Source organism: Nocardioides sp. NPDC006273, from assembly GCF_040613495.1.
Taxonomy (GTDB): Bacteria; Actinomycetota; Actinomycetes; order Propionibacteriales; family Nocardioidaceae; genus Nocardioides.
Genome location: NZ_JBEXSD010000029.1, coordinates 1 through 56,104 on the forward strand (window position 1 = coordinate 1; position 56,104 = coordinate 56,104).

At 68.2% G+C, this 56,104-nt stretch carries 57 protein-coding genes and 1 tRNA gene (1 of these 58 cut by a window edge); 32 read left to right on the plus strand and 26 right to left on the minus strand.

Annotation, left to right across the window (positions count from 1 at the left end; genetic code table 11):
- Positions 1–1,029: 1,029 nt before the first annotated feature.
- Positions 1,030–2,076 carry a DNA cytosine methyltransferase gene (locus ABZZ22_RS14140; RefSeq protein WP_354932313.1) on the minus strand — a complete coding sequence of 349 codons (1,047 nt, stop codon included), beginning with the start codon at positions 2,074–2,076 and terminating at the stop codon, positions 1,030–1,032.
- Positions 2,077–2,181: 105 nt separating this feature from the next.
- Here ABZZ22_RS14140 and ABZZ22_RS14145 point away from each other — a divergent pair, with 105 nt between their 5' ends.
- Complete coding sequence (locus ABZZ22_RS14145) at positions 2,182–4,239, plus strand: ATP-binding protein (RefSeq protein ID WP_354932315.1); 2,058 nt, start codon at positions 2,182–2,184, stop codon at positions 4,237–4,239.
- Between the two features lie 200 nt (positions 4,240–4,439).
- On the opposite strand, the gene ABZZ22_RS14150 is transcribed toward ABZZ22_RS14145, so the two are convergent.
- Positions 4,440–5,267, minus strand: coding sequence for a protein phosphatase 2C domain-containing protein (locus ABZZ22_RS14150; RefSeq protein ID WP_354932317.1), 828 nt, complete (start codon positions 5,265–5,267; stop codon positions 4,440–4,442).
- Positions 5,264–6,031 carry a GntR family transcriptional regulator gene (locus tag ABZZ22_RS14155; protein ID WP_354932319.1) on the minus strand — a complete coding sequence of 256 codons (768 nt, stop codon included), beginning with the start codon at positions 6,029–6,031 and terminating at the stop codon, positions 5,264–5,266. Before ABZZ22_RS14155 ends, ABZZ22_RS14150 begins: the two co-directional genes overlap by 4 nt.
- Before the next feature lie 97 nt (positions 6,032–6,128).
- Between ABZZ22_RS14155 and ABZZ22_RS14160 the strand changes: the two genes are divergently transcribed.
- The 13 genes from ABZZ22_RS14160 to ABZZ22_RS14220 all read left to right on the plus strand — a co-directional run bounded on the left by ABZZ22_RS14160 (position 6,129) and on the right by ABZZ22_RS14220 (position 16,526).
- Positions 6,129–6,425, plus strand: coding sequence for a DUF6284 family protein (locus tag ABZZ22_RS14160; RefSeq protein ID WP_354932321.1), 297 nt, complete (start codon positions 6,129–6,131; stop codon positions 6,423–6,425).
- A gap of 21 nt (positions 6,426–6,446) precedes the next feature.
- Positions 6,447–6,659, plus strand: coding sequence for a hypothetical protein (locus ABZZ22_RS14165; protein ID WP_354932323.1), 213 nt, complete (start codon positions 6,447–6,449; stop codon positions 6,657–6,659).
- 103 nt (positions 6,660–6,762) lie between these two features.
- Positions 6,763–7,008: a hypothetical protein gene (locus ABZZ22_RS14170; RefSeq protein WP_354932325.1), complete on the plus strand. Its 246-nt coding sequence runs from the start codon at positions 6,763–6,765 to the stop codon at positions 7,006–7,008.
- Between the two features lie 27 nt (positions 7,009–7,035).
- On the plus strand, positions 7,036–7,254 hold the full coding sequence (locus ABZZ22_RS14175; RefSeq protein ID WP_354932327.1) for a hypothetical protein: 219 nt from the start codon (positions 7,036–7,038) through the stop codon (positions 7,252–7,254).
- On the plus strand, positions 7,251–9,482 hold the full coding sequence (locus ABZZ22_RS14180; RefSeq protein WP_354932329.1) for an FtsK/SpoIIIE domain-containing protein: 2,232 nt from the start codon (positions 7,251–7,253) through the stop codon (positions 9,480–9,482). Before ABZZ22_RS14175 ends, ABZZ22_RS14180 begins: the two co-directional genes overlap by 4 nt.
- 148 nt (positions 9,483–9,630) lie before the next feature.
- On the plus strand, positions 9,631–9,939 hold the full coding sequence (locus tag ABZZ22_RS14185) for a hypothetical protein (RefSeq protein WP_354932331.1): 309 nt from the start codon (positions 9,631–9,633) through the stop codon (positions 9,937–9,939).
- Between the two features lie 112 nt (positions 9,940–10,051).
- On the plus strand, positions 10,052–11,059 hold the full coding sequence (locus ABZZ22_RS14190; protein ID WP_354932333.1) for a helix-turn-helix domain-containing protein: 1,008 nt from the start codon (positions 10,052–10,054) through the stop codon (positions 11,057–11,059).
- On the plus strand, positions 11,059–11,343 hold the full coding sequence (locus ABZZ22_RS14195; protein WP_354932335.1) for a hypothetical protein: 285 nt from the start codon (positions 11,059–11,061) through the stop codon (positions 11,341–11,343). Before ABZZ22_RS14190 ends, ABZZ22_RS14195 begins: the two co-directional genes overlap by 1 nt.
- Positions 11,330–12,304 (plus strand): bifunctional DNA primase/polymerase, encoded by a 975-nt coding sequence (locus ABZZ22_RS14200; RefSeq protein WP_354932337.1) that lies wholly within the window; start codon positions 11,330–11,332, stop codon positions 12,302–12,304. Before ABZZ22_RS14195 ends, ABZZ22_RS14200 begins: the two co-directional genes overlap by 14 nt.
- Complete coding sequence (locus ABZZ22_RS14205) at positions 12,301–13,545, plus strand: DNA cytosine methyltransferase (RefSeq protein ID WP_354932339.1); 1,245 nt, start codon at positions 12,301–12,303, stop codon at positions 13,543–13,545. The genes ABZZ22_RS14200 and ABZZ22_RS14205 overlap by 4 nt, the downstream gene beginning before the upstream one ends.
- 47 nt (positions 13,546–13,592) lie before the next feature.
- Positions 13,593–14,840 (plus strand): DUF3631 domain-containing protein, encoded by a 1,248-nt coding sequence (locus ABZZ22_RS14210; protein ID WP_354932341.1) that lies wholly within the window; start codon positions 13,593–13,595, stop codon positions 14,838–14,840.
- Between the two features lie 319 nt (positions 14,841–15,159).
- Positions 15,160–15,399: a helix-turn-helix domain-containing protein gene (locus tag ABZZ22_RS14215; protein WP_354932343.1), complete on the plus strand. Its 240-nt coding sequence runs from the start codon at positions 15,160–15,162 to the stop codon at positions 15,397–15,399.
- On the plus strand, positions 15,396–16,526 hold the full coding sequence (locus ABZZ22_RS14220; RefSeq protein ID WP_354932345.1) for a site-specific integrase: 1,131 nt from the start codon (positions 15,396–15,398) through the stop codon (positions 16,524–16,526). Before ABZZ22_RS14215 ends, ABZZ22_RS14220 begins: the two co-directional genes overlap by 4 nt.
- Positions 16,527–16,587: 61 nt before the next feature.
- Here the strand turns inward: ABZZ22_RS14220 and ABZZ22_RS14225 are convergent.
- Positions 16,588–16,660 (minus strand) — tRNA-Thr (locus tag ABZZ22_RS14225).
- A 300-nt stretch (positions 16,661–16,960) separates the two neighbouring features.
- Between ABZZ22_RS14225 and ABZZ22_RS14230 the strand changes: the two genes are divergently transcribed.
- Entirely contained in the window at positions 16,961–17,887 is a 927-nt protein-coding gene (locus tag ABZZ22_RS14230; protein ID WP_354932347.1) for a LysR family transcriptional regulator, read from the plus strand.
- Positions 17,888–18,014: 127 nt separating this feature from the next.
- On the opposite strand, the gene ABZZ22_RS14235 is transcribed toward ABZZ22_RS14230, so the two are convergent.
- The 4 genes from ABZZ22_RS14235 to tmk form a co-directional block, all read right to left on the minus strand.
- Positions 18,015–18,617: an excalibur calcium-binding domain-containing protein gene (locus ABZZ22_RS14235; RefSeq protein WP_354932439.1), complete on the minus strand. Its 603-nt coding sequence runs from the start codon at positions 18,615–18,617 to the stop codon at positions 18,015–18,017.
- A 130-nt stretch (positions 18,618–18,747) separates the two neighbouring features.
- Positions 18,748–20,259: an alpha/beta hydrolase gene (locus tag ABZZ22_RS14240; protein WP_354932349.1), complete on the minus strand. Its 1,512-nt coding sequence runs from the start codon at positions 20,257–20,259 to the stop codon at positions 18,748–18,750.
- Positions 20,256–21,455, minus strand: coding sequence for a DNA polymerase III subunit delta' (locus tag ABZZ22_RS14245; protein ID WP_354932351.1), 1,200 nt, complete (start codon positions 21,453–21,455; stop codon positions 20,256–20,258). The genes ABZZ22_RS14240 and ABZZ22_RS14245 overlap by 4 nt, the downstream gene beginning before the upstream one ends.
- Positions 21,452–22,102 carry a dTMP kinase gene (gene tmk, locus ABZZ22_RS14250; protein WP_354932353.1) on the minus strand — a complete coding sequence of 217 codons (651 nt, stop codon included), beginning with the start codon at positions 22,100–22,102 and terminating at the stop codon, positions 21,452–21,454. Before tmk ends, ABZZ22_RS14245 begins: the two co-directional genes overlap by 4 nt.
- Before the next feature lie 131 nt (positions 22,103–22,233).
- Between tmk and ABZZ22_RS14255 the strand changes: the two genes are divergently transcribed.
- From ABZZ22_RS14255 to ABZZ22_RS14280, 6 genes are read left to right on the plus strand one after another with little or no spacing between them, the layout of a single operon-like run.
- Entirely contained in the window at positions 22,234–22,851 is a 618-nt protein-coding gene (locus tag ABZZ22_RS14255; RefSeq protein ID WP_354932355.1) for a DUF4178 domain-containing protein, read from the plus strand.
- Positions 22,848–23,393: a DUF2617 family protein gene (locus ABZZ22_RS14260; RefSeq protein WP_354932357.1), complete on the plus strand. Its 546-nt coding sequence runs from the start codon at positions 22,848–22,850 to the stop codon at positions 23,391–23,393. Before ABZZ22_RS14255 ends, ABZZ22_RS14260 begins: the two co-directional genes overlap by 4 nt.
- On the plus strand, positions 23,386–23,880 hold the full coding sequence (locus tag ABZZ22_RS14265) for a DUF4247 domain-containing protein (RefSeq protein ID WP_354932359.1): 495 nt from the start codon (positions 23,386–23,388) through the stop codon (positions 23,878–23,880). The genes ABZZ22_RS14260 and ABZZ22_RS14265 overlap by 8 nt, the downstream gene beginning before the upstream one ends.
- 24 nt (positions 23,881–23,904) lie before the next feature.
- A complete protein-coding gene (locus ABZZ22_RS14270) occupies positions 23,905–24,327 on the plus strand; it encodes a DUF350 domain-containing protein (protein ID WP_354932361.1) in 423 nt (140 codons plus the stop codon).
- A 26-nt stretch (positions 24,328–24,353) separates the two neighbouring features.
- A complete protein-coding gene (locus ABZZ22_RS14275; RefSeq protein WP_354932441.1) occupies positions 24,354–25,895 on the plus strand; it encodes a polyamine aminopropyltransferase in 1,542 nt (513 codons plus the stop codon).
- Positions 25,895–26,920, plus strand: a complete 1,026-nt coding sequence (locus tag ABZZ22_RS14280; RefSeq protein ID WP_354932363.1) for an ion channel — start codon at positions 25,895–25,897, stop codon at positions 26,918–26,920. Before ABZZ22_RS14275 ends, ABZZ22_RS14280 begins: the two co-directional genes overlap by 1 nt.
- 80 nt (positions 26,921–27,000) lie before the next feature.
- Here ABZZ22_RS14280 and topA read toward each other — a convergent pair whose 3' ends face one another.
- Positions 27,001–29,718, minus strand: coding sequence for a type I DNA topoisomerase (topA, locus tag ABZZ22_RS14285; protein ID WP_354932365.1), 2,718 nt, complete (start codon positions 29,716–29,718; stop codon positions 27,001–27,003).
- 326 nt (positions 29,719–30,044) lie between these two features.
- On the opposite strand from topA, the gene ABZZ22_RS14290 reads away from it, so the two are divergent.
- Positions 30,045–30,800 (plus strand): hypothetical protein, encoded by a 756-nt coding sequence (locus ABZZ22_RS14290; protein ID WP_354932367.1) that lies wholly within the window; start codon positions 30,045–30,047, stop codon positions 30,798–30,800.
- A 39-nt stretch (positions 30,801–30,839) separates the two neighbouring features.
- Here ABZZ22_RS14290 and ABZZ22_RS14295 read toward each other — a convergent pair whose 3' ends face one another.
- Together ABZZ22_RS14295 and ABZZ22_RS14300 are read right to left on the minus strand one after the other, a co-directional pair.
- On the minus strand, positions 30,840–32,297 hold the full coding sequence (locus tag ABZZ22_RS14295; protein ID WP_354932369.1) for a methyltransferase: 1,458 nt from the start codon (positions 32,295–32,297) through the stop codon (positions 30,840–30,842).
- A 26-nt stretch (positions 32,298–32,323) separates the two neighbouring features.
- Positions 32,324–32,659: an anti-sigma factor antagonist gene (locus ABZZ22_RS14300; protein WP_189117522.1), complete on the minus strand. Its 336-nt coding sequence runs from the start codon at positions 32,657–32,659 to the stop codon at positions 32,324–32,326.
- Positions 32,660–32,842: 183 nt separating this feature from the next.
- Here ABZZ22_RS14300 and ABZZ22_RS14305 point away from each other — a divergent pair, with 183 nt between their 5' ends.
- The 3 genes from ABZZ22_RS14305 (at position 32,843) to ABZZ22_RS14315 (ending at position 37,636) form a co-directional block, all read left to right on the plus strand.
- A complete protein-coding gene (locus ABZZ22_RS14305) occupies positions 32,843–35,167 on the plus strand; it encodes a DEAD/DEAH box helicase (RefSeq protein WP_354932371.1) in 2,325 nt (774 codons plus the stop codon).
- Positions 35,168–35,333: 166 nt separating this feature from the next.
- Complete coding sequence (locus tag ABZZ22_RS14310; protein WP_354932373.1) at positions 35,334–35,630, plus strand: hypothetical protein; 297 nt, start codon at positions 35,334–35,336, stop codon at positions 35,628–35,630.
- A 107-nt stretch (positions 35,631–35,737) separates the two neighbouring features.
- Positions 35,738–37,636 carry a VWA domain-containing protein gene (locus ABZZ22_RS14315; protein WP_354932375.1) on the plus strand — a complete coding sequence of 633 codons (1,899 nt, stop codon included), beginning with the start codon at positions 35,738–35,740 and terminating at the stop codon, positions 37,634–37,636.
- On the opposite strand, the gene ABZZ22_RS14320 is transcribed toward ABZZ22_RS14315, so the two are convergent.
- From ABZZ22_RS14320 to ssd, 9 genes are all read right to left on the minus strand, one after another.
- The gene (locus ABZZ22_RS14320) at positions 37,629–38,591 is read right to left on the minus strand and encodes a serine/threonine-protein kinase (protein ID WP_354932377.1); all 963 of its coding nucleotides are present in this window, start codon (positions 38,589–38,591) and stop codon (positions 37,629–37,631) included. The genes ABZZ22_RS14315 and ABZZ22_RS14320 overlap by 8 nt on opposite strands.
- Positions 38,584–39,048 carry a DNA-binding protein gene (locus ABZZ22_RS14325; protein WP_354932379.1) on the minus strand — a complete coding sequence of 155 codons (465 nt, stop codon included), beginning with the start codon at positions 39,046–39,048 and terminating at the stop codon, positions 38,584–38,586. The genes ABZZ22_RS14320 and ABZZ22_RS14325 overlap by 8 nt, the downstream gene beginning before the upstream one ends.
- 57 nt (positions 39,049–39,105) lie before the next feature.
- Positions 39,106–39,474, minus strand: a complete 369-nt coding sequence (locus tag ABZZ22_RS14330; protein ID WP_354932381.1) for an Rv3654c family TadE-like protein — start codon at positions 39,472–39,474, stop codon at positions 39,106–39,108.
- The gene (locus ABZZ22_RS14335; protein ID WP_354932383.1) at positions 39,471–39,839 is read right to left on the minus strand and encodes a TadE family protein; all 369 of its coding nucleotides are present in this window, start codon (positions 39,837–39,839) and stop codon (positions 39,471–39,473) included. Before ABZZ22_RS14335 ends, ABZZ22_RS14330 begins: the two co-directional genes overlap by 4 nt.
- A 3-nt stretch (positions 39,840–39,842) precedes the next feature.
- The gene (locus ABZZ22_RS14340; RefSeq protein WP_179660259.1) at positions 39,843–40,019 is read right to left on the minus strand and encodes a DUF4244 domain-containing protein; all 177 of its coding nucleotides are present in this window, start codon (positions 40,017–40,019) and stop codon (positions 39,843–39,845) included.
- Between the two features lie 227 nt (positions 40,020–40,246).
- Positions 40,247–40,966, minus strand: coding sequence for a type II secretion system F family protein (locus ABZZ22_RS14345; protein WP_354932385.1), 720 nt, complete (start codon positions 40,964–40,966; stop codon positions 40,247–40,249).
- Positions 40,963–41,736 (minus strand): type II secretion system F family protein, encoded by a 774-nt coding sequence (locus ABZZ22_RS14350; RefSeq protein ID WP_354932387.1) that lies wholly within the window; start codon positions 41,734–41,736, stop codon positions 40,963–40,965. Before ABZZ22_RS14350 ends, ABZZ22_RS14345 begins: the two co-directional genes overlap by 4 nt.
- A complete protein-coding gene (locus ABZZ22_RS14355) occupies positions 41,733–42,908 on the minus strand; it encodes a TadA family conjugal transfer-associated ATPase (protein ID WP_354932389.1) in 1,176 nt (391 codons plus the stop codon). The genes ABZZ22_RS14350 and ABZZ22_RS14355 overlap by 4 nt, the downstream gene beginning before the upstream one ends.
- Complete coding sequence (gene ssd / locus ABZZ22_RS14360; RefSeq protein ID WP_354932391.1) at positions 42,905–43,960, minus strand: septum site-determining protein Ssd; 1,056 nt, start codon at positions 43,958–43,960, stop codon at positions 42,905–42,907. Before ssd ends, ABZZ22_RS14355 begins: the two co-directional genes overlap by 4 nt.
- A 124-nt stretch (positions 43,961–44,084) precedes the next feature.
- Here ssd and ABZZ22_RS14365 point away from each other — a divergent pair, with 124 nt between their 5' ends.
- A complete protein-coding gene (locus ABZZ22_RS14365; protein ID WP_354932393.1) occupies positions 44,085–44,879 on the plus strand; it encodes an HAD family hydrolase in 795 nt (264 codons plus the stop codon).
- 312 nt (positions 44,880–45,191) lie between these two features.
- On the opposite strand, the gene ABZZ22_RS14370 is transcribed toward ABZZ22_RS14365, so the two are convergent.
- A complete protein-coding gene (locus tag ABZZ22_RS14370; protein ID WP_354932395.1) occupies positions 45,192–45,923 on the minus strand; it encodes an oxidoreductase in 732 nt (243 codons plus the stop codon).
- Between the two features lie 34 nt (positions 45,924–45,957).
- Here ABZZ22_RS14370 and ABZZ22_RS14375 point away from each other — a divergent pair, with 34 nt between their 5' ends.
- Complete coding sequence (locus ABZZ22_RS14375; protein ID WP_354932397.1) at positions 45,958–46,878, plus strand: class I SAM-dependent methyltransferase; 921 nt, start codon at positions 45,958–45,960, stop codon at positions 46,876–46,878.
- Between the two features lie 9 nt (positions 46,879–46,887).
- On the opposite strand, the gene ABZZ22_RS14380 is transcribed toward ABZZ22_RS14375, so the two are convergent.
- Complete coding sequence (locus ABZZ22_RS14380; RefSeq protein WP_354932399.1) at positions 46,888–47,718, minus strand: hypothetical protein; 831 nt, start codon at positions 47,716–47,718, stop codon at positions 46,888–46,890.
- A 349-nt stretch (positions 47,719–48,067) separates the two neighbouring features.
- Here ABZZ22_RS14380 and ABZZ22_RS14385 point away from each other — a divergent pair, with 349 nt between their 5' ends.
- Positions 48,068–49,267, plus strand: a complete 1,200-nt coding sequence (locus tag ABZZ22_RS14385) for a glycosyltransferase (RefSeq protein ID WP_354932401.1) — start codon at positions 48,068–48,070, stop codon at positions 49,265–49,267.
- A 4-nt stretch (positions 49,268–49,271) separates the two neighbouring features.
- Here the strand turns inward: ABZZ22_RS14385 and ABZZ22_RS14390 are convergent, their stop codons facing one another.
- Entirely contained in the window at positions 49,272–50,159 is an 888-nt protein-coding gene (locus tag ABZZ22_RS14390) for a S1 family peptidase (protein WP_354932403.1), read from the minus strand.
- A 161-nt stretch (positions 50,160–50,320) separates the two neighbouring features.
- A complete protein-coding gene (locus ABZZ22_RS14395) occupies positions 50,321–51,208 on the minus strand; it encodes a S1 family peptidase (RefSeq protein WP_354932405.1) in 888 nt (295 codons plus the stop codon).
- Between the two features lie 385 nt (positions 51,209–51,593).
- Between ABZZ22_RS14395 and ABZZ22_RS14400 the strand changes: the two genes are divergently transcribed.
- Positions 51,594–52,499 (plus strand): hypothetical protein, encoded by a 906-nt coding sequence (locus ABZZ22_RS14400; RefSeq protein WP_354932407.1) that lies wholly within the window; start codon positions 51,594–51,596, stop codon positions 52,497–52,499.
- 7 nt (positions 52,500–52,506) lie between these two features.
- On the opposite strand, the gene ABZZ22_RS14405 is transcribed toward ABZZ22_RS14400, so the two are convergent.
- Both ABZZ22_RS14405 and ABZZ22_RS14410 read right to left on the minus strand, forming a co-directional pair.
- The gene (locus ABZZ22_RS14405; protein ID WP_354932409.1) at positions 52,507–53,295 is read right to left on the minus strand and encodes a hypothetical protein; all 789 of its coding nucleotides are present in this window, start codon (positions 53,293–53,295) and stop codon (positions 52,507–52,509) included.
- Positions 53,296–53,347: 52 nt separating this feature from the next.
- On the minus strand, positions 53,348–54,121 hold the full coding sequence (locus ABZZ22_RS14410) for an IclR family transcriptional regulator (RefSeq protein ID WP_354932411.1): 774 nt from the start codon (positions 54,119–54,121) through the stop codon (positions 53,348–53,350).
- Positions 54,122–54,247: 126 nt separating this feature from the next.
- Between ABZZ22_RS14410 and ABZZ22_RS14415 the strand changes: the two genes are divergently transcribed.
- The 3 genes from ABZZ22_RS14415 to ABZZ22_RS14425 all read left to right on the plus strand — a co-directional run.
- Positions 54,248–54,907: a maleylpyruvate isomerase family mycothiol-dependent enzyme gene (locus tag ABZZ22_RS14415; protein WP_354932413.1), complete on the plus strand. Its 660-nt coding sequence runs from the start codon at positions 54,248–54,250 to the stop codon at positions 54,905–54,907.
- Positions 54,908–55,032: 125 nt separating this feature from the next.
- The gene (locus ABZZ22_RS14420; protein ID WP_354932415.1) at positions 55,033–55,824 is read left to right on the plus strand and encodes a hypothetical protein; all 792 of its coding nucleotides are present in this window, start codon (positions 55,033–55,035) and stop codon (positions 55,822–55,824) included.
- Positions 55,825–55,905: 81 nt separating this feature from the next.
- Positions 55,906–56,104: the 5' end (the start) of an endonuclease/exonuclease/phosphatase family protein gene (locus ABZZ22_RS14425; RefSeq protein WP_354932417.1), read on the plus strand. 725 nt of this gene lie beyond the right edge of the window; the window shows 199 of its 924 coding nt (coding positions 1–199); its start codon is at positions 55,906–55,908; its stop codon lies beyond the right edge, outside the window.

A 56,104-nucleotide genomic window follows, 5' to 3' on the forward strand; every position in this document is an offset into this window, starting at 1 on the left:
ATCGGCATCGGACGAACCCACACCGGAACCGACATCCTGCTCCTCGTCCAAGACCTCGACGTACGCATCCTCAACGCCGCCACCGGCGAGATCCTCCGCGAACTCACCATCGACCCCGCCCGCGACTACCACGGCACCGGACGACCACCCCGCCCCCAAAAGCAATAAACCCGAACCCACAACAGTGGGTTCGGGTTATGCCGATGTCCTGAGACATCACACTGAGCCGCCTGTCGGAATCGAACCGACGACCTTCTCATTACGAGGGCATGTCCGCCCAGCATCATGCGCTTACGCACGGCATCAGACGTTGCATCTGTTGCACCGCATTACGCCCTCGGGGGGAATCGGGGGGGAACACATCCCCCGCGTGGTCTGGCATCAGGGCAGAACGAAACGGCGGCGTCGACCAGAAGCAAATGCAGCTTCTCGGCCTGGCCAATGGCCTAACCCCGACGACCGGTCGACGCGAAGAGATCACCCGTGACCCGCTGGCTCTACGACGAGGCACGCGATGCCATGTACACGGATCCCCGACGGCTGGCAGCTGCTCGGTCTCAGCACCTGGCGCTGCTAGAGCAGCGACCTTAAGACACTGTGCAGTCGGTTGGCCTACGGATGCAGCTTGAGGGTCGCGTCCCACTTCTCTGGCTGGCCGATCGGATCATCGACATCGGCTCGAGGTCGTGCCCGCGGGTTCCATCTAGCCGTGACAGTCAGCCCGGTTCCCCGTCGGACGATGTCGACCACGGCTACCTGTGCGTGCTCCAGTGATGCGTCGTCGGATAGATCGAGGGTGTCTTCGATGATGGCGTCGTGCTCAGACGTTCCGTCACCCAAGAGCACAGAGAATGTCCATCCGTGCTCACGTCGTAAGACGACCGCGGCGTGCTGGCGAGCACGGAACACGGTCCCAGCTGGCCATTCCGGAGTCGGCATGCCGCCAGTGTGACAAAGGGACTGGCCGTTGGAAGCCCAATCTGCCCAAAGTGCTGCGGATTGGTCGTTCCAAAATCGTGAGGCAGCGCGTCAGGGGCGGTGTTGACCGACAAGGCTCAACACAACGCCCCCCAGAGCCTTGGCCATACGGACCGGAACAGCGTTCCCGATCTGCCGCTCGATTGCGCCATACCCCCCGGCAAACTGGTACGTCGCCGGGAATGTCTGCAACGTGGCGGCTTCGCGCAGCGTGATGCCCCGGTTCTCCGTGGGATGGATGAACGAGCCGCAAGCTGGTGTCGTACAACGAGTCGTCATCGTGGGTGCAGGCTGGTCAAGTCGGAGACGACCGTATGAGCTCGCTGCTGAGCGGCTCCGCGCCCCGAGTCGCACGTGACAGTCGAGTTGCAGCTCCCGCGGCAGGTCGAACCTCGACCCGCCAATCGGCACCGCTTCGACACGACGGGCCACGGTTTCACTAAGCCTGCGAGAGCGGTCGAGCGGGTCGCCCGGAACCAGTTCGTCCGCCAACTGCTGAAAGGCCGTCCGGACAGACAGATCGGGGGCGAGATCCCCGTCGAGGCCGACTGACGAGAGGCTCTCGGGCAAGCGCGATCGAAGACCCCGGGCAGCGAGGATGATGAGTCGCTTCCGTCGTTGTGGAACGCCAAACTCGACTGCGTTCACCTTGTACTGCTTGCTGGCGTACCCCAGATCCGTTAGGGCACCCACCAGGCGCCTCGCGCGTGCGTCGCGGCCAAGGCCTGGCACATTCTCCAGCAGTACGGACTGCGGCCGAAGCGCCCGAACAAAGCGGATGGTGTGCAGAACGAGATCGTTCTGCTCTTCGTTGACGGTTACCCGCCCTTCCGCCATCGAGGAGAACCCTTGACAAGGCGGGCACGCCTTCAGCAGCGTCAGGTCTCCAGGCTTGAGGTCCAGAGCCCGCAGAACATGGCTCGCTGGCACCTTGCGGATGTCCGCGTCCCAGAGCCGAACGTCCGGGTGGTTGAGCCTGTAGGACGCGGCCGCGTCAGGGTCGTTCTCGATGGCCCCGACGACATCAAACCCAGCGGATCGCAATCCCTCGGTGGCGCCCCCGGCCCCTGCATACAAGTCCAAGGCGGTCCGCGTCATGAGGGAATCCTAGCGGTGAACGCTGCCAGCCGCGCGGTAGATCCACCTGGTCGACGAGGGCGATTTGCACTACGGAGCAGCACCAATGCCCCTACCGTGGTCGCTGTGACCGAGGCAACAGAGACAACCGTAGCCAACAACCAGGGGTCCGCGTACAGCATGCGCTTGTCTCGGCTCACGGTGGACAAGTTGGGCGTCAAGCTCTACGACAAGGCGAGCGCCGTGGTGGCCGAGCTGATCGCGAACTCGTATGACGCAGACGCCGAGGAAGTCCACGTGACCCTGCCGCTTGGCACTGCCTTGGCCAAGAAGGAAGAGGACGGCAGCATCACCGACAGCGAGTACAAGGTTGTGGTCGCTGACAACGGCCACGGCATGACGCCGGTGGAGGCGCAGAGGTATTTCCTCGTGGTCGGATCCGATCGGCGTACGCGAGCGGCGGCTGGCGCTAAGTCGCGACAGAAGTTGCGGCCGGTTATGGGCCGCAAAGGCATCGGGAAATTGGCGCCGTTTGGGATCTGCAAGCAGATTGAGGTGAGATCTGCCGGAGGCGATAAGACCGACGAGGGGTACCGCGTCAGTCACTTTACCCTTGACTTCGACTCAATCCTTACAGACGAAGAGGGCGAGGTTGCCATCGACGCCGGCCCCGATGACCGGACTTGGTCGGACACGCATGGGACCACAATCACGCTGTCGGTCTTTCTGCCAAAGCGGGTGCCGGACGTGGCGACCTTTACGCGGCAAGTCGCACGGCGGTTCGCGCTGGCGAAGGAAGATTTCACGATCCACATTCACAATTCCCGCGACAGCATTATTCCCGAGAACAAAGACTTCACCATCCCGAAGTTCCAGGTCGACATCAACGATGCAACAAAGATCGACCTGAGCGCACGGCCGGTCCCTTTCGGCGACCGGCACCTGTCGGTAACTGGATGGCTCGGCTTTGGGAAAAACGCGATCAGGGACGAAGAGGAGGCGGGCGTTCGCATCTACGCCCGCGGGAAGATCGTCGCAACGACACGTGACTTTGAACAGCCAGCCGGATTCACTGGCGAGTTCACTATGCGTTCGTATCTCGTCGGGGAGATCCATGCCGAGTGGCTCGACGATGACGATGAGGAAGACCTCGTACGCACCGACAGGCAGGGAATTCTGTGGGATTCCGACTACGGCGAGGCCCTCCGAGCGTGGGGCGCGACCTTGGTAAAGGAGATCGCTAAGAAGTCAGCAGGCCCTCGTCGCAAGTCGAAGGTTGAGACTTTTCTCAAGAACTCGAACCTCGAACGGCGGGCTCACGAGCGCTATGGCGAAAACAGAGCAGTTGTGGACGCCGTCCTGGATTTTGGTAAGAAAATCGGCGGCATGGCCCAAGAGGATGAATTAGCGGACCAAGATTATGTTGATGAGTTGGTAGACCTTGTCCTTATGGTCGGCCCACACCAGGCGCTCATCCGATCCTTTCAAGCGATTTCAAAGCTGGAAGACAAGACCATCGACGAACTCGTGCCACTCTTCGCCCACACGCGCACAGCCGAGTTGGCAAGCTACGCGCAGATTGCACAGCAGCGAGTAGATGCGATCAACGAACTTCGGAAGGTAATCGACAATCCAGATGTCGTAGAGGAAAACTTGCAGAACCTAATCGCACGTGCGCCATGGCTGATCCGGCCCGATTGGTCAGTCATCAGCGAGAACCAGTCCCTCAAGACGTTCCGGGACAGGTTCACGGTTTTCTTCAAGACTCAGTACGGCCAGGATCTCGATATTGCAATCGCGTACGAGAAGAAGCGGCCCGACTTCACGGCCGTACATCTTGGCCGGCAGCTGCACATCGTGGAGCTGAAGAAGCCGAATCACAAGTTCGCTCACCCGGACTACATTCGACTACAAAATTACATCGACGCATTCGAGGAATTCTTCGAACGCCACAAGGAAATTTCCGGCGCATTTTCAGAAGGCTGGGTAATCGACCTAATTGCCGACGCCGTCGATATCAAAGATCCAACTGCGAAGAGAGCCTACAAATCAGCGGAGAAGGAAGGGCTGGTTATTCGTAAGACTTGGTACGACTTCATCTCGACGGCCAGCGACGCACACGCCCAATTTCTGGACGCCCACGACCTGGCGCAGAAGATGCTCATCGAGGACGACGAAGATTAACCAGCTTCCCCCGTGTCACCTATCCGCTCGTCACTTCATACATTGATGTCACTCTTTGCCGGATCGTATCTCTGGCGCGGCGTAAGTCGCATCAAGCCAGTTGGTTCCGACACGCCAGCAACCCTGCAACTCCAATTTGACCACGAGTCGGCCTAGGTGGCGGATAGTTTCACCGTTGGCGATGCAATCAGCCTTGGCACTCAATCGGCCTTGGCGGCGCGATAAGCATTAGTGGGGAACATGCATAGAACGGCGGTCGCATCATCGTGGCGCTTACCGCGAAACTTCCCAGTGCCGCTTTCATCGACAGTGCGAACGTGTCCGATCAGTTCTCGGGGTCCTATCTCGAGGAGGCGCATCGTGTCGGCCCACTCACCACCGTGGCGCTCCACAAGCGTGGCAGCACCATCGGTGAGAAGTGCCGCCGCCCGGATCTGTTGGACCGGCCCGCCGTCGTTTAGATCTAGCGTGCCGGCGACGGCCATACCCCCCGCTTCCGGGCGCGTACTGGCGACCCAAAATCCGTCAGGGGAGTTCCGAAGCTTGCTGATTCCCGCGACGGAATAGTCCGGGAGGTGATCAATCCTGTCATCGGTGATCGCGGTGACTGTGCCGTCGTTTCGCTGGATCGCGATTGGCGAGTCCGCCAGGACCAGGTAGTCGATCTCCTGGCTACGCCTGCGAAGCATCGCAACGGTGCTCGACGGGCTGTTCGGGTTCGACAGGTCGCATGTGCTCGCGTGCGCGCAGTTCACGCCCTCGATCGCGTCGGTGAGAATGTCGCCGAGGCTGTCGTCCGATGTCGTCAGCCGCACAAGCAGTTGTCCGGCGAGAGTTCGGACCAGCCACGGCACGTCGTGGATGCATCCGGTGTCGAGGCCCGTTACGGGCGACGCACCATCAAGCACCACCGCGAAGTTCTGGCCGACCAGGACAAAGTCCTCGTTAACTGGATGGTCTGGGGAAGCCTCGGAATAGGACCGTGCGTCTAGTCCGAATGCATCTGCGGTTGTGTCGGTGCTGGTCACGCTGGAGCCTCGAATTCGTAAGCGAAGGTATGACGGTCTCCCGCCAGGATGGACCGGAAGACCTCGACGGGGCCGGCCTCAGTGAAGGCAATGCGGTGCAGTTCCACGACTGTGGTGCCCCTCGACAGGTGGAGCGCACTTACCTCCTCCGGTGTCGGCTGCCGTGAGGCGAGTTCCTCCCGAAACTTCGTCAACTTGTGGCCGCACTCCTCTAGGCGCGCGTATCCCCCTCCCGGGCCGGTGTCTTCCTGCATGATTGCGGTGCCCTCGACCACCTCCAGGCGGTAGTAGCTGTCCCCGAGTTGGGTGGGTACCCCTTCCAGCAGCGTCCGACGCCGACGCGCGAAAACCTCGGTGCCAGCAGAAATATCGAACCACTCGGCTACCCAGGCTGGCGCAGGCACGGTTTCGAGCGCGAGGATCTCCTGAGTCCAGGTCAGACCAGCCGTTTCCGCCTCGGCCTGGAACGGAGCCTTGCCCCCGTCGCGGACCGCGCGGGAGTAGCGATCTGACCCGAGACGGATCATCGGCGGAAGCTGCCGCACGAACGCGCCAGCCCCCTTGCGGGTCTCTACGAGGCCCTCTCCCTTGAGCGCGTCGATTGCGTTCCTAGCGGTCTGGTAGGCGACGCCGTACGTCTCCATGAGTTGCGATGTCGACGGCACACGATCGCCCGGGGCGAGATCGCCGGAGCGGATCGCTGCACGCAGATGGTCCGCGATCTGTTGCGCGGGTGACTTCGGGTCTGACTGATCAATGGCCACTCTGAAACTTTCTCACACATATCTAGTCAAGTGAGGAACGGCCGTGCTACGGTCCACCTATCCACCTAACTAGATAGGTGACATTGGAGGAGTTCAGATGAACCATGCGCACGAACCACGCACTACGCGAACGGCTGCCGAGGGGCCGACGCAGGCCGACCTCGACGCCATTGAGGCTGAGTGGCCGCAGATCTCAGCTGAGCGCGACCTGGTCGACGCCGAGTGCCGCCTACTCGCCGATCCGGCCGACGTGCTCGCCAAGCGGGCCCATCGCCGGGCGGTGAGCGCGCTCCTGCATCTGCTGGTTCAGCAGGCCAACCACGACGCGGCCAAGGCCGCGCCTGTCTACATGCTCACCAACTTTGGCCCGGCCGACCCGGCCGAGGCCGCCTGAATCTCGGGAAGGAACCTCGTCATGGTTACTGCACCCCTCGTCCTCATCCTGGGCGTCATCGCTTTCTTCATGACCAAGGGCACCGCGTCGACCATCGCCGCCACCATCGTGAACATCTTGTTCGGGATCGCGCTGGCTTCCACGCTCATCGGCCCGCCGATGATCCAGGGCTTAGAGGCCGGATCCAACGCCGTTGTTCAGGGCATCTCCGACGCCATCAAGGCGGGTCTCTGATGGCTACCGCGCTCCTGGTCCTCGGCTGCGTCGTGCTGATCGCCGAGTGGATCTATTCCGTCCTCAAGGACCGCAAGGACACCTCCTCCCCCGAGGAGCGGTCATGACCACCGACGAGAGCCCCCGCGAGGACGGGCCGGAGCTGCTGACGCTGTGGCGGCTGCGGACCCCCGGTGCCGAGATCCACATCGAGGAGCGGCCAACCCGAACCGGCGTCGTCCTCCTGTGCGAGGAGGAGATCTCCTCCCGTGGCGATGCCCTGACTAGCCGCCAGCCGGAGGCCCGGGTCCGGAACCCGCACGCACCGATGTGCGCCGGCTGCCTGGCCGCACTGGACCAGCAGCACTGATCGAGATCTGAGGAGACATGACGCGCCATGACGGACGAGCCGTGCCAGTCCTGCGAGCAGCTTCGCCGCGAGTTGCACGCGGAACGGGAGCGCACCGGGCTGCTGGTCCGGGGTCTGGCCGCCGTTCTCGCGCTGCTCGATGCCGAACAGATCGACCCGTCGATGGCTAAGCGCCGGTTGCTCGCGATCGTGCATCACCGCCTGACCCACCTGATGACCCAGACCAACGGAAGGACTCGACGATGACTGACTACTACCCGATGAACGGGACCGCACCGGATAGCCCGGCCGCTCTGTTCGAGAACCGGATCGGCCTCGCCGAGGCCGACCAGACCGACTACGAGGACGCTGAGCGCGTCGACGTGTTCGAGGGCACGGTCCTGGCCGTGGTCGACCAGATCGACACCACCACCCCGTTCACCGAGAGCGACCAGGACGACGACACCGAGTCTGTCGAGTCCACCGAGTCCGCCGAGTCGGGCGAACCGGTCGACCTGCCCTCCACGTTCACCTGGGCCGCCCCTGACCGGGCCGCTGGTGAGCGTGCGCCGATCATCCCGCCGTGGCTGCGCTCTGCTGAGGCTTGCAAGGCCGCGGCGCGTCAGGCCGTGTCGGCTGCGAGCTATCACACCGCGTTCCACGCGGTCCGCACCCCGGTCTACACCGTGAAGACGCTGGGCTACTCGGTCATCGGTTTCGGCCGGATGACCGGGAAGGTCACCCGGTGGGTGCGTGCCGAGGAGGGCAACTACGAGCTGCGACAGAAGGCCGCCGAGACCAACGACGCCTACACCTGGCAGGCCCTGAACAAGATCCGGGAGCGTGAAGCCCGGGGCCGCATGTGGGGTCTCGCGATCGCCACCGCCGCCACCCTGATCGTGATCGCCATCCTGGCCGTGACTGGCCTCCTGGCGCCGGTTCTGTGGGCCGCCCTCGCCGCACTGATCGTGGTCACCGCCCGCGCCGGCCGACCGGCTGACAAGCCGATCCTCGGCCGGGTCGCGACGGGTCGCCGGTTCACCAAGCTGACCGGTGACCTGGTCCGCAACTCCCTGGTCTCGCTGGCCGTACGCGGCATCACCACCCCTGAGCAGATCGAGTTCTGTCACCCCGGCATCCACCGCGACGGCCCTGGCTGGCTGGCCCGGGTCAACCTGCCCGAGGGTGTCACCGCGGTGAAGGTGCTCGAACGCCGCGACGGCCTGGCCTCGGCGCTGCGGATCCCGGTCGACCAGGTCTGGCCGTCGGCCGGGCCCGACCACCCCGGACAGCTCGACCTGTGGGTGGGCTACAAGCCCGCCTCAGAGATGGGACAGCCGACCTGGTCGCTGGCTGCCGAGAACGCGCGTACGTCGTTCTTCGAGCCTGCCGAGTTCGGCAGTGACGAGCGCTCCCGCCCGATCGAGACGACCCTGTTTCAGCGCTCGTACCTGATCGGTGGCCAGCCCGGTTCGGGTAAGTCCTATGCGGCCCGTGCGCTGATCGCGATCGCGATGCTCGACCCGAACTGTGAGCTCAAGATCGCCGAATTTAAGGGGACCGGTGACTTCCTCGACCTTGAGCCCTTGTGCTCGACCTACGTCGTCGGGGTCGATGATGAAGCGCTGGACCAGGGAGCATCGATCGGGCGGTGGCTGGTGGTCGAGGCCGAGAAGCGCGGGAAGCGGATCCTGGCCGCCCGCAAGCGCGGTGAGGCTCCTCAGGGCAAGGTCACCCCCGAGCTGGCTGCCAAGCCCGGTTCTGGCCTGCACCCGGTGTGTGTGGTCATCGATGAGGCCCACGAGCTGTTCCTGCACTCCCCAGACGCCGCCTCTGACTTCGAGCGTGCGATCAAGCGTCTGCGTGCTCTCGGTATCTGCGTGATCCTGGCGACCCAGATCCCCGACAAGGCCTCGCTGCCCCCGGGCATCACCCGCTGTGTCACCAACCGCTGGTGCCTCTCGGTCGCTGGCCAGGTCGAGAACGACATGATCCTCGGCACCGGCGCCTACAAGCGCGGGCTGACCGGCACCGTCTACCGGCCCGTGTTCGATGCCGGATGGGGCTGCATGACCGGTGGCGCGTCCCCGGTCGCTGCCCGCTCCCAGTTCCCCGCCGAGGAGGTCTGGGCCGACATGGTCGCCCGCGCCACCTCCCTGCGCGGCGGCGTCGCGGTCGGTGCTCCGATCGAGACGGCTCCGGCCCGGGACCTGCTCGCGGACCTGACCGAGGTCGCCGCCTCCAACGGCCAACACTGGTCCAGCGCCGCCGAGGCCCTCACCGAGTCCTGGCCCGAGGCCTACACCCACCTGAGCGCTGACGCTCTGTCCGACATGGCACGCACCGCCGGACTCGCCTCGGTCGACGTCAAGATCGCCGGCACCGTCCGCAAGGGCTACCGCCGCGCCGACCTCAACAAGCTGCGCGCCGACCGCGACGAGGCCCAGAACGACACCGCGAGCGAGGCCCCGACAGACATCGAAAAGGAGGGGTAGCGCCGGAGGTAGCGGCCCACCACCCGGTAGCGACCTCGCTACCCACCCCGCTACCACCAAACCCAGCCCTGACCAGCACAGACGTTCGAAGGTAGCGGGTAGCGAACCTCCCCGAGACCACCAGAAACCAACCCAGGAGACAGATTCCATGACACCGCTCACCGTCGCTACCCTCGCGGCCGCCGTGCTCATCACGCTGGCCACTGGGATCTACGCCACCATATGCCGCGAACTCCCGTTCAAGCCCTGCCGCCGTTGCCAAGGCACCGGCTCCCGCACCACCGGAACCGTGTTCCGCAAGCTCCGAGCCTGCCGCACCTGCCGAGGCACCGGCACCCGCCTCCGCACCGGGCGCGCGCTCTACAACCACGCCAAGCGGATCCACACCGAGGCCACCACCACAACCCTGCCGCCCCAGCGCGACCCGAACCAGCCGCCCCAGCGCCCCGGCTGGTAACCCTCCGCCTCGCTCTCCGGGCCCTCAGTAGCCCAGGTCCCTACCCGACCCATGCCTAAAACGCCCATCTGACCAGCAAAAACAGCCTCCAAGACACGGAAAGAGAATCGCCATGAACACCGCTGCTACTCCCCGCTTCGGCCGCCCCTCCGGCCTCGCTTCTGTCGGCTACGGCATGACCTTCGTCGGGTTCGTGCAGGTCGCCGTGACGATCGCCCCGCAGGTGGCCGCGATGATCCCCTCCGCCGGCGCCGCTGCTCCCGCTGTCGGCGTGGCCGTCGCCCTGGCCGCCGACGTCGTATGGGCCGCTCTCGGCCACACCACGATCCAGGCCTACAAGTCCGGCCAGCGGGCCGCCGCTTACGGCTTCGGTGCCGCTACGGCGGTGGCTGTGGCCGTCTCTACGGTCCTGCTGGCCGCTGTCGGTCACATGGGCCCGTGGAGCGCGATTCCGGCGCTGGCCGCGCTGCTGCTGGTCGCGGACGGGATCCGTGACCAGGTGACCGTCTCGGCCGAGACCGCCGCGATCATCCGAGCCCGAACCGCCGAGATCCGCGACCAGCGCGCCCTAGCCGTAATCGAGGCGCGCCACGAGGCCCACATGGAGACCATCACCGGCTACCGCGAGTCGGCCCGGCTTGCTGCCCGCACTCACGCTCTGGCCGAGATCAAGGTGACCGTTGAGCGCGCCGAGAACAAGGCCGCCAAGCGCCTCACGACCTCCGCTGAGAAGCACGCCGCCGGAGCGGTCGCCTATCGCGAGCTGATCGGTCGGCAGTCGGCCGCCAACCCTGACAACGAAGCTGACATCGAGGGTGACACCGACCCTGACGACGAGCCCGACGCGATCGCCGCTTCTGCGCCCGCTGTCGGTGCCGCTCCGATGCTGACTGTCATCCCTGACATGTACGACGAGGACGACGACGCCGAGGGCCGCACCGGCCTGTGCGCCATCTGCGACGAGGCGCTGAACGAGGACGACGGTGACCAGGTCCATTCTGCCTGCGCCGCGATCGAGATGCGCTCTGCCGGGCTGCCCGTGGCCGAGGTCGCTGCCCTGCTCAAGGTCACCGAGCGGACCGTCTACCGCTGGGCCAACAGCAAGGCCGCGGGTGCGTGATGAGCCGTCGTGTACGTCGCCGCTACGTGCAGCGTCGCCGCCACTGGTGGCGCGACCTGATCACCAGCGAGTTCTACGCCGCAGCTCACGCCTGGTTCCTCGCAGCTGAGGCCGAATCCCTGGGCTACGCAACCGAACTCGAGGAGTACGCCGCCGCGCACCCGCGACCCACCTTGCAGGGCTTCATGGTCGCCCTCGCCCGCCCCGACCGGCACCACCCGCACAACAACCAGCACGACGACCAGCACGACACCGAGGAAGGACAGACCAATGACGCAGCCTGACACCCTTAACATCGCCCTGGACTACGCCGCCCGTGGCTGGCGCATCTTCCCGCTGCTGCCCGGCACCAAGCGGCCGGCGCGGCCCAACCACCGCGAGCGCGACTGCACCGGCACTGACCCGCGTTGCCGCAACAGTCACACCGGTTGGGACGCCCGCGCCACCACCGACATCACCCGGATCCGCCGCGCCTGGTCCAGCACCGTCGACAGCCCCGCCTACGGCCTCGGGATCGCCACCGGACCCTCCGGACTCGTCGTGGTCGACCTCGACACCCACAAGCCCGACACCGACATCCCTGAACCTTGGAACCGCTTCGGGATCCGGACCGGCGAAGACGTCCTCGACCACCTCGCCGGAGCCCACGGCGGCACCATCACCCCCACCTTCACCGTGCGTACGCCCTCGGGCGGGACCCACCTGTACTACACCGCCCCCGAGGGTGTCCGGTACGGCAACACCGCCGGGACAATCGGCTGGCTGGTCGACACCCGCGCCCACGGCGGCTACGTCGTCGCTGCCCCCACCGTCCTCGGTTCGAGCTCGTACGTGGTGACCGATGACCGGCCGCCCGCGCCCCTGCCGTGGTTCCTGCTCGACCTCCTCAGCCAACAGCGGCGCACCGCCCCGCCCGCTGCCCCAAAGCGCTTGGATGCCCGCCCTGAGCGCGTTCCGGCCTACGTCGCCGCCGCGGTTAGCGGTGAGGTTCGCAAGGTCGCCGAGGCGATGCCGGGCGAGCACAACCACACCCTGTTCTGTGCCGCCGTCGCTCTCGGTCAGCTCGTCGCCGGCGGAGCCCTGGCCGAGCACACCGCCTACGACGCCCTGACCGATGCCGCCCACGTCCTGATGGCCGGTGGCTGCCGCTGCACCCCTGGCGAGGTCGACTCCACCATCCGCTCCGGGTTCGCCACTGGCGCCCGTAACCCCCGCATCCCGAACACCTCGAGGAGCGCCGCATGAGCACCAGCGACCACTACGACGCGCTCGACGACTTCGCCGGCCCCGGAGGCTGGGACCAGGGAGCGCGCCTGATCGGGCTGCGCCTGTTCGGTGTCGACCACGACCACGCCGCCTGCCAGACCGCCCAGGCCGCCGGACACGAACGAGAGACCGCCGACGTCACCACCCACCCCAGCCCCGCATGGGCCCGGGGCCGAGGACTCGTCTCCTCGCCGTCCTGCACCTTGTTCTCGATGGCCGGATCCGGCGTCGGCCGCTTGGTGCTGGACCCGCTGGCCGATGGCATCCGAGACATCCTGCGCGGGCAGGACCCAGCGACCGTACGGACCCGTACCCGTGACGCGATCTTCCCCGTCGCCCTCGCCGAGGCCCAGCGCGGCAACGCCAAACGCAAAGCTCCCTTGGAGCTCGAGAAGGTCGCCGAGAAGGCCCAGGAAGACGCCAAGATCGCCGCCCTGGTGCTGGAGCCCGCCCGCCGCATCGTCGAGCTTGACCCCGAGTGGGTCGCGCTGGAGCAGGTCCCCGAGGTGCTGCCGCTGTGGCAGGTCTACAAGCACGAGCTGCGCGCCCAGGGCTGGTCCTGCTTCGCCCTGGTCCTCAACGCCGCCGACTACGGCGTTCCCCAGACCCGCCGCCGTGCCATCTTCGGCGCGCACCGCACCCGGGCCATCGCCCCGCCGCCGCCGACCCATGCCGAGCACCCTCAGGATGATGACTTGTTCGGTGACTCGCTGCGCAAGTGGGTGTGCATGGCTGACGCCCTCGGCTGGGGCTGGGAGGACGAGCCCTCCTGCACCGTCTCCTCCGGCGGTACCGCCGCCGGCGGGGCCGAGCCCTTCGCGAACGCCGAGTACCGCAGGCGGCTGCGCGACTACGTCGTCGATCGACGGACCAACAGCAAGGCAGCAGGCGGATCTATGGCCCCGACCGTGACCGTCCCGGTCACTCGGCCCGCCCCGACACTGACCGGGAAAGCGGGCACCCAGTGGGTTATTCGACCAAGCCAACAGTGGATCACCGGACGCCCCGTGACGGTCTCCGTCGCCGAGGCAGGCGTGCTGCAGTCCTTCCCACCCGACTACCGCTGGCAGGGATCCAAGTCCAAGCAGTACGAGCAGGTCGGCAACGCCATCCCGCCCCTATTCGCTGCTCACGTCCTCGCCGCCATCGCCGGACGCACCGTGCCCAGCGCGGAGACCGCCAACGCCGTCTGCACGGCTCGGACCGAGCTTGCCGCGTGATCCCCGACCAACCCGTCCAGCCCGCACCCGACTCGGAGGAGACCAGCATGGCCAGCACCACCAGCACCGCGACCAGCGACCAGGACCAAGGCGGTCAGACCCAGGCCCTCACCCCGGCAGACTTCGACGCTGACGCCGGAGAGTTGCTGCTCAACGAAGTCCGCGAGGCGCTCGCCCGGTACGTCATCCTCCCCGACGAGCACTCCGCCACTGGAGTGGTGCTCTGGATTGCGGCCACCCACGCCGTGCCCGCCTGGGCCCACGCTGCCCGCCTGGTCATCCGAGCCCCGGAGAAGCGGTGCGGCAAGTCGAGGCTGCTCGACCTCGTCGAGGCGATGTGCCACGACCCGCTACTCACCGTGAACGCCTCCCCCTCGGCGGTGTACCGCTCGATCGGGATGAAGACGAAGAACCCGCCCACCATCCTGCTCGACGAGGCCGACACCGTCTTCGGACCCAAGGCCGGAGAGAACGAGGACCTGCGCGGCCTGCTCAACGCTGGCCACCAGCGCAACCGTCCCGCCCTCCGCTACAACGCTGCCAACTCGAGCGTGGAGCGCATCCAGACCTTCGCCATGGCAGCTCTCGCGGGGATCGGCGCGATGCCTGACACCATCGAGGACCGCGCCATCGTCATCCGGATGCGCCGACGCGCGCCGGGTGAGTCCGTCGCGCCGTACCGAACCCGCCGTGATGGTCCAGCCCTGGACAACCTCCGCAACCGGCTGAACCAGTGGGTTAGGGCGCACCTGGATCACCTCGGCACCGCCACTCCCGAGATGCCGGTTGAGGACCGCGCCGCCGACACCTGGGAACCCCTCCTCGCCATCGCCGACCTCGCCGGAGGCCCCTGGCCCGACCTCGCTCGCGAAGCCTGCGTCACCCTGACCGAGACCCGCGACGCCAACGCACAGACCACCCTGCAAACGCGCCTGCTGACCGACTGCCGCGCCGCGTTCGGTGACTCCGAGGCGCTGCCCACCGCCGTGCTCCTGGAGCGCCTCAAGGCCGATATCGAGGCCCCGTGGGCGACCTACCAGAACAACGGGCTGACCGCGATGAAGCTCGGGTTCCTGCTGCGTGACTTCGACATCCGCTCCGACACCATCCGCTTCGACACCGGACAGGCCAAGGGCTACCAGCGCACCGCGTTCGCCGACGCGTGGGCCCGCTACTGCGCCCCCGCCGCAGAGTCACAGCTCCTCGTCTCGACCTGCCTGGTCTGCCGCCAACCGTTGGCCCACGACGACGGCAGCCACACCCACCCGACGTGCGATCCGGAGGTCGGTCGATGACAACAGCGACCACGGTTCTACGGCCCCAAGCCGTACCAGCCGTACCAGCCGTACCAAGACACTGTTTCCCCAGGTCAGATCCAGATTTCAGGTGGTACGGCTTGAAAAATCGACCCGTACCAAAGCCGTACCAAGATCCCCAAGCCGTACCAGCCGTACCAAAGCCGTACCACCCCAAAACAGCATCTGACCAGCCGAAACACGCCGTTGGTACGGCTGGTACGGCTGGTACGGCTCACCCCCTCCCAACCTGCCGCCTACAGCTCGCCAACCACGACGGATCACCCACTCACTCGACCTGTGCATCGGAGGCCAAGCGATGAGCAAGCACACCCGCCGCGACCACCTGACCGTCGCTGATTCGCGAGAGGACATCACCGATTCCCTCCCGATCCTTTGGACGTCGCGGGAGGTGGCGGAAGCCCTGAAGGTCACCCCTTCGACTCTCTGCCGCTGGCGAGCGACCGGCAAGGGCCCACGGGTCTACTGGCTTTCCCCGGACTCCCCCCGCTACCGCCGTAGTGACGTCCTGGCCTGGCTTGAGGAGGTGGCCGCGTGAACGTCCGAAAGATGCCGAACGGCCGATGGCAGGCCCGCCTGAAGCAGGGACGTGCCGACATCGGAACGAAGATGTTCGATACGCGTCGCGAGGCTGTCGACTGGCTCACCCGCGAGCGTGCGGCGCTCGCGGGCGGGTTCGACCGTCGCGCTGGACAGGTGACCGTGCGTAAGGCTCTGCCGATGTGGCTGGAGGAGCGCAAGACCACCGTCGCTCCCAAGACGTACGTTGCCGATGCAGCGGTCGTACGGCTCACCCCGACGTCACTCGCGGCCCTTCAGATCGGCAGCGTCACCGAACGCGAGGTCTCACGCGCGCTGGTGTCCCTGCGCCGTCGCGGGCTCGCCGAGAAGTCGGTCAAGCGATACCGCGCCTCGCTGGCGTCGTTCTTCGCCTGGGCCGTGCGCGAGCGCATGGTCCAGCACAACCCTGTAACCCCAACCAGAGTGCCTAAAGCGAGCGAGGTCGCGACGGAGATGCAGCCGTTCAGCGAGGCAGAATTAGAAACGCTCGTCGCTGACGCCGCCCAGCTCGCCTCCCGCGATTCGGTGAGCCTGATCCGCGCCACGGACAGGGCCCGCGACCTGGCGCGGCTCGCGGACATTCTGTTGGTCGCGGGATGGACCGGGCTTCGGTGGTCTGAACTGCGCGAGGTGAGGGTTAGCGACATCGCGCTGCAGCCGATTCCGGGCATCTATGTGCGGCGCGCTGCCCCTGAAGGCGGCGAGGCCAAACGGACCAAGTCGGGTAAGTCGAGGTTCGTCCCGCTCGCCGATCGGGTACTCCCCACCGTCATGAAACTCATGGCCGGGCGCACGAGCCGAGATCTGGTCTTCGTGACCGCCACCGGTCATCGACTGCACGTGAGCGCCGTCAAGCGCGCCGTCGACTGGGAGCTGATCTCCCACGGCCGGCGGATTCACGATCTGCGCCACACCGCTGCCTGCCTGTGGCTCGCAAAGGGCGTCCCCGCAACGACGGTGCAGGCCTGGATGGGACATGCGTCGATCGCCACGACGAACATCTACTTGCACCACCTCGGAACCGTCGCCGACGAGACTGGATTGGCCCGTCTGAACGGCGCGGGGGGAATCCGGGGGGAATCGTCACCGAAACGGCAGCCCTAGACACGAAGAACCCCCGTCTTTCCTGCCGTGTTCTGGCTGGTCAGACGGGGGTTTCTGTCGGAGCCGCCTGTCGGAATCGAACCGACGACCTTCTCATTACGAGTGAGACGCTCTACCGACTGAGCTAAGGCGGCGCACCGTCATCCGTTACCGCATGAAGCGGGTTTGGCTGAGCGGACCGGACGAGTGTACCGAGACTGCGCGCTCGATACTAAACCGGTGCGCGTCGACCTGCTGCTCGATGGTCATGCGGGTGGGCTTGCCCTTGCCGATGAGGCGGCCCAAGCGGCGTACGCCGTGCTTCATTGTTGCTCTGCTCCCCTGTGAACATGGATCTGCCACCGACTGCGGACACAGTGGTGGTGATTCAAGGATGACCGGTGACGACTCATAGAGGTAGACGATCTTTCCTTTAAAAGACATAGGATGTCTCTATGTTGTCGCTGCACCAGCTCCGCGTGTTCCTCGCGGTCTACGAGCATGGCTCGCTGACCGCGGCGGCCGAGGAGCTCGGTTATGCGCAGCCGTCCATCTCGGAGCAGGTCAGAAGCCTGGAGCGTACGCTCGGCGTCCAGCTCTTCCGACGCGTCGGGCGCGGGGTGGTTCCGACGGGGGTGGCCGACGAGCTGCGACCGCACGCGGAGCGCGCGGTCGGGGCCGCAGAAGAAGCCCGCAAGGCCGTGCAGGCCGTGAAACAGTTCGAGACCGGAACGATCCGATTCGGAATGTTCGGGATCGCACGACTCTATGGCGGGGCCGGGCTGGTGGCCGACGTGCTCGACCGATATCCGGGCGTGCGAGTCGAGCTGATCGGGCAGAACTCCACCGAGGTCCAGGACGACCTGCGCCGCGGACGGCTCGAAGCGGCGATGCTGCTCGTCGGCAGCGTCTCCGGCCCGGGGCTGAAGGTCACACCTGTCGCTCGCGACGAGCTCGTCTACATCTCGGCGGATCCGGCCCACCTGGCCACGCCGGTCACTGCGCACCGGCTCTCGCTGGCAACACTGGTCATGTCCGACACGAGCTGGAGCTCCGAGGACCCCACCCGAGTCACCATCCGCAACCTGCTCCACGAGACCGGGCGCAACCCGCCCAGTCGGATCGAGGTGGAGGACATCGAGACGGCCGTCGAACTCGTGGGGATGGGATACGCCGACAGCGTCATCGCCAAGGGAGCAGCCGAACAGCTGCTCCCCCGGCTGGCACCGAAAGCCGGTTGGGTGTCACTGCGACCCCGGACGTACGACACCTTCGCCATCGTCCACCGCAACGACGCCACCCTCTCCCCCGCCGCCACCCTGATGATCGAGCTGGCCACCAAGCGGATCCAGGCCATCGCGGACCCCGTCCACCGGCGATAGAGGCCGGTCCTCCATCAAGGCGGTGTCCTGAGCTTGTCGAAGGGTATGCAGGCAAAGGCCTACATCCCGCGCGGAACTCCGCTGGGGATGTGAGCTTTCCCCTGCATACCTTGACGAACGGACAAGCTCATTCGCAGCCGTAGCCGTCGTTGTCCCGGTCGAGACGCCACGGGTCGGAGCTGTTGTTGACCCGTACCGGCTTCTTGTACGACGGGATCTGGCCGCAGTCGAGGTCGTTGCCGCTGGTCGCGTTGTATACCTTCACGCCATTCCGGTACGTGTAGTCCAGGCCTGATGTCGTGGTCGTGCCGCCTCGCTTCTTCAGGTAGAACGACGCGGACACGTCGGCCCGTCGGTTGGCGTCGCCGGCGAACTTCCAGCGGAAATAGCGGCTGACCTTCGGGGTCACGATCACGGCGCACTTGCCGTAGCGGTTCGTGACACAGGAGGCCACGTTGGTCCAGCGGCCGCTGGCCTTCTTCTGCAGATGGATGCGCTTGCCCTTGACCGCGCGGCCGCCGGCGGTCAACTTGCCGACGGGGCGGTATGACCTCGTCCCGTACCTGTTGGCGGAGACCTTGACGACCTTGGTGACCACCTTGGCGACGGTCCCTGGGGGCGTGGCGGCGTGGGCGGCGGGCTGATTGATGACGGGGGCTACCGCGATCGCCAAGGCGGCGACTGCGGTGGCAGCGAAGACCTTCGTCGTCGAACGGATTCGCTGGTGCATGATCACGTAGGCGTGACCCTTCTTCTCGTGGTGACGGCTTGCGGTTGAGATCCTCTTGGCCAGAGAGATCAACCGGGGCGTCACGACGAGAACCCACCCGAGATGGGGTATATCCGCTAGTTCTGCGGCGTCAGCACTCCAAGCCGTCTTCGGGGACCTTGCCGTCGACGAGGTAGTCGTCGATGGCGTCGTCCACGCAGCCGTTGCCCTGCATGTAGCCGGTGTGGCCGTCGCCGTCACGGGAGACGAGTACGCCGGAGTCGAGTGCCTCCGCGAGGTCCTCGGCCCACTCGTAGGGGGTGGCCGGGTCACGGGTGGTGCCGATGACGACGATCGGGTTGGAGCCCTCGGCGTCGATCTCCGGCTCGGGCTCGGTGGCCTCGAACTTCTCCGCGGCGCAGCCGGTGAGCATCCAGGCGAGGGCGGCGCCGAAGGTGGGAGCGGCCTTCTCGAAGGCGGGCAGCTGCTTGCGTACCTCTGCCGGGGTGAGGCCGGAGGAGTCGTCGAGGCAGTTGATCGCCCAGTTGGCCTCCATCGTGTTGTTGATGTAGCCGGCCTCGGGGTCACGCCCGGCGTACTGGTCCGAGAGGTTCATCAGCTGGGAGCCGTCGCCCTTCAGCGCCGCCTGGAGGGCGTCGGTGAGGTAGGGCCAGTAAGACTCGACGTAGAGCGGGGTGATCAGGCCGTAGAGGGCGTTGCCGGCAGTCAGCTCGCGGTCACCTGCCGGCAGCGGCTCGGCGTCGATGTCGGCCAACAGCTTCTGAACCCGCTCGACGCCCTCGTCGACGGAGTCGCCGAGGAAGCAGCTGCCCTCATCGACGCAGCTCTCGACATAGGAGCGGAGCGCGACCTCGAAGCCCTTCGCCTGCGCCAGGTTGGAGTCGATCACGCTCAGTCCGGGGGCGATCGCACCGTCGAGCACGAAGCGGCCGACGCGGTCGGGGTAGAGCTCGGCGTAGGTCGAGCCGAGCTGGGTCCCGTAGGAGGCGCCGAAGTAGTCGAGCTGGTCCTCACCCAGGGCCGCCCGCAGTACGTCCATGTCGCGGGCCGCCTCGACGGTGCTGACGTGGGCGGAGATCCCGTCCTTCTGCTTGGCGCAGCCGTTGGCCATCTCCACGCCGGTGCCGACGTAGGCCTTCTCCTCGGCGAGGTCGTCGGGGTCGGGGTCGACGGCGATGTAGGCGTCCAAGGCGTCGTCGGGGAGGCAGTCGACCGGGGTGCTCTGCCCGACACCACGCGGGTCGAACCCGACGATGTCGTAGGAGTCGCGGACCTTGGATCCGAAGGACTGGTTGTTGTAGAGGGCGTAGTCGATGCCCGAACCGCCCGGGCCACCCGGGTTGATCGCCAGGGAGCCGATCTTCTTCTTGTTGGCCGGGTCCTTGATCACCGCGACGTCGATGGTGCGGCCGGTCGGTTCGGAGTAGTCGAGCGGGACCTCGAGGGTCGCGCACTCGAAAGCACCGTTGCACTTCTTCCAGTCGAGCTTCTGGCTGTAGAAGGACTGCAAACCTTCGGACGGGGCCGCGGTCGCCGATGCGCTCGGGCTCACCCGGTCGGCGTCGGGGGTGCCGCCGCCGGCACCACAGCCAGCGGTGAGCACGGCCAGGGCGGTCAGGGCGATCACGACTTGGGGTTTCACTGATCTCCTCCGGGTGGCAACAGCGCCACCATCATGGCTTCCAGGACCAACTGGGGCTGCACGTTGAACTCCAGCAGCTGCTCTCGGGCTTCGAAGATCGCACTGATGCGCTGCAGGTTGATCTCGGGCGTGGAGCGCTCGACGAGCTGCTCGATCTCGCGTCGGTGCTCCTCGTTGACCAGCGCCACAGGAGCGCCGGCGGCCAAGGTGATCGCGTCGCGATAGATCGAGACCAGGTCCATCAGGCCCCGGTCGATCACGTCGCGGTGGCGGCGGGTGGCCCGGCGCTTCTGATCCTTCTCGAGCGCGGCCAGCGCGGGACCGTATTCACGCGGGCGACGCCCTCGGTCGACCACGCCATAGCCCGCGTCGAGGTCGGCCTTCTCCTTCGCGTCGAGGTCGGCGGTGACCGCGTCGGCCTCCTCCTTCGACACCGCGGCGAGCTCGCCGGCGGCCCTGAGCGCGTCTGCGAGGGTGGTCAGCCGGGTCGGATAGGCGACCACCTGCTCGCGTCGCCGCCGGGTGTCGTCGTCGCGGGCCAGCGCCTTGGCCCGGCCGATGTGGCCCTGGCTCGCGCGCGCCGCGTAGGCGCCGCGCGCCTCGTCGACCCCGAGCGTACGCTGCAGGAAGGCCGACACGTCGGGGGTCGTCGGCGTTGTCAGGGTGACCAGGCGGCACCGGGACCGGATGGTCGGGAGGACGTCCTCGACCGTCGGCGCGCAGAGCATCCACACCGTGCGGGCGCCGGGCTCCTCGACCGCCTTGAGCAGCGCGTTGTTGGCCTGGTCGGTGAGCCGGTCGGCGTCCTCGATGATCAGGATCTGCCAGCGGCTTCCAGCCGGGGAGAGGGCGGACTGACGCACGAGATCGCGGATCTCATCGACCCCGAGAGTCAGCTTCTCGGTGCGGACCAGGTTGACGTCGGCGTGGCTCCCGGCGAGCACCGTGTGGCACTCATGGCAGTGGCCGCAACCGCCGTTCGGGCACTGGAGCGCCGCAGCGAAGGCGATCGCGACGTTGGAGCGTCCGGAGCCTGGCGGCCCGGTGAAGAGCCAGGACTGGGTCATCCCCTTGCCGAAGCTGCGCCCGAGGCCATCGGTCGAGCCGGTCGCGGCGGTCTGCAACGTCGAGATGATGTGGCGCTGGCCGACGAGGTTGTCCCAGACCGACCGGCCGGCCGAGGTGGTGACGCTCATGCGCTCACCGTCCGGCGGAGCTTGGGCTCGAGGCGCGCCAGCACCGCCGCGTGGATCTCCTCGACCGGGGCGCGGGCGTCCAGGACCAGATAGTGATCGGGATCTCGTTTCGCGAGCGCGACGAACGCCTCGCGCACCCGCTGGTGGAACTCCACCGACTCCTGCTCCATCCGGTCGCGCTCCTCGAACCGGGTGAACCCGGCCGCCGGATCCAGGTCGAGCAGCACGGTCAGGTGGGGCCGCAGGTCGGCGGTCGCCCACCGCGCGACCTCCTCGAGCTGCGCGGCGTCCAGCACCCGGCCGGCGCCCTGGTAGGCCAGCATCGAGTCGACGTAGCGATCGGTGACGACCACCTCGCCACGCTCCAGCGCCGGGCGCACCATCGACTCGATGTGCTCAGCCTTGTCGGCAGCGAACAACAGCGCCTCGGTCCGGTCGTCGAGATCGCCGGTCTCGGGGGACAGCACGATGCGGCGTACGTCCTTGCCTACGGCCGTGTCTCCCGGCTCGAAGGTCAGCAGGACCCGGTGGCCGCGGGCGGTCAGCGCCTCGTGGAGCAGTCGGGACTGGGTCGACTTGCCCGATCCCTCGCCACCCTCGAAACAGACGAAGACACCGCGCTCTGCGTAGACACCCGGAAACCTCACGAGGCAAACCTACGGGGTGGGACCGACAACCCTGAGGTACGCCGCCCGCCGGTGGAGCGATTGAGGCTGTCGAAGCCCGCACCACCGGGTTAAGGTTCGGGTCGTCCTCACGCTCAACCAAGGAGTCTCCGGTGATCTACGTCCTGATCGTCCTGCTGCTGGCCGCCGTCGCGGTCGCGGCCTACCTGCTCTGGAGGAGCCGGCAGCAGCCGACGGCACAGAAGGAGCCCGACGACTTCATCGGCGACCAGCACAAGCACGCCTCCGACCAGCTGCGCCAGGTGCGCAACGGCGACGTCATCGAATACCTCGGCCACAACTGGTTCGTCCGCGGACGGATCGACTTCGACGAGCACGGCTACCGCTGGACCGAGCACATGCTCGACGACGCCGAGGGCAAGAAGTGGCTCTCGATCGAGGACGACGAGGGATTCGAGGTCTCGCTGTGGCACGCGATCCCGCTCGGCGACATCGAGCAGGGCGCAGTGGGTGACCGTGACGTCATCGTCGGCGGTGTCGCCTACCGGCTCCAGGAGAAGGGCACGGCCAGCTTCACCGCGACCGGCGCGACCGGCACCGCGCCGTCCGGGTCGGCCGACTACGCCGACTACAAGTCGGTCGACGGCAGACTGCTCGGCTTCGAGAAGTGGGGCAGCAACTGGGAGCCCTCCCTCGGCGAGGTGCTGCAGCCGTTCGAGCTGACCGTCTACCCCTCCACCGACCGGCCCGCGACGCTGGACGACGAGTGACGCTTCTCGACATCCCGTTCGTGGACGTACGCGGCGACACCCTGCGCTGGACCCTCGCGCCGGTCCCGTGCACGCCGCTGGCTTCCCGGACGGTGCTGCTCGAGGGTGGGGTGAGCGTCACGCTGAGCGTCCTGGGCGCCAGCCACCAGGTCGTCGTACGCCGCGACGAGGGAGTAACCGCGCGAAGCGCGGACCGTCCGCTCCTGCACGAGACCGTCGCATGCGGGCTCGCCGAGGCCGCGCCGCTTGCCGCCGAGCACTCGACGGACGGCTACCGTCTCGCCTCGCACGTGAGGGAGGTGGGGCCCGACGAGCTCGCCGCGGAGGCGTCGCGGCTCGTCGAGGGGTTGAGCGGGCGTACGGATGCCGTCGTCGCGCACTTCCCGGGCGACCCGCACGCGGTGACCGCCCTGGCTCTGGACGGGGTGGGCGGCACGTCGGCCGGGGAGATCACCTGGCGCACCTGGCACACCTACCCACAGACCGGCGAGATCGTCGCCACCACCACCAGCTACCGGCCTGAGGAGGTCGCACGTGTCTGACCCGAATGCCTCCGGGGGCCCGAACCGCAAGCTGATCGGCTGGTCGATCGTCGCCGTCTGCGTCGTGATCGCCCTCATCATCGCGATCGTCGTCTCCTCGGGCGGCGACAGCAGCCCCGAGAAGTACCTGCGCAAGAACTTCGACCACGTGAGCGGCACCGACCCCGACACCGATGCCGGGATCGTCTTCGAGGACGACGGCACCGTGACCTCGGTCGCCAGCAAGATCGCGGCCGACACGGACGCCGACGAGAACCGCGCTGACGGCTCCAACCAGTACCTGCGCTACGACGACGACTGGCTGGTCGTGGTCGAGCCGCGGGATCCGTCGGGGTCGACGATCACCCTCTACGAGTACGACCGCGGCTATCGCAATCACGCCACGGTGATCGGGCTGTGGGGCTGGAGCAGCTTCTACGGCCGCAACACCGGTGGCGGCAGCAGCGGCGGTTCCTTCCGCGGCGGCGGCAGCGGATCCGGCAAGTGACCACCTCAGACTTGGAGATGAACGATGAATGACCTCTTGAGCGGACTGCTGTCCACCGTCGCCTTCGCCGCCCTCGGGCTGGTGCTGCTGGTGGTCGGCTTCTATGTGATCGACCTGCTCACGCCCGGCAAGCTGGGGCAGCTGATCTTCGTGGAGCACCGCCGCGACCCGGCGCTGCTGCTCGGCTCCTCTGTCCTCGCGATCGCCACGATCGTGGCCACCTCGATCTACACCGCGGAGGCGGACACGCTCCATGGTCTCGCCGAGACGGCGGCGTACGGATTCGTCGGGATCTTCCTGCTGGCGGTCTCCTTCGTGATCCTCGACCTGCTGACCCCTGGGCGGCTCGGTGAGCTGATGACCGACGACAAGGACGACCCCGCGATCTGGGTCACCGTCGCGGTGCAGCTGTCCGTCGGCGTGATCGTGGCGGCCTCGATCACGTGAGTCTCACGCTTCCCTCGTTGTCTGCGATGCCGGAGGGACGGGCGGCCCGGCTGCTCGTCCTCGCGGCGGTGTTCGTCTGCGCCGCCTGCGGGCTGGTCTACGAGCTCGCGCTGGTGACGCTGGGAAGCTATCTGCTCGGCAACTCGATCGCGCAGACCTCGTTGGTGATCGCGGTGTCGATGTTCGCCATGGGCATCGGCGCCGTGCTCGCCAAGCCGCTCACCGCGCGGCCGCTGCGCGCCTTCGTGGGCGTGGAGATCGCGCTGGCTGCGGTCGGCGGCGCCTCGGTGCCGGCGCTCTACGCCTCGTTCGCGTGGCTGCATCTCTACACGCCGATGATGCTCCTGGTGACGTTCCTGATCGGCGCGCTGGTCGGGGCCGAGATCCCGCTGCTGATGGAGCTCCTGCAGCGGCTCCGGCGTCAGCAGGCCTCGCACGCGGTCGCCGACATCAACGCGGTCGACTACGTGGGTGCGCTCCTCGGCGGGCTGGCCTTCCCGTTCCTGCTGTTGCCGACGCTGGGGCTGCTGGTGGGGACCGTGGCCACCGCGGCGCTCAACGTCATCGCGGCATGGATGGTCGGAGTGGCGCTGGCCGGCTCACGCGGGCAGCGCGGGCTCGTCTCGGCGGTCTGCGGGGTGCTCGCCGTCGCGCTCGGCACCACCGCGGTGATGGCCGACAGCTTCGAGCTCAGCGCCCGGCAGGCCCTCTACCGCGACCCGATCATCCACTCCGAGCGCTCGACCTATCAGGAGATCGTGGTGACTCGAGGTGCTCCGGTCGGGCCGGAGTTCGACGACGTACGCCTCTTCCTCGACGGTGACCTGCAGTTCTCCTCGCTGGACGAGTACCGCTATCACGAGATGCTCGTCCACCCGGCGATGAACGGGCCGCACCAGCGAGTCCTGATCCTCGGCGGCGGCGACGGGCTCGGTGCCCGCGAGGTGCTGCGCTATCAGTCGGTGTCCTCGGTGACGCTGGTCGATCTCGACCCCGCTGTGGTGTCGCTGGCGCGATCCTTCGAGCCGGTCTCGTCGCTGACCTCGGGCTCGCTGGAGGACTCCCGCCTGACGTACGTCGCCGCCGACGCGTTCTCCTGGGTTCGGGACTACTCGGGGGCACCGTTCGACGTGGTCATCGCCGACTTCCCGGACCCGGACTCGACCGCACTGGCCAAGCTCTACTCGGTCGAGAACTACAGCATGATCGCGCGGCTGCTGGCTCCGTCCGGGCGGATGGTGGTGCAGGCGGGCAGCCCGTTCTTCGCGCCGGACGCGTTCTGGTCGGTGAGGCACACGCTCGCCGAGGCCGGTTACCGGACCACCCCCTACCAGGCCGACGTGCCTTCCTTCGGCAACTGGGGATACATCCTGGCCGGACGGGAGTCGTCAGCTCCCGTCCTCGCGCTCGACGACGAGGCGCCGGGCGGGCTGCGCTATGCCAGCGACTCCGTGCTCGCGGCCGCCTCCTCGTTCCCGCCGGACCGTGCCGAGCGGCCGACCTCGGTCACCACGCTGCTGGATCCGGCGATTCTCGACTACGCCCGAAAGGGCTGGGTGGGTTACTGATGTTCTTCCTGATCCGACTGGTCCGACGGACCTCTCAGCACTCCGCGTGGGTGCTCCCGCTCGCGATCACCGGCTTCGTCTTCGTCACCGGCTGGATCGCGATGGCGTTGGCCCAGCCAGGCAGCGAGATCGCACAGCCGGCCAACTACTGGTGGTGGTTCCTGGTCACAGCGACCACGGTCGGCTACGGCGACTTCTTCCCGGAGACCACCGGGGGCCGGCTCGTCGGGGCGTACGTCGTCTTCGGCTCCATCACCACCCTCGCCATCTTGTTCAGCCGGATCTCGGCAATCATCGAGAACGCCAAAGGACGCCGCATGCGTGGAGAGATCGACTTCAGCGGACAGAACCACATCGTTCTGCTCGGCTACACCGCCGGCCGCACCGAGCGGCTCCTGGTCGAGCTGCTCGCCGAGCCCGAGCGAGAGGTCGTGCTCGCGACCTGGGAGGACCAGCTCTCCGAGCACCCGCAGCCCGGGGAGCACCGCCTCCACTTCGTACGCGGCGACATCACCGATCTCGACGTGCTCGCTCGCACCGGGCTGTCCGGTGCGCACAGCGTGCTCATCGACGCGCGCGACGACAACGAGGCGGTCACGCTCACCGTCGCCGCCAACGCGGCCGCTCCCTCGGTGCACACGATCGTGGCGCTGCGGGACCTTCGGGTACAGCGGACGATCTTCCGCGTCGACACCACCGTCCACTGCATCCAGTGGCACAACACCCAGCTGATCGCCGAGGAGCTCAGCGACCCGGGGATCGCGGAGGTCTACCAGGAGCTCGCCACCTCCGGCGGCAAGGGCACCTACTCGCTCACGGTGCCGTCCGGGGCTGCGACGGTGGCCGCCGGCACCTGGCAGTCCGCCCTCGGTCGCTCGCACAGCGCCACGGTCCTGGCCGTCCGCACCGCCGACGGCATCCAGGTCAGCCCGTCGTGGGACCTGCCCGTCGCTCCTGGGGCACGGCTCTTCTACATCGCCGACGAGCGCCTGGACTACGACGAGGTCGCCGGGTCGCTCGGCTGACGGGTGGTCTCGAGTGCCACCTTGCAGCCGGTTGTGAAGCTGAGAGTGACCTATTGGCCACGCTCAGCTTCACAACCTGATCAAGACTTCTTGGCCGCAGCCTTCTTGGTCGTCTTCTTGGCGGTCGACTTCTTCGCCGGGGCCTTCTTCGTGGCCTTCTTGGCCGTCTTCTTGGCCGTCTTCTTCGTGGTCCGCTTGGCGCTCTTCTTCGCCGGGCCCTTGGCGCGCTTGTCGGCGAGCAGCTCGGCGGCGCGATCGGCGGTCAGGGTCTCGAGGTCGTCGGCGGCCCGGAGGGTGGCGTTGTACTCACCGTCGGTCACGTAGGGACCGAAGCGGCCGTCCTTGACCACCATCGGCTGCCCGGAGACCGGGTCAGGGCCGAGCTCCTTGAGCGGCGGCTTGGCTGCGGCCCGGCCACGCTGCTTCGGCTGGGCGTAGATCTGCTCAGCCTCCTCGAGCGTGATCGTGAGCAGCTGGTCCTCCGAGCCCAAGGTCCGCGAGTCGGTGCCCTTCTTCAGGTAGGGCCCGTAGCGGCCGTTCTGGGCGGTGATCTCCTCGCCGTCGGCGGCGGTGCCGACGACCCGGGGAAGAGTCAGCAGCTTGACCGCGTCCTCGAGCGTGATGGTCTGAAGACTCATCGACTTGAACAGGCTCGCCGTGCGGGGCTTGGCGCTCTTCTTCGCGTCTTCCGGGAGCTGCTCGGTGACGTAGGGACCGAAGCGGCCGCTCTTGGCGACGACGGTGAGCCCGGTGTCGGGGTGGACGCCGAGGTTCAGCTCCTCACCGGCCGGGTTGGCGAAGAGCTCCTTCGCCTTCTCCAGGGTGAGCTCGTCGGGAGGCAGGTCGTCGGGGACGTTGGCGCGCACCGCGAACGGGGTGCCGTCGTCGCCTGGGCCCTCGATGTAGGGACCGTAGCGACCGACTCGGAGGTTGACCCCGGACTCCGGGTCGTCGACCGGGAACGTCGCCAGCTCGCGCGCGTCGATTTCGCCGAGACCGTCGACCAGCGGCTTGAGGCCCTTGACCCGCTCGGAGCCGAAGTAGAACTCCCCGAGCTCGGTGGTCATGTCCTTGACGCCCCTGGCGATCTCGTCGAGGTTCTCCTCCATGCTCGCCGTGAACCGGTAGTCGATCTGCCGAGGGAAGTGCTCCTCCAGCAGCCTGACCACCGAGAACGCGACCCAGGCAGGAACCAGGGCGGTGCCCTTCTTGAAGACGTAGCCACGGTTGATGATCGTCTGGATGATGCTCGCGTAGGTCGACGGGCGGCCGATCTCGCGCTCCTCGAGCTCGCGGACCAGGGTCGCCTCGGTGTAGCGAGCCGGAGGCTTGGTCTCGTGACCGTCGGCGGTGAGGCTGGCCGCGTTGACCGTGTCCCCCTCGGCGAGGTTCGGGAGCCGGGTCTGCTGGTCGTCGGAGGTCTGCTCGGCGGAGTCGGTGCCCTCGACGTACGCCTTCAGGAAGCCGTGGAAGGTGATCACCCGGCCGGTCGCGGAGAAGACCACGTCCTCACCGGTGGTCGCCTGGGCGCCCAGCCGGATGGCGACGGAACGGCCGACGGCGTCCTTCATCTGGGAGGCGACGGTGCGCATCCAGATCAGCTCGTAGAGACGGAACTGGTCTCCGGCGAGGCCGGTCTGCGCAGGGGTCCGGAAAGAGTCACCGGCGGGGCGGATGGCCTCGTGGGCCTCCTGGGCGTTCTTGACCTTGGAGGCGTACGTCCGCGGAGCGTCGGGCAGGTATTCAGCGCCGTAGAGCTCCCTGACCTGAGCGCGGGCGGCGCTGATCGCGTCGCCGCTCAGGGTGGTGGAGTCCGTACGCATGTAGGTGATGAAGCCGTTCTCGTAGAGGCGCTGGGCGACCGACATGGTCGTCGACGCGGTCATCCCGAGCTTGCGGCTGGCCTCCTGCTGCATCGTTGTGGTGCGGAAGGGGGCGTAGGGGCTGCGCTTGTAGGGCTTCGACTCGACGGAGCGAACCTCGTAGGTCTGTCCCTCGAGACCGGCGACCAGGGCCTCGGCCCGACCGCGGTCGAGGTGGACGACCTTGTCGCTCTTCAACAGACCGTCGGGACCGAAGTCGGTTCCGCGGGCGACGCGGCCGCCGTCGATCGAGGTGATCTTGGCCGGGAACATCCGCGGATCGTGCTGCGAGCCGGCGTCGAAGGTGCCGGCGAGATCCCAGTAGGAGGCGGTGTGGAAGGCGATCCGCTCGCGCTCGCGGTCGACGACCAGGCGGGTGGCGACGGACTGGACCCGACCGGCGCTCAGTCGGGGCATGACCTTCTTCCAGAGCACCGGCGAGATCTCGTAGCCGTAGAGACGGTCGAGGATCCGTCGGCTCTCCTGAGCCTCCACGAGGTCCATGTCGAGCTCGCGAGGGTTCTCCGCGGCCGCCAGGATCGCGGGCTTGGTGATCTCGTGGAAGACCATCCGCTTGACCGGGATGCCCTTCTTCGGCTTCAGCTCGTCGAGGAGGTGCCAGGCGATCGCCTCTCCCTCGCGGTCCTCATCGGTGGCGAGGTAGAGCTCATCGGCGTCCTTGAGGAGCGACTTGAGCTTGGCGATCTGCTTCTTCTTGTCGCTGGGCACGACGTAATAAGGAGTGAAGCCGTTGTCGACATCGACGCCGAAGCGTCCCCACGGCTTGTCCTTGATCTTGGCGGGAGTGTCTGCCGCGCTCTGCGGAAGGTCGCGGATGTGCCCCACGGAGGCCTCGACGACATACCCCTGTCCGAGGTATCCGCCGATCTTCTGTGCCTTCGCCGGGGACTCGACGATCACCAACTTGTGTGCCACTGACGTCCTTATCTCACTGCAGCAGAGCCTGGCACCACTGACAAGCTCTGGCGAGCCACGTTAGCGCGTGCCTCCAGCCGGCATGGGTCCAGTCACCGCGGTTCATGCGGCACTGAGCTCTCGGACAACATGGCGTGTTGCCTTGGGCGCCGCGAAGACAATACCTAGCACGCTCAGGAGCGGGAGCGTGAAATCGGTGTCTCATCGTGGTCACCGCCGGATCGCCTCTGAGGCGGCAGGAGAGCGACTCGAACGGTTCTGTCGGTGGTCGTCCGTATGGTGTCTTCCGAGGACGGCGAGACCAATCAACCGAGAGGTCTCTGCTGATGAACGACACCGAATACATCGACACTGAATACATCGACTACGTGGAAGGTCTGGCCACTCCCCCGGAGCATCTGGTGTGCTCCGAGTGCGCCCAGCTGCTCACCCGGACCAACCTGATCCTGGAGCGGCTGGAGGCCGAGCTGACCCGGCCGCGCTGGCCGGAGTCGGCGACGCCGTCGCGACCGGATCACGAGGTGGCGCTGGACTGGCTGGCCGCGCTGTGCGGCGGCCACGAGGCGGTCACGGCGCTGGATGCCGCGCCGCTGACCGAGGACGCGCTGGACCTTCCGATCGTGGAGGATGCGGCGGGGCGTACGCAGCTGGAGGCGGTGGCCGCCCTGCTGGACGAGGTCGCGGCGGACTTCCCGGTCGAGGTTGCCTTCGCGCTACGGCGAGCGCTGCTGCGGCTGTGGGAGATCGACCCGCTCGTCGTCGACCGGCCCACGCCGCCGGCTCAAGTGGCAGCCGGGATCGTGTGGACGGTCCTGGGCGCCAACGGACTGGCCGGGCCGGGTGGTCTGGTCACCGCGACCGCGCTCAAGGAGCGGCTGGGTGTGAAGAAGATGCCGTCGGCCTACGGCAAGCAGCTGGCCGCCGCGCTCCGCGGTTTCTGGCCGTGGCAGACCCAGCGACCGTGGGGTCTGCGCGACCTCCCCGACCTCGAGCCGCTCGGCTATCCCGACCTGCTCGTCTCGAGCGTGCGCAGACGCCTGATCAGGCTGCGGGACCAGGCGTGCCTTGTGCAAGATGGTTGATGCACGGGCTGACCTGCTCCGCGACGGCCACCCCGCGCATCAACCATCTAGCCGGAGGAAACCCTCGCTGACCAGCTCCTGGGCGATCGGCAGATAGCTGCTCCGCACGACGGCGGGGTCGCGGTCGAGGATCTGCGCGAGCGCGTCGAGGATCTGGCCGACAGCCAGGTCGCCGTCGCACGCGCCCGCGAAGGCCGCCTCGATTGTGTCGGCCTGGCGGGCGCGGCGCAGGCCACGCTGCTGGCGCAGCACGACGGTGCTCGGGTCCTCGGCGCCGGGCTGGCCCAGAGTCTCCTGCTGGATGTCTTCAGCGAGCACCAGGATCGACTCTTCGGTGACCTCGACGCGAGCGGCGTCGCCCCATGCCTTCAGCGCCGGCGCGATCGGCTGCTCGACGTCGTAGGGCCACTCGAGGAGCTCGCGCTTCGGGTCGCTGACGTCGGTGCGGTGCAAGTTGATCCAGCCGAACCCGACGCCCTCGATCCTCTGCTCCTCGAACCACGACAGCCAGGTGTCGTAGCGGGTCAGGTAGTCCTCGGAACCGTGGTGTCCGGAGTCCTTGAGCCAGAGCTCGACGTACGACGCAGGGTCGAGCACCTCACGCTGGACCACGAACGCGTCGACGTCGGCGCCGAGCCACCCCTCGAGGCGGTCGTCCCAGGGCTTGTCCTCGGAGATGATCCAGTTGCCCAGGATCTGACACCAGCCACCCTCGGCGAGCATGCCCGGTGCGGCCCTGACGATGTCCTCGACCACCCGGTCACCCGGGAGGCCGGAGTCGCGGTAGACCAGGCGCTCGCCGGTCGCCGGGCTGATCACGAACGGCGGGTTGGTGGCGATCAGATCGAAGCGCTCGCCGGCGACAGGCTCGAAGAACGACCCGTTGCGTACGTCGATCCGGTCTGCGACGTCGTTGAGCGCGGCGTTGAACGCGGTGATCCACAGGGCTCGCTGGTTCACGTCGGTCGCGACCACTCGGTCGCTGTGCGTGGCGAGGTGGAGGGCCTGGACGCCGCAGCCGGTGCCGAGGTCGAGCGCCGTGCCGACCTGGTCGCGGATGGTCAGCTGCGCGAGCGAGGTCGAGGCTGGGCTGATCCCGAGCACGTGCTCGTGGCCGATGCGCTGGGGGCCGCCGTCGAGCCCCGGGGTGAGGTCGGAGACGACCCACAGGGCGGTGTCATCGGTGGCGTACGGGCGGACGTCGAGACGGGCGGCGACCTCGCCCACCGACTGCTCCAGGATCCCCTCGACGGCAAGCCGGTCGACGAGCCCGGGGAGGGCCGCTTCGGCGTGGTCTAGCGGCACCGTCGTCTGCAGCAGGAAGAGTCGGATGAGAGTCTCGAGCGGCGAGCCACCGTGGGTGCGACGACGGCCCGGCAGGGTCTCGTTTCGACTCAGCGCGCTGTGAGCGGTCGGACCGAGCAGCTCGGCGACGGAGTCGTAGGAGAAGTCGGCCTGCTGGAGGGCGTCACGAAGTCGGTGCGGGAGATCACTCACACCTGGAGCCTAATGCGGCAGCGGTGTCAGCCTGCGGCCGCGCCCTCGGCGCTGGCGTGGATGTCGAAGACCTTGGCGAGGCCGGTGATCCGGAAGATCTTGAGCAGCCGCTCCTGCGTGCAGACGAGACGGAGCATGCCGTTGTGCTGGCGCACCTTCTTCAGTCCACCCACCAAGACGCCGAGGCCGGTGGAGTCGAGGAACTCCACGGCTTCGAGGTCGACGACGATGTCGTAGTGCCCTCTGGCGACGAGCTCGGTGATCTTGTCCCTCAGCTTCGGCGCGGTATAGACGTCGATCTCGCCGCCCACGGCCACAACGGTGGCCGAGTCGAGCTCGCGAGTCGCAAGCGTCAGATCCACTTCGAAGTTCTCCTGCCAAGGAACGTGAGACAACCGGCTCAGGTATCGACCATCCGCGAGTCCGATACCCGGAGTCGATCGTAATGTAACCACGGCTCACCAGGATGCGCGCAAGAAACTCGCAACGTCATCCGCCAGATACGGGACCGCAAGCGTGGCGGCCATCCGGATTCTGGGAGAATCATGAAGGTGTTGACGACAGCGACCGGTGACCTCGTACGCCGGCTGGCTGCCGTCCCGGGCCGCGAGGACCGGCTCGCCCACCTCGAGCAGGTCCCGCCGAGAGAGGCGGTCTACGCAGACTGGCCGACCTGGGCTTCGGCCGAGGTGGTCGGCGCCTTCACCGCTCGCGGGATCGAGCGGCCCTGGCAGCATCAGGCAGTGGTCGCCGAGGCCGCCCACGATGGCAGCCACGTGATCGTCTCGACCGGCACCGCCTCCGGGAAGTCGCTGGCCTATCAGCTGCCCGCGCTGACCGCGATCCGAGACGGACGTGGTCCACGTGGCGAACGCGGCGCCGGCGTCCTCTACCTCGCGCCCACCAAGGCCCTCGCCCAGGACCAGCTGAGCGGACTGCGCGAGCTCGGCGTCGACGTGCGTGCGGTGACTCACGACGGCGACAGCACCCGGGAGCAGCGGGACTGGGCTCGCGACTTCGGTGAGTACATCCTGACCAACCCCGACATGCTGCATCGGTCTCTGCTTCCCGGTCATCAGCGGTGGGCCGCCTACTTCCGCTCGCTGCGCTATGTCGTCATCGACGAGTGTCATCACTACCGCGGCGTCTTCGGGGCGCACGTCTCGCACGTGCTACGGCGGTTGCGGCGCATCTGCGCCCTCTACGGTTCGTCGCCGACGTTCATCCTGGCCTCGGCGACGGTCGCCGAACCGTCGACGGCAGGCGAGCGACTCATCGGCCTTCCCGTGCTCCCGGTGACCGCCGACGCCTCCCCACGCGGCGAGCTCTCGATCGCCCTGTGGCAGCCGCCGCTGACGACCTACGCCGGGGAGAACGGCGCCCCCGTGCGCCGCGCGGCCTCCGCCGAGACCGCCGACCTCCTCGCCGACCTGGTCTCCTCGGACGTGCGCACCCTGGCCTTCGTACGCTCCCGGGTCGGTGCCGAGCAGGTCGCCCTGTCCGCAGCGGCCGAGCTAGCCGAGGTCGATCCGTCGCTGCCGGGTCGCGTCGCTTCGTACCGCGGCGGCTATCTGCCCGAGGAACGCCGGGCCATCGAGGCCTCGCTGCGCTCCGGCGAGCTGATGGGCCTGGCGGCGACGAACGCTCTCGAGCTCGGGATCGATATCAGCGGGTTGGACGCGGTCCTGCTGGCCGGCTATCCGGGCAGGCGATCGGCCTTCTGGCAGCAGATCGGCCGTGCGGGGAGGGGCGCGGGTGACGCGCTCGGCATCCTGGTCGCCCGCGACGACCCGCTGGACACCTACCTCGTCACTCATCCGGACGCATTGCTCGGCCAGCCCGTCGAGGCCATCGTCTTCGACCCGGCGAACCCCTACGTCGTCGGCCCGCACCTGTGCGCCGCCGCGCAGGAGCTGCCGCTGACGGAGCCGGACCTGCCGCTCTTCGGTCCGGGCGCCCGCGAGATCCTGGACAGCCTGGTCGCCTCGGGGCTGCTCCGCAAGCGGGCTCGTGGTTGGTACTGGACCGACCGTCGCCGCGCCGCCGATCTCGCCGACATCCGCTCGTCGGGCGGCTCCCAGGTGCAGCTGATCGAGGCCGAGACCGGCCGCGTCGTCGGCACGGTCGACGCGGCCAGCTCGCACGCGAGCGCGCATGCGGGCGCCGTCTACGTCCACCGCGGCGAGACCTATCTCGTGCATGAGCTCGATCTCGACGAGAACGTCGCGGTCATCTCCCGCGACGATCCTGGCTACTCCACGTCCGCCCGGGAGATCACCGAGATCTCGATCGTCGCCGAGCGTGAGCATGCCGGCTGGGGAGAGTGTCGCCTGGCGTACGGCGATGTCGACGTCACCCATCAGGTCGTCTCGTTCCTGCGCCGGCGCCAGCCGAGCGGCGAGGTGCTCGGCGAGGAGCTTCTGGACCTCCCCGAACGTACGCTGCGTACCTCCGCCGTCTGGTGGACCGTGCCCGCCTCGGCCCTCGAGGCGGCCGGCTTGAAGCAGGCCGACATCCCGGGCGCCGCCCACGCCGCCGAGCACTGCTCGATCGGCCTGCTGCCGCTGATCGCGACGTGTGACCGCTGGGACATCGGCGGCGTGAGCACCGCGTCCCATCCGGACACCGGCATGCTCACCGTCTTCGTCTACGACGGCCATCCCGGTGGCGCCGGGTTCTCCGAGCGCGGATTCCGTGCCGCCCGGGACTGGTTGGGCGCCACGTTGGAGACCATCGAGGCGTGCGAGTGCGACGACGGCTGTCCCTCCTGCGTGCAGTCGCCCAAGTGCGGCAACCAGAACAATCCGCTCGACAAGCAGGGCGCGATCGTGTTGTTGCGGCTGCTGCTCTCCGCGAGGTCGCGCGGGTAGGGGCGCCGTCGCGAGCGTCGCGAGACGGGTGTGCTGGCAAGGCGGCGCCTCGAAGGCGGTCTGGTTGACCGTCGAGAGGCGACAACGCAGCCAGCGCGCCCGTATCGCGGCGCGCAGCAGGCGCGCCTACCCGCGCGCGACCTCGCAATAGGCCTAGTCTGGGGAAATGTTGATCTTGGGCCTCGTGCTGATCGTCGTCGCAGCAGTCCTCATCGTTCTGGGTCTCTTCACGACCGGCAACGGCAATCTCGATGACCCGACCGCGACCATGCTCGGCCTGCCGGTCGGTGCGACGCCGATCTTCGTGATCGGCCTCGTCGCCGGCGTCCTGCTCCTCTTCGGCATCTCGCTCACCAAGTGGGGCGGCAAGCTCCAGATGAAGTACATGAAGCAGAAGCGCGAGATGCGGACCATGGCCAAGACGCTCCAGGACAACACGCCCGAGTCGAAGGACGAGGCGTAGTTCTCAATTCGGAGCATCGCGTAGGGTCTCCGCAGCCCTGATATTTGCTATTGCAAAGGCGCCAGGCAGCCGATAAGTTTGCGATAGCAAACCACCAAGGAGGATACGTGTCCCCCACACGTCGCGGACCCCAACTAGCCCTCGCGTTCACCATCATCGCCCTTTCCCTGCCTACCAGCCCCGCTGTTGCCGACGACACCGGCGGCACCGACAGCACCGAGAACCAGCGGCTCCAGCTGGTCCTGGACGCGTCCGGCTCGATGAAGGAACCCGCAGCCAAGGGCACCAAGATCCAAGCCGCCCGCAAGGCTCTCGGCCATGTCATCGACACCCTGCCCGACCAGGCCCAGGTAGGCCTGCGGGTCTATGGGGCCAAGGTCAGCACCGGGCCCAAAGCCTGCACCGACTCCCAGGAGATCGTCGCCCCCGGAACCGACAACCGCGACCAGCTCCGCGACGCGATCACGGCCTACAAGCCCCTCGGTGAAACCCCTATCGGATATGCCCTCCAGCAGGCAGGAAAAGACCTCGGCAGCGAAGGCAAACGCACCATCGTCCTGGTCTCCGACGGCGAGCCCACCTGCTCCCCCGATCCCTGCAAGGTCGCCAAGAAGCTCTCCCGGGACGGCATCGACCTCAAGATCGATGTCGTCGGGCTCTCGGTCGATGCCAAGACCCGCAAGAAGCTCCGCTGCATCGCCGACGCGGGACACGGCAGCTACTTCGACGCCGACGACGCCGAATCGCTCACCGAACGGCTCACCGTCACCTCCACCCGGGCCTTCCGGCCCTTCGACTTCTCCGGGACTCCCGTGACCGGATCGGCGAACCCGCTGGACGCGCCCGAGATCGGCGTGGGCCAGTACCTCGACCAGCTGCCGGCAAAGGACGGCGTCACCTTCTACAAGATCCCGCGTACGGTCCCTGGTTCCACCATCCATGTCGGCACCACCGCCCGTACGACAGTCGAAGGCGGCGGCACCGGGCTCTTGATGACGCTGAGCGACGACCCCAACGGCGTGACCGAGTGTGACCGCGCCACCTCGTTCGATGGGATCTCCGGGGGCGTCAGGCTGTTGAACGCGAGCCTCAACAGCTGGTCGTCCAACTCGAACGACAGCTGCTCCACGGTCGACTTCCTGGTGCTGGGCATCAAGCAGTCGATCAACAACGACCTCGAGGACAGTCCCGTCGAGATCGTGGTCTTCGAGGAGCCTCCGCTGGCCGAAGGCTCGGAGCAGAGCCTTCCGCCTGCCGACAAGGCGATCGAGTGGGAGCCGATGACTCCCGGCACGTCGACCAGCGAGGTCGTCCCCGGGACCAGCATCGCGAGCGCTCCCGAGATCGAGCCCGGCAGCTACAGGCTCGACATCCGCTCCGGCGAGCGTCAGGTCTTCGCGATCCCTCTGAACTGGGGCGAGCGCCTTCAGGTGCAGATCGACGCCGACCTGTCGGAGAAGACCATCAACACCCACAGCGTCAACGGCGGCTTCGAGCCCAACATCATCAGCCCGACCCGCGGCGACGAGACCTACAACTTCGGCATCCACATGCCCGACGACTGGTCCGACCTGCCGCTCGCCAACATGCCGAACGTCGACAGCTGGCATTGGCGAAAGGGCGCGGCCAGCCACCCGGTGAGCTACCTCAACCGCACGGTCGTCGACCAAGACATGGTCGCCTCTTCTCTGGCCGGCTATCGCTACATCGACGTCGGCTACAACATCGACAACCCAGATGCCGTCGTCGAGTACGACCTGACGGTCAAGGTCCTCGGCCAAGCAGGCGACGGTGAACCCGAGTACGCCGAGGACGGCGACGCGGTCGCTCCGGACAGCGACCAGGGCGTCGCGGTCGAACCACAAGAGCCCGCCAAGTCGGGCCCGACAACCGATGACGACTTCCCCGTCGTCGGTGCGACACTCACCGGCGTCGGCGGGCTCGTGCTGGTCGGCGGGCTCATCGCCACCGTTCTGGCCATGCGCAAGCGCCGTCAGATCAGCTGAAGAGCATCCAGACGCCCGTCGACAGCAATCCCAACCCCACGATGGTCGCCAGCATGCCGAGCACCGCTGATCGGGCCCACGGGGTTCGAGCAGGAACTCGAGATCGGGGATGAGTAGGCAGGTCGAGATGCTCCAGCACCTCGACCTGCCTGCCCTCGTCATCGGGCGCAACGCCCTCAGGCGGAACCTGGCCGGTCTGCCCAAGCAAGCGACGGGCGTCCAGGGCCGAGGCCGGCCGGAGGGCCGGGTCTCTGCTCGTCAGAGAGCGAGCCACATCCCACAGCCGCTGATCGACACCGTCAGGAGCGACCGCCGCCAGGCTTCCGCTTTCTGCGGGAGGTCGGGTAGCCGTCAGCATCTCCATGAGCACGACGCCAGCCGCCCACAGATCCTGCGCTGGGCTCGGATCACTCATCGCGCCCTGCTCGGGGGCGCGATAGCCAGGCGTACCCAGCAGCTGATAGGCCTCGGTCAACCGCGGCTCCTCGGCGGCGATCGCAATGCCAAAGTCCGAGAGACGCAGATGCGGGCGCCCCAGCCCGGTCGGCTCCAGCAACAGGTTGCCGGGCTTCACGTCGCGATGAACGATCCCGGCGCTGTGCACCGCGTCGAGCGCGACGAGCAGCTGATCGAGCAGGCATGCGGCCCACTGCCCGGGCAAGGGGCCGTAGTCCTTCAGCAGACTGTGCACCGATCCACCGCGTACGAGGTCCATCGTGAACAGAACCCGATCGTCCTCGGCCGACCAGCCCAGCGGTGACACACAATGCTCACTGTCGATCCGGAACGACTGCTCACGGACAAAGCGGATCAACGACGCAGCGTCGCTGTGGCGCAGCATCTTGGCAGCACGATGGACGCCCTCACGCTGATCCCAGGCGAGCCAGACCGTCCCCATGCCGCCTTCACCGATGGGTTCGAGAAGCTCGTAGCGGCCCGCGAAGACCTCACCCATCGTTGACACCGAAGGTCTGCAGGAGCTTGGCGATCGCCGGATGACTCGCGCGCAGCTGCTCGGCTGCCGCTGCGAACTCTTGGGGTGACGCCGCAGCACGGAACACCGCGCGTACGGCTGCAGGGTCGGCTTCGGTGTGATGCGTGACGACCGCCTCCGAGGTGCGCGCAGCCTCGAGCTGTCGTACGGCATCGTCGAGCGACTGCTCACCTGCGGCGACGCGGGACGCGGCGGCGTACATCAGCTGCAGGCGTTTGACCGCCGCAGGATTGCCGATCTTGACCCTCCGCGCATTCATGAGCTGCGACAGCATCGGCGCTGAGATGCCCAACAGATCGGCGACCCTGACCTGCGTCAACGACAACACCGAGGAGCACCGCTTGATCAAGTCACCGAGCGGTTCACCATAGAGGTGGGCCTGTGCCCGTCGGTTGTCATCCGCGCTGCTTGCGGTCATGGCGGTCACACTATCGAGATGAGCCTCGCAGCCTGACCCGGACCGACCCCGCCTGACCTAGTCCGGCCGAGGCTCGGTCGGACCGGCCCTCGCCTCGGCGACCGGGTCTCCGGGCTGGCCGAGCCAGCGCGGCCCTTCGACCTGCACGGTGACGGTGACGTCCTCTCCTGCGATCTCACAGGACTCGAGCGTGGCCCCGTTGCGATCGGTGATCGTCGCCGCTGCCGCGCACGCGTCGCCGGAGACCTGGAGCGCGTCGGCACCCGCCAACGCAGCCAGATCGGCGGCGGACTGGGCGGTGCGATGGGCCACGAAGACCGCGCCCACCACACCCAGAGCCGCACCGACGAAGAGCAGCATCCCGATCGCGCCGACGGCGAACGGCGCTGCCGATCCACGTTCGTCCTGAGCTCGGACCGGCCTCACTGCTCCCCCTGCATCGTCTCCGTCGCGGCGACCGCCTCGCCCCGCACGGTCACACCCGGAAACCAGCTGAAGATCCCACCGGGCCCGGCGACCCGGGCGCGGGCCGAGGCCACGACCTCCTCTGCACCGGCGCTGACACGCACCTGGGTGCCCGCTGGTCCGATCCGCCGGCCGCGAGCGACGGCGGCACCGCTGTCATCCCCGCGGGCGACGGCCCGAGCGGTCTCGCGGGCCGCGTCGACCACCTGGATCTGCGCTGCTCCCACCGACAGCAACCACACCAACCCGATGGTCACCGCCACCAGGAGCGGGATGACCATCACCAACTCCGCGGTGGCGGCGCCCCGCTCGTCCCGCTCGGCCACGGCTCAGATCCCCAGGAGACTGAGCACGTGCTGGAACAGCCTGTTGAGAAGGTCGTTGCCGAGGCCGCCGGTGAGCAGCTTGTAGAGCAGGCCGGCAAGCCCTGCGCCGGCCGCCGTTCCCACTGCGTACTCAGCCGTCGTGATCCCCTTCTCGTCCTTCTGCAGATGTGCCTTGCTCATGATGGTCCTCTCTGGTCGATGGCCGTCCGTACGGCCGTTCGAGGACGACGATGGCCCGTGCCATCGACATTCGCGACCGCCATTTCGCTACCTGTGGACAACCCCGTCCCGAACCTGCCCTGTGGACACCAATCGGCCCACTGACCAGGGCATACAGCAGCTGGCCGAGGCGTCAGCTGACGCCTCGGCCGACGCGGGTGACGTCTCGGCAGGCTGGAGCTCGGCGGTCAGATGCCGATGTTGGCGAGGAGGCCGCCGACGACCGGCACGACGCCCAGCAGGAGGAAGGCGGGGAGGAGACAGATCCCGAGTGGGACGGCGGCCTTGACGCCCACCGCGCGGGCGCGGTCCTCGACCTCGGCGCGGGCGTTCCTGGTCAGGTCGTCGGCGAGTCGCTCGACCGTCGTGGCGACCGGGGCGCCGGTGGCCTGAGCTCGGGCCAGGGCCCGGCCCAGCGGCGCCAGTGCAGGGTCATCCACCAGGGTGCGCCAGGTCTTCTCCGGATCGGCTCCCAGGTGGAGCCGAGAGGCCGCCGGCAGGAGACGGGCAGCTGCCGGGCCGGGAAGCGCTGCCGCCACGGCGACCAGCGCCTCGGCAGGCGCGGCACCGGAGGAGAGTGCGGCGGAGAGGAGCCGAACCAGGGCGGGCAGCTCAGCTTTGGCCGCCTCGCGTTCGCGCCGCACGTCGACCGGCTCCACCCGGCCGATGACCAGCCAGCAGACGACGCCCGCCGGGGCGGCGAGCACGGCGCCCACGGCGCCTCCGACGAAGGAGTAGACAGCGCCGGCGGCGAGCAGCGCCAGGAGCGGCCGCCAGCGCATCATCCAGCCGCCCGGGTCGTCCCGGGCCTCCTCGACGACCGCGCCTACGCCAGGAAGACGCGGGGTCGGCGCCGGCAGCAACGCCGCCGCCAGCCCGAGCGCGATGGCAGCAAACCATGGAGTCATGTCGCTTCGACCCCACGCGCGAGGCCCTCGATCCACCACAGCCCCAGCCAGCCGAGCAGCATCCCGAGGCCGAGGCAGGCCAGGCCGACCGGCGATCCGAAGAGGAATGCCAACGGATCGCCGCCGACTCCGCTGCCCATCGCCAGAGCGGCCACAGGCAGGCCGGCGATCAGACGAGCGGTGGAGCGGGCCGATCCGAGCTCACCGTCGACGACCCGCTGGGTGGCGGCGGCGGCTCGGAGGTCGAGCGCGACCCGGTCGAGCGCGTCCGCGAGACCGCTCCCGGTCTGGTGCGCGATCTGCCAGGCGGCGGCGACCACACGAAGCGACCCCGCCCCCGGAACCTCGGCGACCTTCCGCCAGGCGGCGGGGACGTCCGAGCCCATACGCTGCGCCTCCGCCACCGGCTCGATCATCGGCCACTCCACGGCGAGCTGTGACAGCGCAGGGCCGGGTGGGTGTCCGGCTGCGAGCTCGGCCGCCATCTGCTCGCAGGCCTCGACCACGCGGTTGGCCGTACGCCCCGCCTCGATCCGCTCACAGCGGCGCCGCCACAGGGCGGCCCCGCCGAAGCTGGCGATCCCGAGCAAGACAGCCGCGACGACCGCCTTGCCCGGGAAGACCATGGGGATCAGGGCGGCCAGGAAGAGCGTCCACCGCGGCAACCGCCATGCGGGCGCCCGTGATCCGACCAACGCAGGCGGACGGAGCATCAGCGCGGCGGCGGCACCTGCCAGCAAGGCGACCAGCCCGAGGCTCACCCCGCTCACCGATCCGCTCCCAGCAGTGCCTCGAGCCGTCCCGAGGCAGGCCCCGCGATGACGTCGCCGTCAGCGGCCACCGAGCAGGCGGTCTCCATCCGAACCAGCCCGTCGGCTCCGCGACACGGGACCGCGATCTCGGTCAGCACCCGGCGACCGTCACGCCGACGCAGATGCACCACCACGTCCACACCGGAGGCGAACTGACTGTGCGCCGCCTCCCGGCCCAGCCCAGCGGCGAGCGCCAGAGCCTCGACCCGCGCCGGGACGTCGGCCGCGGAGTTGGCGTGCAGCGTGCCGCAGCCGCCCTCGTGCCCGGTGTTCAGCGCAGCGAGCAGGTCGACGACCTCGGCACCACGCACCTCCCCCACGACCAGCCGGTCCGGTCGCATCCTGAGGGCTTGGCGGACCAGGGCGTGGAGCTCGACCACGCCCGCGGCCTCGATGTTGGCCGGCCGCGCCTCCAGACCAACCACGTGCGGGTGGTCCGGGCGCAGCTCGGAGGCGTCCTCCACCAGCACCAGCCGCTCCTCGGGCGGCACCAGCGACAGCAGAGACGCCAGCAGCGTGGTCTTCCCGCTGCCCGTCCCTCCCGAGACCAGGAAGGCTGAGCGCGCCAGCACCAGCCGTCGCAGGAGATCCGCGACGGCGGGCACGACCATCCCGGAGGACTCCAGCTCGTCGAGCGTGAACGCCCGCGCCGAAGGGACCCGAAGCGAGATCACCGTGCCTGGTCGAGCCAGCGGGGCGAGCACCGCGTGGAACCGGCTGCCGTCACCCAGCCTGAGGTCGACGTAGGGCGAGGCGTCGTCCAGACGGCGTCCGGCGCCAGCCGCCAGCCGCTGCGCCAGGCGCCGGACCGCATCGTCGTCGGGAAAGGCGACCGGAGCGGGCTCCAGGCCGGATCCGCGGTCGATGAAGACCTGGTCGGGCCCGTTGACGAGGACGTCGGTCACCCCGGGCAGCCGCAGCAGCGGCTCCAACGGACCGGCACCGACCACGTCACGACGCAGCATCTCGAAGACGCCCAGCACGGTCGCGTCACCGACGATCCGCCCCTCGGCGCGGAGCGCTTCCTGGACCCGGTGCGGGGTGAGCTCTCCCGGCGTACGCGCCAGGTGGTCGCGCACCAGGTCGACGACCTGGGGTGCGATGTCGACTGCCCCGAGAGCGCCCGTCATGCCGCCACCGCCCCTGCGCGAAGGCGACAGCGTGTCAGCACCTCGGCCGCAGCCCGGGCCAGCGGCGCCCGCTTGGATCGGATCGGCCCCAGCCCCAGGTCGACGGCCTCGGACAGCCCGCGTTGGTCGGACAGCGCGGCGATCACCGGGACCCCGAGCGCTCGGCCGACCGCCTCCGGTTCGGCGGCGCGGCCCCGGACGACGATCCGCACCCGGTCCCGCTCGGGAAGACGGGAGATCAGCCGCGCAGCGGACGCCGTGCCGGTGACGTCGGCCCGGACCACGACGAGGACGACGTCGCACCCGGTCAACAGCGCCTCGATGCCTTCGTCCGACTCGCGTGGCAGGTCGACCACGACGAGGTCATGGCCTCGACGTGCGGCGGCCAGCACCTCGCGCGCGACCTCCGGCCGCGGTGGGACGGCGTCGCCACCCGGCCAGCCCAGCAGGCCGAGCGAGCCGATGTGCGGCACCGCCTCGCGCAGCGCACGGGCACCCAGTCGCCCGGCGGTCTGACCGAGATCGCCCCAGGTCACGCCTGGGATCTCGTCGAGACCGAGCACCCGGCCGGCACCCGGCCCGAGCCGGTCGGCGTCGACCAGCAGGGTCGGTCCACGCTCGGCTCCCAGGCTGGCCAGGGCCGCGGCGTACGTCGTCGCACCGGCGCCGCCCGACCCGGCCAGCACGCCCACGACCATGCCGTCGCCGCCTTCGCCGTCGCTGACGTCGGCGAGCAGGCCGGCGACCACGGTCTCGGCCGAGGGCAGCTCCAGCATCGTCTCGGCGCCGATCTCCAGCGCGGCCCGGAGCAGCGGCTCACCGGTCGCGCCCCATCCCACGACGTACACCCCGTCTCTCCGGGGCGGGCGCAACGACGCCACCTCCACCAGGAGATCGGCCCCGACGAGGATCAGCGGTGGTCGTTGCCATCGGCGCAGGGCGCCGACGGCGTCGCCGCACTCCTCGACGGTGACGCCGGAGGCAGCAGCCAGGCGAGCCGCCTCAGCGGCCAGCAACGAGTCCGAGGTGATGACAAGAGGTTCCGAGGTCATGACAGCAGGATCCGTCTGGGCGCCGACATTTCCACCCGCATTTCCAGAGCCTGTGGATAACCCCGTCCCGGACCCGCCCTGTGGATGACGAACGGCCCACCCAGCGGGCGTCTACGATGAGCCCATGACACGCATCGCTGCGTTCTTCGACCTCGACAAGACGATCATCGCGAGGTCGAGCACGCTTGCGTTCTCCAAGCACTTCCAGGCCGGCGGCCTGATCACCCGAGCGGCCATGATCCGCTCGGCCTACACCCAGTTCGTCTACGTCGTCGGTGGAGCCGACCACGACCAGATGGAGAAGATGCGCAAGGCGCTCTCCGAGATGGTCACCGGATGGGACGTCGCCACGGTCAAGGAGATCGTCGCCGACACGCTCCACAACGTGGTCGACCCGCTCGTCTACGAGGAGGCCGTGCAGCTCATCGAGCAGCACCATGCCCAAGGCCACGACGTCATCATCGTCTCCGCCTCCGGCACCGAGCTGGTCGAGCCGATCGGCGCGATGCTCGGCGCCGACCACGTCGTCGCCACCCAGATGGAGATCGAGGACGGACGCTACACCGGCGAGATCGCGCTCTACGCCTACCGCGAGGAGAAGGCCCGCGCGGTCCAGCAGCTGGCCGAGCGCTTCGGCTACGACCTGGAGCAGTCCTACGCCTACTCCGACTCGGTCACCGACACACCCATGCTGGAGGAGGTCGGGCACGCGTTCGCCGTCAACCCCGACAAGGACCTCCGCAAGATCGCCAAGGAGCGCGGCTGGGACATTCTTGTCTTCAACAAGCCTGTCGCGCTGCGCAGCCGGGTGCTCACCCCGTCGACACCGACCCTGGCCGCGCTGGCCGTCGGCGGTGCCGTGGCGATCGCCGGCGGGGTCATCTGGGCGGGCACGAAGCGTCGTCGCCTCGGCGCCTGACCCGCGCGGCACCAGGATCGGGCGGGAGCGGAATCATCCTCCTGATCCCGCAGAATTTCCAGCCTTGAATCTCGCCGCTGATCAGCGTAGAAACGAAGTCGCAACAAGACGTACACGAGTGCCAAGGCACCCACGCGGCGATCAACCCATCTGATGGGGTGCTGTAGCCGGGGAGAAATCCCGACGCAGTGACCAGACCCTGCACGCTTGGTAACCAGACGGCCTCGTGTCCGTGGTGGCATCCGGTGCTCACAACCCACCGGGTGCCACCTTCATTTCTCCCCGGACCATTTCGGCGACCTCGCGCCCGTTCTACTCGGCCGCGTCCAGACGCAGCGGCGAGGCCTCGGCCCCGGCGGCGTACGCCTCGGCCGCATAGAGCAGCCACGAGTGCGCCCCCGCCTGACCGCCTTCACGGAAGCCGCGCAGGTTCGACTCGTAGGCGGCACGCAGCGCCAGATGACCGGCCTCCGGCACGACCAGCGACTTCTCGTCCACGCCGCGCGCGACCAGGATGAGCCGCTCTGCGGCACGCGCGACCAGTCCGTTGTGGGAGGCGAACGGCGCCGACGTCGCCAGGTCGGCGTGCACGAATGCCGCGACGGCCAACGCCGGAGCCGACGTCGGAGCGAGCAGCAGATCGGAGAGACGCCGCAACCGCTCGGCCGCGGACGAGGACCGCGGCCGCCCCAGCTCCTCGGCCTCGAGCGACGCGCCCGCCACCAGCGCGTGCATCCGCGCGAACGCCTGCATGGGCGTCTGCTTCACCACCGGCACCAGCGCGAGCAGCTCGGTCGAGAGCCGCACCGCATCCTGTGCGATCGCGTCGCCGCCGGAGGCCCGGATCTCGGCGAGCGTCGCGCCGGAGCCCTCCAGCACGGCGGACGCGTGCGCACCGCGCAGCAGCGACTCGGCGGTGGTCTCCGGGGACGTACGCCGCAGTCCCCGGTCACGCAGCATCACGTCGATGCCGTCACGAGCAGCGGCGAACCCCGACGCCACGCCTTCGAGCGACACCAACCGGGCAAGCGGATCGTCCTTCACGCGTCAACCATAAGCGCGCGTTACCCTGACCGAGATGACGGACCCAGCGAACCCCGACCCGGCACGCTCCTTCGGAGGCGTGGCGGACAGCTATGACCGCGGGCGCCCGTCCTATCCGACAGCTGCGGTGAAGTGGCTGGTCGGCGCGGAGTCGTGCTCGGTCCTCGAGCTCGGCGCCGGCACCGGGAAGCTCACTGAGGTCCTCGTCGGCCTGGGCCATGACGTCTTCGCGACCGACCCGGACGACGCGATGCTCGACATCCTGTCCGGGAAGCTCCCCGACGTACGCGCCACCAGCGGCACCGCCGAGCAGATCCCGACCGGCGACTCTCTCTACGACGTGGTCGTCGTCGGCCAGGCCTTCCACTGGTTCGACCACACCAAGGCCCTTGCGGAGATCGCCCGAGTCCTGAAGAGCGAGGGCCGGCTGGCGATCATCCAGAACGACCGGGACAACCGCATCCCCTGGGTCCGCAGGCTCGGCGACCTTCTGGGCCACCTCGACCACGACTTCGACCACGCCGAGACCCTCGATGACTCCGGTCTCTTCTCGGCGGTCGAGTCCCAGACCTTCCGGCACTGGCAGGTCGTCGACCGTCGCACGATCCAGGACCTGGCCGTGTCGCGATCCAACATCGCCTCGCTCGAGCCGGAGGCCCAGGAGCGGAAGCGGCGCGAGGTGCTGGCCTTCTACGACGCCTACGGCCGCGGCATGGACGGCATGCAGCTGCCCTACAACTGCCGCGCCTGGCACGCCCAGGTGCTCCCACACGCCCAGGTGGTCTCGACAGGCTCGACCACCGGCGCGCGCGAGGTCGACGGGGCGGACGAGCGTGACGATGCCGACGGGCCGGCGGTGCCGCTGGCCAAGCGCACCGACACCGCCGTACGCCTCCCCCGGGTCGTCACCGACCCGGACAACGGCGACGACGACCTGCTCATCGACTTCCGGTGAGCCCCGCCCTCACGACAGGGGCCGATCACGCGTGGTGAGCGCATCGCGCCTCGGGTCCATCAGGTCGAAGCTCTGGAGGATCCAGAAGATCGTGAAGCAGGCCAGCAGCGAGACCTCGGTCGCCAGCAGCCAGTAGTCCCAGCCGGCCAGACCCAGCACGATGCCCGCTGCCAGCAGCACCACCATCGCCACGACCAGTGCCCAGTAGGTCTTGTCGAACCGCGTACGCGCCTTGTCGGCCTCCTGCGCGATCTTTCGCACGCCCCAGTCGGTGTTGAGCACCACGGCGAGCGCGAACGGCGTGAACGTGAACACGGCCGCGAGCCCGTGCGCCTTGCTCGCGAAGCCGTCCTGGTCGATCAGCAGCCAGACCACGCCGACCACCCACGCTCCGGCGACGGAGCCCAGTCCGATGGCGGCCCAGCGTGAGGGCCAGGCTCCGGCGACGGCCCGCTTGCGCAGCCCGAAGATCAGGACGACGACCCAGCCGATCGCCATCACCGCCAGGTAGCTCCAAGCGTTGTTGACGATGGCCGCCTTGTCGATCTCCTGCCCGATCTCAGGCGTCGGGACGAAGCCCACCATCGGGGCCGAGAGCCCGGCGAGGTTGAGCGCGGTGTCCTCGGCGTCGGTGTAGCCCCGCAGCACCACCAGAGACACGCCCAGCGCGCACAGCACAGCGGTGAAGACCGGGCCTGCAGGGGTGTAGTAGTACGACGAGATCGAGGTCTGCCATTCGCCACTCGCGATCGTCTCAGCGCCCACCGAGATCGCCAGGCCCGCGAGCAGACAGCACAACGCGAAACGGACATAGCGGTACGTCGTCACCTCGGTCGTCATGCTCCCTGAACGTAGCGGGATCCGGGCACCTACGCGCCGCTATTCACCCGCGCGTCCGAGACCCGCGCCAACCGTTCACCATGCATTCTCGACCAACGGTCGACGTGATGAATGCCACACTCGCTAACGTAAATCGATCGGGATACCCGGTGATTTCGATAAATCGTCCGTCCGCACTCCGATGCACCCATGAAGATGACGATCACGTGAAATCCTTCGTCCCGGGCCACAGATGTCTTGGGATGCGGCGACGGACGCATTAGCGTCCGGAGAAAGCCGCATATCTGTGCCGTAGCCCCACCACCATCACCGCTCGGGGGATGCCTCCTGCGGAAAAAGTGAGGTCGACATGTCCACCGTGACGTATCTCGAGGACGGCCCTTCCGTCCTCTCCCTGTACGAAGGCTTCTTCGCCGGTGGCGCGCGGATCCTGCACACCGCAGTCGTCCGCTCGCTCGACGCCACCACGTCTCAGCGACACAGCGTGCTGAGCCTGAGCGACCGCGTGCAGCGCGAGTTCACCGCCCAGCGGATCTCCTCGGACAACTCCTACCGGCGCCTGACCTCGGCCGGCGTGCCGGTCAGGGCACTGAGACGTACGCCGACCGGCCCGATCACCGCCAGCCAGCTCAAGCGGGTGGCGCAGTCGGTGGGGAAGGCGGACGTGGTGCTCTCCCTCAAGGAGCAGCCACTCACGGTGCTGGGCAAGGTCGGCACGTCGGGGACCCCGCTGATCACCTGCCTGCACCGGTCCGACCCGGAGCACCAGGGGGCCGGCGTACAGGAGCTCATCGACCTCGATCGGGCCGGACTGCTGACCGCGGCGGTGTGCTGTGCGGAGTCGACCCAGCGCGCCTACCACGAGGCGACCGGCATTCCGCTGGAGCGGCTGCCGGTCTTCCCCAACGGCGTCGATCTCGACCGGTTCCGCACCGACGCCGACCTGCGGAAGAGCAAGCGGGCCGAGCTCGGCGTGGCCGGCGACGCGCCTGTGGTGATGATCGCCGCGCGCTTCGACGCGATGAAGAACATTCCGCTCTTCGTCCGCGCCGCGCGTCGGTTCGTCCAGGAGCACCCCGACGCCCACCTGGTCATGTGCGGCGCCGGGATGACCGCCGAGAACCCGGCCTTCGCGGCGCTCATCGCCGAGGAGCTCGGCTGGTGGCCGGCCCTGCAGACCAACCTGCACGCCCTCGGGATCCAGAGCCAGATGGCGCCGCTCTACAACGCCGCCGATCTGATCACGCTCACCTCGGCGTTCGGCGAGGCCGCCCCGCTCTGCCTGCTCGAGGGCATGGCCTGCGGCGCGGTCCCGGTGACCACGCCCGTCGGCGACGCCCCGGCGATGGTCGGCGACCTCCGCCTGGTCGCGGGCTTCGACCCGGCCGAGATGGCCGAGTCCTGGAAGGCCGCCTTCGCCCAGCGCGAGGAGCACTTCGAACGCATCTTCCGACACCGCGATCACCTCTCCGAGCAGCGGCTCTTCGACGCGTACGCCCGGCTCATCAAGGAGTCCGCGGACTCGGCCCTCATCCCGGTGGCGGTCTGAGCGCTCAGTAGATGCTGACGTCGTAGGCGTTGACGGCCTCGCGGACCGGCTGGAAGAAGGTGGTCCCGCCGGAGGAGCAGTCGCCGGTGCCGCCGGAGGTGATCCCGAGAGCGGTCGAGCCGGCGTAGAGCGGGCCGCCGGAGTCTCCCGACTCGGCACAGACGTCGACCTGGATCATGCCGCGGACGGTGCCCGCCCCGCGGTAGCGGACCGAGACGTCGAGCGCCTCGACCCGGCCGGAGCGTACGCCGGTGGACGAGCCTTCGCGGGTGACCCGCTGGCCGACCCGAGCGTCACCGACGGTGTAGCCGCCCGAGTGGGTGAGCGAGGAGTTGCCATAACGCACCAGCGCGTAGTCGTTGCCCGGGAAGCTCGACTTGGTGGTCGGCCCGATCCGGGTGGTCTCTCGGGAGTTGGTGTACCACGTCCCCACCTCTTCGGCGCAGTGGCCGGCGGTGAGCAGGTAGTGGGTGCCTCCGCTACGTACGTTGAAGCCCAGGGAGCATCTGATGCCACCGCCGTAGATGGCGTCACCGGCGCCGAGGAGCGGCTTGAACTCGCCCTTGGCGCGCTTGACCGTGATCGCATCGGCATCGACCCCGATGGATCGGGTCAACCGGTTCAGCGCGGTTTCGGGGACGGCGGAGTCCGCGGTCACGACCACCTTGCCGGTGGCCTCGTCGGTGTACCACGCGATCCCGGCCAGGGCCGACCTGCTGACCGCGGAGTCGACGGCGGAGTGGACGGCCGCGAGCGCCTTCGCGCTGCGCTTGCCCTCGCTGAACTTCTCCTCCGGAGGTGCGGCTGCCGCCGGCGTGGCCGCGGCGGTAGCCGCCAGCCCTAGCCCGACCGCTGCCGCAAGCAGACGGTTGCGTGACCTGATGAACCCCATGCGTTCCTCCTGCGTGCCCGAACACGATCACAGTGAGTATGTCGTTGTCGGCACCTCCTCGCCAGTGCTGGGCAAAAAATCTTTCCCACTGCAACGAAACCACGTACGCCGCGGGGCGAGGTGGATCGACCCACCCCGCCCCGCGGCGTACCCGTGCTCTGTCAGTAAATGGTCGCGCCGTAGACGCTGAGCGCCTCAGTCACCGGCTGGAAGAAGGTCGTCCCGCCGGTGGTGCAGTTGCCGCTGCCGCCGGAGGTCAGACCCAGCGCGGTCGAACCGGAGTAGAGCGCGCCGCCGGAGTCACCGGGCTCGGCGCACACGTTGGTCTGGATCAGGCCGCTGACCGTTCCCTGGGAGTAGCGGACGCTCGCGTTGAGCGCGGTCACGGTGCCGCGGTGGACACCGGTGGTGGAGCCGTCCCGGGTGACGCTCTGGCCGACCCAGGCGTTGCCCGCGGTGAAGCCACCGCTCTTGGAGATCGACGTGCGGTGGCGGACGATGCCGTAGTCGTTGCCCGGGAAGCTCGAGCCGGCGGTGGAGCCGAGCAGCGTGCTCTGCGAGGAGTTGGTGTACCAGGTCGAGACGTTGTTGGTGCAGTGGCCCGCGGTCAGGAAGTAGTCGGCGCCGCTGACCTTGACGTTGAAGCCGAGCGAGCAGCGGGAGCCGCCGCCGTAGATCGCGTCACCGGGACCGATGAGCGGGGTGAACTCACCCTTGGTGTGCTTGACGGTCACGGCCTGGTCGCCCTGGCTCGTCTTCTCGGCAGCAGCCTTCTTGACCTTCGCGATCTCGGAGGCGGAGACCGTCTCATCGACGGTGACGACGACCTTGCCGGAGGCCGGGTCGGTGTACCACGACGAGCCGACCGGGGCGGACTCGTCGACAGCCGACCTGACCGAGGCGACCTCGGCCTTGCTGAACTCTGCCTTGCCGGACCCGGCGTCCGCGGCAGCAGCCGGGACGGCCACGGCGGCGGAGGCCGCGAGGCCAACACCTGCGGCGAGCGCGGCGATCGTGCGGGGACGGAAAGTGGTGCGATCGAACCTCATACGTCTCCTCCTGGGGGAATGGCCCGCTGGTTGCAGGCTCCTGCGCCCGAACCACGGGTTTCGTGGCTTACCGGGGCAGGTAACTGAGTTTCGTGTTCTTTCCCCGGCAGCGCAGCACATTCGAATCCCCAAGAATCTGCATTGCAACGACTGGCTCTTCGGCTTCTTGCAATGCAGCAACACGCATTTCTCCAGACGGCTTTCGGCATTTGCCCGCCGAAGAGGATTGCGAAAGCATTGCGAAGTTGTAGGTGCCCGAGTCGCGGGCCGCGTACGGTAGGTATTTCGTGTTCATCTCGCTGCTCGAGCGAGGGATTCGGACAGGAGATCGTCCGTCTTCCAAACCTTCGGCGTGGCGACCGTTGATAGATGGTAGACAAACCCCATGCCGTATCCGCCGCCCTCAGGCTCCCCCGGTTCGGGCGCGCCTGACGAGGAGCCGCAGAAGCAGCCTGCGCCGTTCGACTACAACGAGCGCCTGATCGGGCTGTCCGTGGGCGACGGCGGCGACCGGCCTGCGTTCAACGCCCGCAAGGAGCGCGCCGGGCACGGTGGCCCGCTGCGCCAGGTCCTGACCATCGCCGTGTCCCTCGCTCTCGTGGTCGTGTGCGGCGTGGTGGTCTACGCCCTCTTCACGCGCGGGGACGACGCGGCCACGACCGTCGGAACGCCGACGGGGAGCGACACTCCCTCGGCCGGGGAAAGACCGACGGACTCGGCAAGCCCCGAAGGCGAGCGCTCCGACGTCAGCGGCGAGTCCAGCGGCAAGCCCGGCTGGCCCGGGACGAGCTCACCGGCCGACCCCAGCAACGGCGCCACCTCGCGTTCGACCATCGGCCCCGAGCGACTCTCCAAGGCCGATGTCCCGCGCCCGTGGGAGTTCACCTACGGCGAGGTCACGCTGAAGGCCCGCTACCTCAGCGGCAAGGACTACGCAGGCTGCAAGGCGACGCTCAAGCGCGTGGTCCGCGACCTCGGCTGCGACTACGCCGTCCGGGTCTCCTACAAGGCTCAGCAGAACAACGTACGGATGACCCACTTCGTCTACGACTTCAGCACCGTCGAGGCTGCCGGGGAGGCTGCCGCGAAGATCGAGCCGAGGCACGTGATCCCGCCCACGGAGGCCTCCCTGCCGGGCTACACCCAGGGCTGGTTCAAGGTGAAGGACTACGGCAAGTACGTCGTCTACACCATGGTCACCGCCACCGGCGCCATCACCGAGGCCAAGGGCAAGGAGTACACCTCCTACGGCAACACCGACCTCGGTGCGGAGATCCTCTTCCGGATGTGAGTCCGGATCAGGGACTCGGCTGATCCGCTCCCGGCGACGGCACCTCGCTCGAGCCGCTCTCACCGGTGTCCGGCTGCTCTGTGGGCTCCGCGCTGGGCTCCACGGACGCCGAGACGCTCGGCTCCACCGGCACGGCGGGCTCCGACGGCTGTGGCGTCTCCGAGGTGTCGGAGCTCGGGTTCGAGGTCGGCTCCGAGGTCGCGGTCCCACCCGTTGACGGATCCTGGCGCGGCTTCTCGTCGCGCTCGCCGGAACCGCCGCCGGTCACACCGGAGATCGTGGTGCGCCCGTCGTCGTCGCCCACGATCGAGCTGACGCTGCGGCCGGCGAGCAGCTCGACGATCGTGATCGCGGCGACCACGACCACGAACATCGCCAGCGAGGCCAGTCCGATCCGCTTCCAGGGCAGCGCGCGGAGACGCTCTCGCCAACCGGACCCCTCCGCCGCGTCGCTGGACTCGACGGGCTCGGTCGCAGCGATGAGCTCCGAGACGGACTCGGGAGTGGGCTTCGAACCGCCACGTGAGCCGGCGAGCCCGGCCGACCGCCACCGGGCCAGTGCCTGGGCCCGGGCCACCTTCTCGCGGCTCTTCGCCAACCCCTGCGAATAGAGGTTGGTGCCGATCGTGGCCGCGATGCTGCCGACCGCTGCGCCCGCCAGGGTGCCCACGGCACCGAGCGTGGAGAGCAGCAGCGCGGAGGTGACCGCAGCGAGCGCGCCAGCGGTGGTCGCGAGCCAGTCGATGCGTGCTGGCTTTGTGGCCCGGGTGTCGCTGGAGGGCGGGGTGTCGCTCATTGAGCCCAGGTTAACTCGCGACCTGACGCAACCGGCAGCAACTTGACGCAGGTCACCCCTGGCCCAGGTCACGCTCCAGAGCCGCGGCGCCGGACATCAGGGTCGAGACGAGGCTCGGCAGCGACTCCTTGTCGTAGCGGACGCTGGGCATGGAGATCGACATCCCGGCGACGACGTCACCCCCAGCGCCTCGGACGGGGACCCCGACGGCGACCACCCCCCGCTCGGTGCGGCCGTCGTTGAACGCGAATCCGCTGCGGCGTACCCGCTCGAGCTCGGTGCGCAGCGCGTCGAGGTCCGGGCGATCGGCCGATTGATCGGCGTACCTCTCCCGGGAGTAGATCGAGGCGAGCTCCTCGTCGGCGATCTGGGCGAGGAGCAGGAGGCCGGCGGTGGTGCGGTGGGCAGGGAAGACCATGCCCTCGCGAGAGCCGACCTTGAGCGACTGCGGCGACTCGACCGAGGCGATGAACCGGCAGGTGTCCCCGGCGCGGACGGCGACGTTGGCGGACTCGCCGAGCAGGTCGACCAGACGCTGCAGATGCGGCAGCGCCACCTGACGGAGCCGGGAAGCGGTCGAGCGGGAGTGTGCGGCCAGCTCCAGCACGGGGCCGGCTCGGTAGACCTTGTCCTCGTCCTGGACCGCGAAGTCGCGGTAGACCAGCATGGCGAGCAGCCGGTGAGCGGTGGAGCGGGCTACGTCGAGCCGAGCCGCTGCCTCGGAGACAGTCAGGCGACCTTCGACCTGAAGGATCGCCGCCAGCTCGAGTGCGTGGTCGACGCTGGTGATCGCGTACGGGGGCCGGGTCTTGATCGGCTTGTCCATCCCACCTCTTCCTGATCACACCAAACCAAGCATCTATCGCCTGGCTCCGCAGGAGATTCACGGACCTAGTTGTTCTTTTCAACAGAATCATTTGTTCTGTCGGCGCTGAACCAGCACTCTGTGACCATGACCATCCTGATCGACGCCACCCCGGCGCGTACGTTCGACGACTCCCGCCGCTGGGTCACCGAGGGCACCGCCCTGCTGACCGACGGCATCGATCGGCTCGACTCCGCCGATTTCGACGGCGACTCGCAGCTGCCGGGCTGGACCCGCAAGCACCTGATCGGCCACGTCGCCGCCAACTCCGAGGCCCTCGGCAACCTGATCTCCTGGGCGGAGACGGGCGTGGAGAAGCGGATGTACGCCTCCCCGGAGCAGCGCAACGCCGACATCGAGGCGGCCGCGACGCGACCCGCCGACGAGCTCCGGGCGTGGTGTCTCAGCGGAGCCGGGGAGCTCGAAGAGGCCATGGACCGGCTGACCCCCGAGCAGTGGGAGCACGAGGTGATCACCGCACAGCTCGTCACCCGCAAGGCCGGCGACGTCCCGTGGATGCGTGCTCGGGAGGTCTTCGTTCATGCCGTCGACCTCGGCGTCGGGATCACCTTCGCGGACCTGCCCGATGACTTCCTGTTCGCGCTGGCCGACGAGATCCGTACGAAGCGGGCTCTCTCGGACGACGACCTGCGCGGCGTCACAGGAACTCTGCCCGAGGTCGCTGCCTGGCTCGCCGGACGGCCGCACGGCCTGGTCGACGCACCGGAGCTCGGCCCCTGGCTGTGACCAACGCTGGCGCCCACCCGTCGGCGCATCGCCGAAAGTAGCAGCGGCGGCGGGGTCGTAAGAGAGAATGGAGGAACCGCGTGGGAACGTTTCTCCCACGTGATTCTTTACTCGCAGGGGGCCCGATGACTACGCCGACACCACCACCGCCGCCGGACGGCTATGGTGCGATGCCGCCGGCACCGAACCTGCAGCCTGCGACGCAGCAGCCTGTCCGGCCGCCGAACGAAAATTCGTTCGGCGCGGGCGGACCACCACCCCCACCCGCACCCCGGTCGCACAACCCGTGGCCCATCATCATCGGGCTCGGCGCGATCGCCGGCGTGCTCATCATCGGCGTGATCATCACAGCTGGCATCGTCGTCCTCAGCGGTGAGGACGATCCCACCGCCGGGCCTGGGCCATTGACCGTGACGCCGACGCCGAGCACGTCACCTGACCCGTCGGCCACCGATCCCGCGGCCGGCGGTCTGGCCGCAGAGCTCTTCGAGGGCGACTGGAAGTTCAAGCTCGGCGACGTGAGCATGAACGCGACGTACGGGGCCTCCCAGGACTACCCGGACTGCGGCCCGATCGCTTCGGCGGCCCTGGACAGGAAGGGCTGCCGCTACGCCGCGATGGGGATCCACGACGCCGAGGGCGGCAAGGTCCGGATGCTCCGGATCGTCTACGTCTTCGACAGCGAGGCGGAGGCGACGGCGGCCGCGAAGTCGGTCAAGGAGACCGACTTCGACCTACCCACCGGCAGCCTCATCGAGGACGACGTGATCGGAAAATGGGTCGCCAAGGACTCCTCCAAGGCGGTCGTCGTCGGCTTCGTGACTGCGCAGAAGGGCGTCTCGGAGAAGAGGGTCGACGACTATCTCCACTACGGCACCGCCGACATCGCGGGCGCACTGATCTTCATGGACCTGTAGATGCTGGAGTTCACCCGAGGTTTCTGAGTATTCGAACGCGTTTGGTTCGACGCACACGGCTCACCCATACCGTCGGTAGGCGTGTCCCCCAACGCACCGTTCGCCTCGGGCTCCGCTTCGGACGGGCCCGACCGGATCGACCAGCGATGGCGCGCCGGCTTCATCGCCGTGGCGCTGTGCGGCGTTCTCGCTGCCGCGCTCAGCTTCCTCGTGCCGACGACGGCGTCGGCAGGCCCGACCGTCAAGGTCGCCCAAGCCGAACCGGTCCAGCCAGGCTTCC

Bases quoted from the DNA above. Each gene is read 5' to 3' on its own strand.
- ABZZ22_RS14215 (WP_354932343.1), top strand. From the start codon at position 15,160: ATGAGCAAGCACACCCGCCGCGACCACCTGACCGTCGCTGATTCGCGA.
- ABZZ22_RS14420 (WP_354932415.1), top strand. From the start codon at position 55,033: ATGACTACGCCGACACCACCACCGCCGCCGGACGGCTATGGTGCGATG.
- ABZZ22_RS14305 (WP_354932371.1), top strand. From the start codon at position 32,843: ATGAAGGTGTTGACGACAGCGACCGGTGACCTCGTACGCCGGCTGGCT.
- ABZZ22_RS14200 (WP_354932337.1), top strand. From the start codon at position 11,330: ATGACGCAGCCTGACACCCTTAACATCGCCCTGGACTACGCCGCCCGT.
- ABZZ22_RS14365 (WP_354932393.1), top strand. From the start codon at position 44,085: ATGACACGCATCGCTGCGTTCTTCGACCTCGACAAGACGATCATCGCG.
- ABZZ22_RS14290 (WP_354932367.1), top strand. From the start codon at position 30,045: ATGAACGACACCGAATACATCGACACTGAATACATCGACTACGTGGAA.
- ABZZ22_RS14245 (WP_354932351.1), bottom strand. From the start codon at position 21,455: ATGAGCGTCACCACCTCGGCCGGCCGGTCGGTCTGGGACAACCTCGTC.
- ABZZ22_RS14310 (WP_354932373.1), top strand. From the start codon at position 35,334: ATGTTGATCTTGGGCCTCGTGCTGATCGTCGTCGCAGCAGTCCTCATC.
- ABZZ22_RS14385 (WP_354932401.1), top strand. From the start codon at position 48,068: ATGTCCACCGTGACGTATCTCGAGGACGGCCCTTCCGTCCTCTCCCTG.
- ABZZ22_RS14320 (WP_354932377.1), bottom strand. From the start codon at position 38,591: ATGGGTGAGGTCTTCGCGGGCCGCTACGAGCTTCTCGAACCCATCGGT.
- ABZZ22_RS14400 (WP_354932407.1), top strand. From the start codon at position 51,594: ATGCCGTATCCGCCGCCCTCAGGCTCCCCCGGTTCGGGCGCGCCTGAC.
- ssd (WP_354932391.1), bottom strand. From the start codon at position 43,960: ATGACCTCGGAACCTCTTGTCATCACCTCGGACTCGTTGCTGGCCGCT.
- ABZZ22_RS14210 (WP_354932341.1), top strand. From the start codon at position 13,593: ATGGCCAGCACCACCAGCACCGCGACCAGCGACCAGGACCAAGGCGGT.
- ABZZ22_RS14410 (WP_354932411.1), bottom strand. From the start codon at position 54,121: ATGGACAAGCCGATCAAGACCCGGCCCCCGTACGCGATCACCAGCGTC.
- ABZZ22_RS14390 (WP_354932403.1), bottom strand. From the start codon at position 50,159: ATGGGGTTCATCAGGTCACGCAACCGTCTGCTTGCGGCAGCGGTCGGG.
- ABZZ22_RS14405 (WP_354932409.1), bottom strand. From the start codon at position 53,295: ATGAGCGACACCCCGCCCTCCAGCGACACCCGGGCCACAAAGCCAGCA.
- ABZZ22_RS14165 (WP_354932323.1), top strand. From the start codon at position 6,447: ATGGTTACTGCACCCCTCGTCCTCATCCTGGGCGTCATCGCTTTCTTC.
- ABZZ22_RS14345 (WP_354932385.1), bottom strand. From the start codon at position 40,966: ATGACTCCATGGTTTGCTGCCATCGCGCTCGGGCTGGCGGCGGCGTTG.
- ABZZ22_RS14175 (WP_354932327.1), top strand. From the start codon at position 7,036: ATGACGGACGAGCCGTGCCAGTCCTGCGAGCAGCTTCGCCGCGAGTTG.
- ABZZ22_RS14355 (WP_354932389.1), bottom strand. From the start codon at position 42,908: ATGACGGGCGCTCTCGGGGCAGTCGACATCGCACCCCAGGTCGTCGAC.
- ABZZ22_RS14375 (WP_354932397.1), top strand. From the start codon at position 45,958: ATGACGGACCCAGCGAACCCCGACCCGGCACGCTCCTTCGGAGGCGTG.
- ABZZ22_RS14160 (WP_354932321.1), top strand. From the start codon at position 6,129: ATGAACCATGCGCACGAACCACGCACTACGCGAACGGCTGCCGAGGGG.
- ABZZ22_RS14190 (WP_354932333.1), top strand. From the start codon at position 10,052: ATGAACACCGCTGCTACTCCCCGCTTCGGCCGCCCCTCCGGCCTCGCT.
- ABZZ22_RS14270 (WP_354932361.1), top strand. From the start codon at position 23,905: ATGAATGACCTCTTGAGCGGACTGCTGTCCACCGTCGCCTTCGCCGCC.
- ABZZ22_RS14415 (WP_354932413.1), top strand. From the start codon at position 54,248: ATGACCATCCTGATCGACGCCACCCCGGCGCGTACGTTCGACGACTCC.
- ABZZ22_RS14205 (WP_354932339.1), top strand. From the start codon at position 12,301: ATGAGCACCAGCGACCACTACGACGCGCTCGACGACTTCGCCGGCCCC.
- ABZZ22_RS14180 (WP_354932329.1), top strand. From the start codon at position 7,251: ATGACTGACTACTACCCGATGAACGGGACCGCACCGGATAGCCCGGCC.
- ABZZ22_RS14170 (WP_354932325.1), top strand. From the start codon at position 6,763: ATGACCACCGACGAGAGCCCCCGCGAGGACGGGCCGGAGCTGCTGACG.
- ABZZ22_RS14340 (WP_179660259.1), bottom strand. From the start codon at position 40,019: ATGAGCAAGGCACATCTGCAGAAGGACGAGAAGGGGATCACGACGGCT.
- ABZZ22_RS14235 (WP_354932439.1), bottom strand. From the start codon at position 18,617: ATGCACCAGCGAATCCGTTCGACGACGAAGGTCTTCGCTGCCACCGCA.
- ABZZ22_RS14395 (WP_354932405.1), bottom strand. From the start codon at position 51,208: ATGAGGTTCGATCGCACCACTTTCCGTCCCCGCACGATCGCCGCGCTC.
- ABZZ22_RS14280 (WP_354932363.1), top strand. From the start codon at position 25,895: ATGTTCTTCCTGATCCGACTGGTCCGACGGACCTCTCAGCACTCCGCG.
- ABZZ22_RS14325 (WP_354932379.1), bottom strand. From the start codon at position 39,048: ATGACCGCAAGCAGCGCGGATGACAACCGACGGGCACAGGCCCACCTC.
- ABZZ22_RS14230 (WP_354932347.1), top strand. From the start codon at position 16,961: ATGTTGTCGCTGCACCAGCTCCGCGTGTTCCTCGCGGTCTACGAGCAT.
- ABZZ22_RS14275 (WP_354932441.1), top strand. From the start codon at position 24,354: ATGCCGGAGGGACGGGCGGCCCGGCTGCTCGTCCTCGCGGCGGTGTTC.
- ABZZ22_RS14380 (WP_354932399.1), bottom strand. From the start codon at position 47,718: ATGACGACCGAGGTGACGACGTACCGCTATGTCCGTTTCGCGTTGTGC.
- ABZZ22_RS14140 (WP_354932313.1), bottom strand. From the start codon at position 2,076: ATGACGCGGACCGCCTTGGACTTGTATGCAGGGGCCGGGGGCGCCACC.
- ABZZ22_RS14195 (WP_354932335.1), top strand. From the start codon at position 11,059: ATGAGCCGTCGTGTACGTCGCCGCTACGTGCAGCGTCGCCGCCACTGG.
- ABZZ22_RS14185 (WP_354932331.1), top strand. From the start codon at position 9,631: ATGACACCGCTCACCGTCGCTACCCTCGCGGCCGCCGTGCTCATCACG.